This window comes from Phytopseudomonas dryadis (genome assembly GCF_004327355.1).
GTDB lineage: Bacteria > Pseudomonadota > Gammaproteobacteria > Pseudomonadales > Pseudomonadaceae > Aquipseudomonas > Aquipseudomonas dryadis.
This window is the reverse complement of sequence record NZ_QJUM01000021.1, coordinates 56591-111083: the sequence shown is the minus strand read 5'-3', so window position 1 is coordinate 111083 and position 54493 is coordinate 56591. Positions and strand designations below refer to the sequence as shown.

The window sequence follows — 54493 nt, the reverse complement described above, 5'->3', positions numbered from 1 at the left end:
GAGCTCAAACAATGGTGGCCCGGAGCACCTGATGCTCCCTTGCTGAGGCCTGATACATAGATGCAACCGGGTTTCTCTGTTCAAAGCGGGTTGACAGGTAAAGGCGAGTCCATACATAGGATGGGTGCAACCCATCGGCAAATTGATGGGTTGCACCCATCCTACGGACTAAAGGCTGGAGGCTGAACGACAAGCAAACCGCATGGGCTCTTTCGTCCAGCTTTCCAGCCTCAAGCGCTTTTGATCGAAGGCCGAAGGCCGCTATCGCCTTCCAGCAGCCTCGCCCGCTCTTGTCCCGGTGTCTTCGGCGAAGCCGGCACCCCGGTTCCGCTCGGGAAGCTGACCCGGCATCGGGCGGCGGTCGAGTTTTTTTACTGACTCCGGGGGGCTCGTTCGTCTCTTATTTATGACCAATGTAAAGGGTTGGCTGCCCGCATGGCCTGCTGGCGTGCCGCTGGCCGACCTTACCGAGGCTCGGGCCGCGACCACGCCATCCGCGTCCGGGTCTGCGCAACCCTGCCGTTTCTCCGTCATCATTGAGACCCTCCTCATGACTGCATCATCGCCCCTGTCCCATTCCCTGCGTTCCCAGCGTCTCAACCAGATCACCCACGAGCCCCACAGCAAGCTCGACGCCCTGGTCAAGAGCCACGACCCGTTCAGCAGCCGGGAACGCTTCGCGCGCTTCGTCGCGGCCCAGTACCTGTTCCAGTACGACCTGGAAAAACTCTATACCGACCCCGCCCTGATCGAACTGGTGCCCGACCTGCCGGCGCGCTGCCGGGTCGAGCAGGCGCGTCTGGATCTGGCCGATCTCGGCCTGCCGGTGCCGCAGGGCGATGACGCGATTCGTGGCCGCGCTCTGGGGCTCGGCGCCGCCCTGGCCTGGCTGTTCGTGTCCGAGGGTTCCAAGCTGGGCGCGGCCTTTCTGCTCAAGCGCATGCCGGCCCTGGGCCTGAGCGAGACGTTTGGCGCGCGCCATCTCGGCGAGCCGGAAGGCGGCAGGGCGCAAGGCTGGAAGGCGTTCGTCGCGGCCCTGGACGCGATCGAGCTGGATGCCGAACAGGAGCGCGAGGCGGAGGCGGCGGCGATTGCCGCGTTCGAGCGTTTCGTGGTGCACCTGGAGCGCAGTTTTGCCTGATGCGCCACAGGCTCAAGCAAGCGGTTGGCTGCGCTGGCTGTGGCTGGCGCTGGCCTACCTGAGCATCGGTATGGCGGCGCTGGGGGTGATCGTGCCCGGCTTGCCGACCACCGAGTTCGTCCTGCTGGCGGCCTGGGCCGCCTCGCGCAGTTCGCCGCGCCTGAGCGCCTGGCTGGAGAATCACCGGCTGTTCGGCCCGCTGTTGCGCAACTGGCGGGCTGGCGGTGTGATCACCCGGCGCACCAAGCTGGTGGCGAGCCTGAGCATGCTGGTGGCCTTCGGCATCATGCTGCTGACGGTGGCGCATACGCCGTCGCTGATTTTCGCAGGCCTGGGCATGAGCTGTGGTGCGCTGTGGATCTGGTCGCGACCGGAGTGCATCGAACCCAAGGACAACCCGGCGTCGTAGCCTGCAGTTGAGCGCAGCGATACCCGGGGCCGGTCCTGAGACGAATCTCGACCCTGACGCCGCGGTTCATTGGCGATCATTCCTGGGTATCGCTTCGCTCAACGCCAGGCTACGGCGTTGTAGCCGGGTGTCGTAGCCCGTGGTTGAGCGCAGCGATACCCGGGGCCGGTCCTGAGATGAATCTCGACCCTGACGCCGCGGTTCATAGGCGATCATTCCTGGGTATCGCTTCGCTCGACGCCAGGCTACCCGGAGCGCTGCGTGGCGTATGCTAGGCGCTCCAATCGAGCGAGGGTCTAGGCGATGAACAAGGATATCGGCGAGATCAGCGGTGCCTGTCATTGTGGTGGCGTGCGTTTCCAGGTGACCCTGAGCGATGGTCTGCATACCGCGCGGCGTTGCACCTGCTCCTATTGCCGCATGCGCGGCGCCATCGCCGTGTCCGCCGAACGGGCGGACCTGCATATCCTGCAGGGGCAGGAGCTGCTGACGCTCTACCGGTTCAATACCGGCAGCGCCCGCCATTACTTCTGCTCGCGCTGTGGCATCTACACGCACCACCAGCGCCGTTCCAACCCCCATCAGTACGGCGTCAACGTGGCCTGCCTCGACGGCATCAGCCCGTTCGACTTCGCCGAAGTGCCGGTCAGCGACGGCATTGTGCATCCAGCGGACGATCCCGGCGGGGCTGGGCCGAGGCAGGCGGGGGTACTGCGCTTCATCCCGTCGGACACCGCGCACTGACCGCCGACTTCAGCGCATTCGCGGATCGCGGTCAGCGCGACACGAAGGCCAGCAGGTCGTCGTTGAGCCGGTCGGCATGGGTCACCGCGAAGCCATGGGGCGCGCCCGGGTAGACCTTGAGTTTGGCGCCATCGATCAGTTCGGCGGCGAGCTTGCCGGTCGCTTCGAAGGGTACCACCTGGTCGGCATCGCCGTGGATGATCAGGGTTGGTACGTCGACCTTGGCCAGATCGGCACGGAAGTCGGTTTCGGAGAAGGCCGTCACGCAGTCCAGCGTGCCCTTGAGCGAAGCCAGCAGGGCGATGTTGAGGGTCTGGGTCAGCACGCCATCGGAGACCGTCTGGCCCTTGTTCAGGCCGTAGAAGGTGGAACCAAAGTCGGCGATGAACTGGGCGCGATCCTTGAGCAGGTTGCCGCGAATGTCGTCGAAGACGCTCTTGTCCACGCCTTCGGGGTGGTCGGCGGTCTTGATGAAGATCGGTGTCACCGCGCCCAGCAGGGCCAGCCTGGCGACACGCTCCGAGCCGTGCTTGCCGAGGTAGCGGGTCACGTCGCCGCCGCCCATGGAAAAGCCCACCAGGGTCACCTCGCGCAGGTCCAGATGTTCGATGAGCTGATGGATATCGTCGGCGAAGGTGTCGTAGTCATAGCCCGACCAGGGCTGGCTGGAACGTCCGAAGCCGCGGCGGTCGAAGGCCACGCAGCGATAACCGTGCGCCGCCAGGTGGAGCATCTGGTACTCCCACATGTCGGCGTCCAGCGGCCAGCCGTGACTGAACAGGATCGGTTTGCCGGCACCCCAGTCCTTGTAATAGAGCTCGGTGCCATCGCGGGTGGTGAACGTCGTCATGTCATGCTCCTGCTGCCGGGTGGAGTCGTTACGCAGCCTGCTGCCGCGTCGTGCGCTGTCCGGGCCGATCGCTCGGTCTGGCGTTTGGCCAGCTCCGTGAGCGTTCTCCTCGGACCCTGTTCGATTGAGTGGAATGCCGCCGCCGCGTTCGCTTTTTCGACGGCCCGCGCCGACGGCCGGGGACAACGGCCCCGCCCTGGGTTACCGTGTGAGGCTGTAACGGTGAGGGCAAGCCATGCGTCGCGATGGGGAAGGCAGGAACTGGGTGCTGCGGGCGGCGCATCCGGCCCGGGTGGAGCGCATCGAAGCCTACTTCGCGGGCCACGGCTACGACCCGCACCGCCACGACACCTACGCCATAGGCCGGACGCTTGCCGGGGTGCAGAGCTTTCACTATCGCCAGGCCATGCGGCACAGCCTGCCCGGCAAGACCATCGTGCTCCACCCGGACGAGTTGCACGACGGCGAGGCGGGCACCGCCGAGGGCTTCCACTACCGGATGGTCTACATCGAGCCGGCCCTGATCCAGCGGGTGCTCGGCGGCCGCCCCTTGCCGTTCATCGCCAATGGCCTGTCCGACGACCCGCGGCTGTACGCCGCGACCGAAACCCTGCTGCAGGGCCTGGACGACCCCCTCGACGATCTCCAGGAAGAGGATGCCCTCTTCGACCTGGCCCAGGCGCTGGACACGGCGGCGGGGACACGGCGGGGGCGGCGGGCGCTGGATTACCAGGCCGCCGAGCGGGCCCGGGAATACCTCCACGGCGCCGTCGAGCGCCCGGTGACCCTGGATGACCTGTCCATCGCCAGTGGCCGTGACCGCTGGAGCCTGTCCAGGGACTTCCGTGCCCTCTACGGCACCAGCCCCTATCGTTACCTGACCCTGCGCCGTCTCGACCACTGCCGCCGCCTGATGCTGGCCGGGCACGCGCTGGTCGATGCGGCGGTCATGGCCGGCTTCTCCGACCAGAGCCATATGACCCGCCGCTTCACCCAGACCTACGGCATTGCCCCGGCACAGTGGCTGCGCATGTTGGGTGCCCGCCATTGACCGCGCGGGCGAAAGCTGCACGATCGTTCAAGCCAGCCGGCGCCGTCGATCGCTAGCCTGGGCTCCTTTCGAAGGAGACCCTCATGAGCGACCCACACAACACACCCAGGCACCCGGCCATCAACTTCGCCGACAAGCTGTCCCGGCTCGACGAACACTGGTCGCCGCGGGTGATCGCCGAGATGAACGACTACCAGTTCAAGGTGGTGAAACTGCACGGCGAATTCGTCTGGCACAGCCACGCGCACACCGACGAAACCTTCATCGTGCTCGCTGGCAGGTTGCGCATCGATTTGCGCGACGCTCACGTGCTGCTGCACGCGGGGGAGCTGTATGTGGTGCCCCGGGGCGTCGAGCACAGGCCCTGTGCTGAGCAAGAAGTGAAGCTGCTGCTCATCGAGCCGCGCGGTGTGCTGAACACCGGCGACGAACGCAATGAGCGCACGGCCCGCAACGACGTCTGGCTCTGAGCGCACACCTGCCGACGCGGCAACGCGTTGCCCGGCCCGAGCATGCGCCGCTCGGGCCGGGGCCGCCTGACCCAAACCCCTAGGGGCGCCTAGGGGAATCCCCGATTTCCGAGCGCCCCGGCCGGGCCTATCGTTGCGCCCATCGGAATTCGCTCGGGAACGTCACTGTGCTGGCTTATTGCATCCTCTGGTTGGGCCTCGTCATCGGTGGCGCCGGTAGCGCGCTGGACATGCCGTGGGTGAGTGGCTCCGGCCTGCTGCTGGCGGCCGCCGCGGCACTGTTGCTGCGGCCAAGGACCGAGCCGGTCGCGCCGGTTCAGGCCGTCGAGGCCGGCAACGATCCCGTCCCACTGGATTGCAAGCCGCTGCTGGTGGCGGTACTGCCCGCCTGGAACCAGAACCTGGGCCAGGTGCGGCAATTGCTCTCGCGCAATGTCGGCCAGTTGTTCGAGCGTTTCGCCGGCCTGGGCCAGCGCCTGGATGCGACCCTGGAGCGCTCGGAGCGGGTGATCGGTCATGACGGCATGGGCGAGAGCCTGCGCCAGGCCCAGCGGCGGCTGGACGAGGTGACCACGGCGTTCCATGGCGCCAGCGTGCGCAAGAACGAGCTGCTCGGCACCATCGGCCACCTCGGCGCCTATGCCAGCGAACTGCAGGGCATGTCCAAGCACGTGCAGGACATCGCCAGCCAGACCAACCTGCTGGCGCTCAACGCCGCCATCGAGGCGGCGCGGGCCGGCGAATACGGGCGTGGCTTCTCGGTGGTCGCCGACGAAGTGCGCAAGCTCTCCAGCCTGTCCGCGGAAACCGGCCAGCGCATGGTCGGCAAGGTCGGCGAGATCAACAGCGCGATCCGCTCCACGGTGACCGCCGCCGAAGAACTGTCGGGCAGCGAGGAAAGCAACCTGCGCTACCTGGACGAGGTGGCCGGGGAAATCATGCGCGGCCTGGGCGACAACCTGGAGGCGCTGTCCGCCTCCTCGCGGGAGTTGCAGCAGGAAACCCGGGCCACCCAGGGCGACATCCAGGAAATCATCGTCAGCCTGCAGTTCCAGGATCGCTCCGACCAGATGCTCGATCACCTGCAGGGCGACATGAGCCGGCTGGAAGAGGCGCTGCAGCGCGACGATCCGGCGCCGCTGGGCAATCCCCAGCAGTGGCTCGGCGAGCTGCGCCGCCAGTTCACCACCGACGAGGAACGCAACGCCCAGGCGAGCGGTTCGCGCCAGCAACCCAGCGCCAGCGACATCACCTTTTTCTGAGCCCTACAGCGGAGCCCTACCATGGCCAAGACCATCCTGATCGTCGACGATTCCTCGTCCATGCGCCAACTGGTGAAGATGACCCTGTCCGGGGCCGGCCACCAGGTCATCGAGGCGGTGGACGGGCGCGATGCGCTGAGCAAGCTCAACGGGCAGAAGATCAACCTGATCATCAGCGACGTGAACATGCCCAACCTCGACGGCATCGGCCTGCTCAAGGAAATCAAGGCGCGCAACGACTATCGTTTCACGCCCGTCGTCATGCTCACCACCGAGAGCGAGCAGGGCAAGAAGGCCGAAGGCCAGGCCGCCGGCGCCAAGGCCTGGATCGTCAAACCCTTCCAGCCGCAGCAGTTGCTCGCGGCCGTCGACAAGCTGGTCGGCTGAGATGTTCCGCCTGGATCACGACAGCAGCACCCGACCCGCGCGGATGGCCATCGTCGGCAACCTGACCATCTACGAGGTGCGCGACGCGCATGCCGCGCTGCTGGCGCTGCTCGAGGCGGAGGAACGGGTTCCCGCCTGGCACCTCGATCTCGCCGCTGTGGAAGAAATCGACAGTGCCGGTGCGCAATTGCTGCTGGCCCTGCACAAGCACCTGCAGCAGCGCGGCGTCCAGTTCGCGGTGCATGGCCACGCTGCCGCCGCCGAGGAGCTGTTCGAGCTGCTCCACCTCCACGCCCTGCTGCCTGGCGAACGCCAGGTGCCGGCCTGAACCCGCGAGGAGACCGCGATGCTCGATGGTGAACAATGGCGCCAGCTGCTGCTGGGGTTTATCGAGGAAGCCGGCGACCTGACCCGCCAGGCCGAGGAATACCTGCTGCGCCTCGACCAGCAGCCGACCGACGCCGAGGCGATCAACGGGCTGTTCCGCGCCATGCACACGCTCAAGGGCTCGGCCGGGCTGTTTTCCCTGGGCCCGCTGGTGAGTTTCACCCACCACCTGGAAAACCTGCTGATGGCCGTGCGCGATGGCCAGCGCAGCCTCGACCCGATGCTGATTTCGGTGCTGTTGCGCTGCCTGGATGAAATCGGCTCGATGGTCGGCCTGATCGACAGCGAGAGCGGCGAGCTGCCGGTGGACGAGCAGCACCAGGCCCAGCTTCTGGCCCAGCTTGGCGCCCAGCCGGCGCCGGCCAGCGGAACGATCGCGCTGCAGGCGCTCGAGGCCGCTGGCCCGGCCGTGGCGACCAGGGCCTGTGCCTCCCGTGGCGCCCTGGAGCGCTGCCGCAGCTGCGACAAGGACGGCGCCTGGCATATTTCCCTGCGCTGCGACCGCGATCTGCTGCGCAACGGTTTCGACCCGGCGGCCTTCATCCGCTACCTGGGTCGCCTGGGCGACATCCTCAACCTGGCGCTGATCGACGATGCCCTGCCGGCGTTCGCCGCGCTCGATCCGGAGAGCTGCTACCTGGGCCTGGAGATCGACCTGTGCAGCGAGGCGAGCAAGAGCGAGATCGAGGACGTCTTCGAGTTCATCCGCGACTTCTGCAGCCTGCGTATCCTGCCGCCGAACAGCGCGCTGGACGATTACCTGCGGCTGATCCAGGAATTGCCGGAAAGCGATGCGCGCATCGGCAGCATCCTCATCGCCAGCGGCCTGCTCACCGAATACGAACTGCAGCAGGGCCTGGCCCTGCAGGCCCGGGCGCCGCAATTGCGCCCGGCGCTCGGCGCGGTGCTGGTGGAAGAGGGCATCGTCGCCCCGCAGGCGGTGAACGCGGCCCTGGCCAAGCAGCAGTCGGCGCGCGAACGGCGCAGCCAGGAAAGCAGCCAGATTCGCGTCGCCGCGCACAAGCTCGACGAACTCATCAACCTGGTCGGCGAACTGGTGATCAGCGCCGCCGGCGCCCAGTTGCAGGCCCAGGCCCACGGCAACGCCGCCTGCCTGGAAAGCGCGCAATCGGTCAACCAGTACGTCGAGCAGATCCGCGAGGTCGCGCTCAAGCTGCGCATGATCGAGATCGGCGACACCTTCAACCGCTTCCACCGCGTGGTGCGCGACGTCAGCCAGCAACTGAACAAGAACATCCGCCTGGACATCCGCGGCGCCGACACCGACCTGGACAAATCGGTGATCGACCGCCTGGCCGACCCGCTGACCCACCTGGTGCGCAACGCCATCGACCACGGCATCGAGTCGGCCGAGCAGCGCCTGGCCGTCGGCAAGCCCGCCGAAGGCCGGCTGTCGCTGAACGCCTACCACGAGTCCGGGATGATCGTCATCGAGGTCAGCGACGACGGCCATGGCCTGAATACCGCGCGCATCCGCCAGAAGGCCATCGAACGCGGGCTGATCGACGCCCAGGCCAACCTGTCCGACGACGACGTGCACATGCTGATCTTCGCCGCGGGCTTTTCCACCGCCGACGCGGTGTCCGACCTGTCCGGTCGCGGCGTCGGCATGGACGTGGTGCGCAGCGCCATCGACGCTTTGCGCGGCAGCATCGAGATCGACTCGCGACCCGGCCAGGGCAGCACCTTCCGCATCCGCCTGCCGCTGACCCTGGCGATCATCGACGGCTTCCAGGTCAGCCTGGGCGACGAGCACTTCGTGGTGCCGCTGGACATGGTCACCGAATGCCTGGAGCTGGACGACACGCCGCTGGCCGAAGGCGCCTATGGCTGCCTCGAATTGCGTGGCCGGCCGCTGCCGTGCATCGACCTGGCCGCGCACTTCGGCCTGCCCGGCACCCGCGGCGGGCGGCGCAACGTGGTGGTGGTCAACATCGGGCGGCAGCAGGCCGGCCTGATCGTCGACCGCCTGCATGGCGAGCTGCAGACCGTGATCAAGCCGCTCGGCCTGTTGTTCCAGCACCTGCAGGGCATTGGCGGGTCGACCATCCTCGGCTCCGGGCAGATCGCCCTGATCCTCGACATCGCCAGCCTGTTCCGTCATTTGCAACATAGCGTCGAGCCCGACTCGCGCTCCACCCAGCCGCGCCCGGAATCGGTCGGCGCGTAGGAGAACCACCATGCAATTCGTCCGTAACATGAAGATCGGCGTCCGCCTGATCGCCGGCTTTACCCTGGTGGTGATCCTGACCGCGCTGGTCGGGGCCCTGGGCATCTTCAACCTGTCCAAGGTCAACGCCTTGTCCGACCGCATGTACGAGCGCGAGATGATGGCCCTCGATCGCATGCAGAACGCCAACCTGGATCTGGTGTACGCCGGGCGCCACCTGCGCAGCGCACTGCTGGCCACCTCGCTGGCGGAGCGCGAGACCACGCTGGCCCAGGTGGGGCAGGCGATCAAGTCGATGCACGAGCACCTGGAACAGGCGCGGCCGAGCTTCGTCACGGCGGAAGCCAGGGCGCAACTGGATACCCTCGACCGCGAGCTGGCCGACTACGAGGCCATCGTCGCCAGGGTAGTGGAACTGAACAAGGCCAGCGACCTGGCCGAGGCCAGCGAGTTCAGCGCCCTGATGCCGCAACTGCGGGAGAATGGCAACGCCGCCGACCACACCATCGGCAGCCTGGTCGAGCAGAAGAAGCTGCGCGCCAAGGAGGCCAACCAGGACATCACCAGCATCTACCTCGATTCGCGGCTGCAGATGATCGTGCTGGTGCTGGTCGCGGCCGTACTCGGGTTCGCCATCGGCATCTTCGTCACCCGCAGCATCACCCGCCCGCTGAACCGCGCGGTGGTCGCCGCCAACGGCCTGGCCGAAGGCGACCTGAGCGTGCAGGTGGAGGCCGACAGCCGCGACGAGACCGGCCAGTTGCTGGCCTCGATGCAGCACATGACCGAACGCCTGCGCAGTGTCATGGGCGACGTGCGCAGCGCCGCCGACTCGCTGTCCTCGGCGTCCGAGGAGGTCAGCGCCACTTCGCAGTCGCTGAGCCAGGCCGCCACCGAGCAGGCCGCCAGCGTCGAGGAAACCAGCGCCTCGGTGGAGCAGATGTCCGCCTCCATCGCGCAGAACACCGAGAGCGCCCAGGTCACCGACGGCATCGCCGGCAAGGCCGCCGGCGATGCGGTGCAGGGCGGGCGCGCGGTGCGCGAGATGGTCCAGGCGATGAAACAGATCGCCGACAAGATCGGCATCATCGACGACATCGCCTACCAGACCAACCTGCTGGCCTTGAACGCCGCCATCGAGGCCGCCCGCGCCGGCGACCACGGCAAGGGTTTCGCGGTGGTCGCCGCGGAAGTGCGCAAGCTGGCCGAGCGCAGCCAGGTGGCGGCCCAGGAGATCGGCGGGGTGGCGGGCAGCAGCGTGCAACTGGCCGAGCAGGCCGGGCGCCTGCTCGACGAGATCGTGCCGAACATCCAGAAGACCTCGGACCTGGTGCAGGAAATCACCGCCGCGTCCCAGGAGCAGTCCAGCGGCGCGGCGCAGATCAACATCGCCATGAGCCAGATGAACCAGATCACCCAGCAGAACGCCTCGGCCTCCGAGGAACTGGCGGCCACTGCCGAGGAAATGAACGCCCAGGCCAGCCAGTTGCAGGAACTGATCGGTTATTTCCGCCTCGATGCCGCGCTCGCTCCCGGCAAGAGCACGCGCCGCGACAAGCCGGTGCTGGTCCGCGAGTTGCGCCGCGCCGACCGCAAGGGGCCGCCGGCACTGCTCGACGAAGGCCAATTCGTCAGTTTCAACTAACCCAGGAGGCTGCGATGAACAGTGCCCAAGCCCTGGTCCCGAGCGTTCCCCGGAACAGCGTCCAGCATCTGTCGTTTCGTGTGCGCGAGGCGCGTTACGCGCTGCCCATCGAGCTGGTGCGGGAGATCATCGAGTATGGCCAGGTCACCCAGGTGCCGATGATGCCGGGCTTCATCCACGGGGTGATCAACCTGCGTGGCAACGTGGTGCCGGTGCTCGACCTGGCGGCGCGCTTCGGCCTGTCCCTGAGCGTGCCGAACAAGCGCACCTGCATCGTCATCATCGAACTGCGCCTGGACGAACAGGAGCAGCGCATCGGCCTGGTGGTCGATGCGGTGGACGCGGTGCTCGACATCGACAACGACCAGGTCGAACCGGCGCCGCCGTTCGGCGCCGGCATCAACACCGACTTCATCGCCGGCATGGCCCGCGACGCGCGCGGTTTCACCATCGTGCTGGACGTGCGCCGGGTGCTGTCGCTCGACGATATCCGCCAGATCAGCCTTGCCCGGCAGGTCGATTGATGGCGGCTGGCGAACTGCCCAAGATCAGCGACGAGGATTTTCGCCGACTGCAGAAGCTGATGCTGGACGTATCCGGCATCCACATGGCCGACCAGAAGCGCACGCTGATGGCCGGCCGCCTGATGTGCCGCCTGCGGGCGCTGAATCTGGACAACTACGGCGATTACCTGAAGCTGATCTGCGACCCGGCCGAGCGCGAAGAACGGCGCACGGTGATCGACCTGCTGACCACCAACGAGACCTACTTCTTCCGCGAACCGCAGCACTTCACGGTGCTGGCCGAATGGGCCAGCCGCCAGCGCAAGCCGGTGCACCTGTGGAGCGCCGCCAGTTCGTCCGGCCAGGAAGCCTTCAGTATGGCCATGACCCTGGCCGAGCACGCGCCCACCCAGGACTGGTCGATATTCGCCAGCGACCTCAGTCGCCGCGTGCTGGACAGGGCGCGTCTGGCCACCTACCCCCTCGAGCAGGCCGAGCATTTTCCGCCCGGCTGGCTCAAGCGCCATTGCCTGCGTGGCGTCGAAGAGAGCGCCGGCCTGCTGCGCATGAACCAGGCGCTGCGCCACCGGGTGGCCTTCGCCGAAATCAACCTGACCCGGCCGCTGCCGCGCGAGGTCGGGCCGTTCGACGTGATCTTCCTGCGCAACGTGCTGATCTACTTCGGCGCCGCAGAGAAGCGCGCCATCGCCGCGCGCCTGGTGGAGCGGCTCAAGCCGGGCGGCCTGCTGTTCATCGGCCATGCCGAGAGCGTGCATGGCTTCGGCCTGCCCCTGCGCGGCGTGCGCCCCTCGGTGTTCGAACGGCAATGAAGGAGTGTTCCATGATCAAGGTCTTCATCGTCGATGATTCGGCGCTGGTGCGCCAGGTGCTCACCGCCTGCCTGGACAGCCACCCGGGCATCCGCGTGATCGGTCAGGCCGCCGACCCCCTGTTCGCCCTGGAGAAGATGAACCGCAACTGGCCCGACGTGCTGGTGCTCGACGTGGAAATGCCGCGCATGGATGGCATCACCTTCCTGCGCAAGATCATGGCCGAGCGGCCGACGCCGGCGATCATCTGTTCGACGCTCACCGAGGCCGGCGCCGCGGTGACCCTGGAGGCCCTGGCCGCCGGGGCCGTGGGCGTGTTCACCAAGGCCCGGCTGGGGCTCAAGGACAGCCTGCAGCAGCTGTCCGGCGACCTCATCCGGCAGATCGAGACCGCCGCGCGCAGCCAGCCCCACGCCATGCCGCGCAAGACGCAGAGCACCGGCGCGGTTGCCGCGCCGGCCGAACCGGCGCCCGCCAGGCACCTGAGCACGACCGACCGCGTGGTGGCCCTGGGCACCTCGACCGGCGGTACCCAGGCGCTGGAAGTGGTGCTGCGCCAGTTGCCGGTGGACTGTCCCGGCATCGTCGTCGTCCAGCACATGCCGGAGAAGTTCACCGCCACCTTCGCCCAGCGCCTCGACGGCGTCTGCGCCATCGACGTGCGCGAGGCCAGGCACATGGATCGGGTACGCCCGGGACTGGCGCTGATCGCCCCCGGCGGCAAGCACATGCAGCTCAAGCGCAGCGGCGCCCAGTATTTCGTCGAAGTGATCGACGGCCCGCCGGTGAACCGCCACAAACCCTCGGTGGACGTGCTGTTCCGCTCCGTGGCCCGGCACGCGGGACACAACGCCCTGGGTGTGATCATGACCGGCATGGGCGATGACGGCGCCCGCGGCCTGCTGGCCATGCGCGAGGCCGGCGCCCGCACCGTGGCCCAGGACGAAGCCAGTTGCGTGGTCTTCGGCATGCCCAGGGAAGCCATCAAGCTTGGGGCCGCGCAGCGTTGCGAGGCGCTGTCCGGCATGGCCGGGCTGATCACCCAGTTCGCCGCCGATCCCGGCGCTGCAACGTCCAGGGATAGTGCCTGATGCCAGTCGGTTGAGCGTTTGCCCCGCAAAGTGGCCCCCTGTGGGAGCCGCGGCCTCGCGGCGAATCGTGGCCATACCGCGATTTCTGCAGCATGGCCACCCTCGCCTCGCGCCGAGGTCGACGCTCCTACGCGGGCGGCGGTCGGTATCAGGGGCAGTGTCCAGCTGTCGCACTGAGGTCCATTGTCCGGGCACAAATAAGACGAACCTTCCTGTGGCCCGGCACTGTCTAGACTCTCAAGGACCGTCAGGCCTGGCCATCGTCGAACAGCGGACGCGAGCCTGCACTGCCTCCTAGGAGCCTGTGATGAACGAGTGTGCACCATGAGTTGCCGTCTGTTGCTTGCCGACGACCATGCCCTGATCCGGGTCGGCGTGCGGGCCATGATCGGTGATCTGCCTGGCTACGAAGTCGTCGGGGAGGCCGAGGACGGCCGCCAGGCGGTCGAGCTGGCGCAGCAGCTGCAACCGGATATCATCCTGCTCGACGTGTCGATGAACGGCATAGGCGGTATCGAGGCGCTGCAGCAACTGGCGGATGTCGCGCCCCGCGCCAGGGTGTTGATGCTGTCCATGCACACCGACGCCAAGGTGGTCTTCGCCGCGTTGCAGAAAGGCGCCTACGGCTACCTGCTCAAGGATGCGGCCATGGCCGAATTGCATATCGCCCTGCGCGCGGTGGGGCTCGGCCAGCGCTACCTCAGCTCGGCCATCGCCCAGCCGGTGATCGAGCAGGCGTTGTCACGCGCCTCCAGTCCCGTGGTCGTGGAAGAGGTGCTGACTCAGCGCCAGGTGGAGATCCTGCGGCTGATCACCCGCGGCGTTTCCTCGCGCCGTATCGCCCAGGGGCTGGGCTTGAGCGTGAAGACGGTAGAGGCCCATCGGGCGCAGATCATGAAGCGGCTGAACATCCACGATGTACCGGGACTGGTGCTCTACGCCCTGCGCGAGGGGATCATCGACCGCGACGACTAGCCGGCGGCCAGTCGCCAGGGCGGGATCAGAACGCCGGGACCACGGCGCCCTTGTATTTCTCCAGGATGAAGGCTTTCACCTCGTCGCTGTGCAGGGCCTTGGCCAGCTTCTGGATGGCGTCGCTGTCCTTGTTGTCGTCACGGGCCACCAGGATGTTGACGTAAGGCGAGTCGCTGCCTTCGATGATCAGGGCGTCCTCGGTCGGGTTGAGCTTGGCTTCCAGGGCGTAGTTGGTGTTGATCAGCGCCAGGTCGACCTGGGTCAGCACCCGCGGCAGGGTGGCGGCTTCCAGTTCACGCACCTTGATGCCCTTCGGGTTCTCGGCGATGTCCTTCGGCGTGGAGAGGATGTTGCTGGCGTCCTTGAGGGTGATCACGCCGGCTTTCTGCAGCAGCAGCAGGGCACGGCCGCCATTGGTGGCGTCATTGGGGATGACCACGTTGGCGCCCTGGGGCAGCTCGTCCAGGCTCTTGAGCTTGCTCGAGTAGGCGCCGAAGGGCTCGACGTGGACACCGGCGACGCTGACCAGGGTGGTGCCGCGGCTCTTGTTGAACTCGTCCAGGTATGGCTGGTGCTGGAAGAAGTTGGCGTCCAGGCGCTTCTCGGCGACCTGCACGTTGGGCTGCACATAGTCGGTGAAGACCTTCACGTCCAGCTCCACCCCTTCCTTGGCCAGGGTCGGCTTGATGAACTCGAGGATCTCCGCGTGCGGCACCGCGGTGGCGGCGACGCTCAGGGTTTCGGCCTGGGCGGCGCTGGAGAAGGCCGCGACGACGGCCAGGGCAGTGAGCAGTTTTTTCATCGTTTGACTCCCTTTTGAGATGAGGCGGCGTGGCGGCGGTATGCCGGTCGCCGGCGTTCTACTTACGTGAGAAATGCACCACCAGCCGGTCGCCGATGGTTTGCAGAATTTGTACGAGCACCACCAGCAGCGCTACGGTCACGAACATCACGTCCGGCTGATAACGCTGATAGCCGTAACGCACCGCCAGGTCGCCCAGGCCGCCGCCACCGATCAGGCCGCTCATCGCGGTGTAGGACACCAGGGTGATGGCCGTGACGGTGACGGCCGCCAGAATGCCCGGCAGGGCTTCGGGCAACAGGGCGTTGAAGATGATCTGTCGGGTGCTGGCGCCCATCGCCTGGGTCGCTTCGATGATGCCGCGGTCGACCTCGCGCAGTGCGGTTTCCACCAGGCGTGCGAAGAACGGCGTGGCACCGACTACCAGTGGCGGAATGGCGCCCGCAACCCCCAGCGATGTGCCGGTGATCAGCACCGTGACCGGGATCAGCAGGATCAGCAGGATCACGAAGGGCACCGAACGCAGGATGTTCACCAACAGCGAGACCACCGCATAGAGTCCCTTCTGTTCGAACATCTGCCGCGGGCCGGTGAGGAACAGCAGCACGCCGAGGGGCAGGCCGAACAGCACGGTGAACAACATGGAGCCACCGAGCATGTTCAGGGTATCGAGGCTGGCCTGCCAGATTTCCAGCCAGTCGACGTTGGGCAGTAAGGTTTCCATCAGCGCAGAACCTCCAGGTGCACGTCGGCCGCTTCGAAGCGGGCCAGGGCCGCGTCGATATCACCGCCGCTCAGTGCCAGGGTCAGTTGCCCGTAGGGCGTGTCCTTGATGCGATCGATACGCCCGGCGAGGATGCTGTAGTCGATGCCGGTCTCGCGGGCGATCTGGCCGAGCATCGGCGAATAGGTGGCCTCGCCCTGGAAGGTCAGGCGCAGGATGCGGCCCTGGACATGGGCGAAGTCGTCGCGCTGTTCGTTTTCGTCCACCTGCTCGGCCTCCATCACGAAGCGCCGCGTGGTGGGGTGCTGCGGGTGCAGGAAGACATCGGCCACCGGGCCCTGCTCGACGATCACGCCGGCATCCATGACCGCGACGCGGTCGCAGACGCGGCGGATGACGTCCATCTCGTGGGTGATCAGGACGATGGTCAGGCCCAGCTCGCGGTTGATCTCGGCCAGCAGCTGCAGCACCGAGGCGGTGGTCTGCGGATCGAGGGCGCTGGTGGCTTCGTCGCAGAGCAGAATCTTCGGCCGGGTCGCCAGGGCGCGGGCGATGCCCACGCGCTGCTTCTGCCCGCCGGACAGCTGGGCCGGGTACTTGTTGGCGTGATCCGCGAGGCCGACGCGCTCGAGCAGTTCGGCGACCCGCTGTTCGATCCGCTGGGACGGCACGCCTGCGAGCTTCAGCGGCATGCCGACATTGGCCGCGACGGTTTTCGACGACAACAGGTTGAAGTGCTGGAAGATCATCCCGGCCTGCTGGCGGAACTGGCGCAGGCCGTCGGCGGCGAGGGCGGTCACGTCGACCTCGTCGATGCGGATCGTGCCGCCGGAAGGCTCTTCCAGGCGGTTGATCAAACGCAGCAGCGTGCTCTTGCCGGCACCGGAATGGCCGATGATGCCGAATACTTCGCCACGGGCGATGTGCAGGTCGCAGGGGTGCAGGGCGGGGATATCGTGGCCACTGACGCGGTACGCCTTGTGAACCTGGTGGAAGTCGATCACGCGTTAAACCTTTTGGGCTTGTGATGTGCCGGGTAGGCATAAGGATGGCTAGCAGGCCGTTGAAAAAACTACCTCGGCTTTGGCTTCCTGCGTCGCTCTACCTCCTGCATCCATGCAGTCGTGCGTTGCCATCGCGGCGTTAAAAACAGGCTCGTGTGCGAGTCCAATCAAAATGCTCATTTACAACGCGTAAACTCCGCTTTCTCGCCTGTTTTTGCGGGGCCGCCATCGGTATTGCGCTAGCTGCCTCGGCAACGTTTTTCAACGGCCGGCTAGTCTACCCGGCGCTGCTTAGGCCTCAAAAATCTTTGTAGGCCTATATTTATAGCCAAACAGCCTAGTACGGCCCGGAGAGCGCGGTGCGCTTCGCCTGCTGCAGCCGGTCGGCTTAATGGCCTCTGGGGCTCAGCACCAGTCGTGGCACCTGGACCGGCCGGAGCGCATGGCTGAGGCGCGCGGCGAAGCTCGGGTCGCGCTGGGCGATACGGGCTTCGAGCAACGCGGTGACCCGGCGCAGATCCTGGGCGCTGCGCACTTCTATATGCACGGCGCAATCGAAGGCCACCACGTCGGCGGCGGCATTGTCGAGCTGTTCGAACAGGGCCGCTTCGTCCCGGGTGTCGAGCATCGGCAGGCTGATGGTGCTGCTGGCGGCTGCCGGGTCGATCAGCCGCGCCCGGGGTACGCTGGCGGTGACTGCCGCATCGTCATCATCCCGATTGCGGGTCGCGGCAGCCTGGGCTTCGGCGGCCTGGCGCAGCAGGCGCAACTGCTCGCGGCGTGCCGCCTGGGCCTGTTCGCCAGCCTGGCGAGCCTGTTCGACCGCGCTCAGCTCGGCCTCACGGGCCTTGCCGATGGCGCCGTCCAGCCCGGTGGTCAGGGCCGGGGCCTTGGGCATCAGGGTGCGGGCATGGCCGAGGGAGGTGGCGGCCTTGTCCAGATCGCCGGTTTCCAGGGCTTTCTGCCCTTCCTGCAGGTAGGCTTCGGCCAGGCGGCGCTGGGCGTGCAGCAGCTGGCTCGCCTCGCCGTCACTGCTGCGCAGGGCCTCGAGCTGGGCTTCGGCTTCGCCCAGCTCGCCGTTGGCCAGGCTGGCGTCGAAGCGTTCCTGGGCACTTGGCGCGACCGCCACGGCAGCCGGAGCCGGTTCGGCTTGCTGGCGGCTCTGGCAGCCCAGCATCAGCAGAAACAGGGCGGCCAGGGTGGCACAGCGTATAGGGGACGACGTCATGGCTGCGAGTCTCGGTTTGTGCAAAAAACACGCAATTCTACACGCTGCCGGGCGAGCGACCAAATACCACGGGACCAGGCTTTGTAGTGTTCACCCGTAGGGTGGGTGAGCGACGCCATGCTGCGCTATTGCAGGGACTTCGATTCTGGCGCGTCGCGTAACCCACCAGGCGATAAGCGGCGTTGCACCAATGGTGGGTTACGGCGCGACGGAAACCGCGCGGGATGTCAGCCCGTGACAGGCGCCTCACCCACCCTACGGTTCTGTTTTTAACGCAGCCAACCCTAGGCCTGACGGCGCGGCAGGGCGAAGCTGAGCAGGAACAGGCTGGCGGCCGCCACGACGATGGACGGACCGGCCGGGGTGTCCTGCAGCCAGGACAGGCTGAGTCCGCAGCAGACCGCGACGATGCCCAGCAGGCTGGCGCCGAAGGCCATCTGTTCCGGGGTGCGCGCATGCCGTTGCGCGGCCGCCGCCGGAATGATCAGCAGCGAGGTGATCAGCAGCACGCCGACGATCTTCATGGCCACGGCGATGACGATGGCGATCAGCAGCATCAGGCCGAGACGGATGGCCGCCACGGGCAAGCCCTCGACCCTGGCCAGCTCCTCGTGCACGGTGATCGCCAGCAGCGGACGCCACATCACCAGCAGCAGGAGCAGCACCAGGGCGCTGCCGCCGAGGATCCAGGCCAGGTCGCCGGGGCTGACCGCCAGCAGGTCGCCGAACAGGTAGCCCATCAGGTCGATGCGCACTTCCTTCATGAAGCTCAGCACCACCAGCCCCAGCGACAGGGTGCTGTGGGCGAGAATCCCGAGCAGGGTATCGGAGGCCAGCGGCTGGCGGCTCTGCAGGGTGACCAGCAGGATCGCCAGCAGTACGCAGCCGACGGTGACGGCGAAGGTCGGGCTGACGTCCAGCATCAGGCCCAGGGCCACGCCGAGCAGCGCGGCGTGGGACAGGGTGTCGCCAAAATAGGCCATGCGCCGCCAGACCACGAAGGACCCCAGCGGCCCGGCGACCAGGGCCAGGGCCAGGCCGGCGAGCAGGGCGTTGAGCAGGAAATCAGCCATGCTTGCAGCCATCTCCGTGTACGTGCGGGCGCAGCGGACCCTTGATGGTCAGGCCGGGCGCCTCGCTGACCACGCTGCCGTGCAGGTCGTGCTCATGGTCGTGGTGGTGGTGATAGACCGCCAGGCTCTGCGCGTCCTGACCGAACAGCTCGACGAAGGCCGGATCGAAGCTGACCTGCTCCGGGTGGCCCGAGCAGCACACGTGGCGGTTCAGGCACACCACCTGGTCGGTGGTGCTCATCACCAGGTGCAGGTCGTGGGAGACCATCAGCACGCCGCAGCCATAGCGGTCGCGCAGGCGGGTGATCAGGCGGTACAGCTCGGCCTGGCCGGCCACGTCGACGCCCTGCACCGGCTCGTCGAGCACCAGCAGTTCGGGTTGGCGCAGCAGGGCGCGGGCCAGCAGTACCCGCTGCAGCTCGCCGCCGGAGACGCTCTGCAGGGGGCTGTCGATCACCTGGCTGGCGCCGACCTCGGCCAGCGCCGCCTGCGCCCGGACGCGGTCGACGCCAGGGACCAGGCGCAGGAAACGCAGCACGCTGAGCGGCAGGGTGGGGTCCACGTGCAGCTTTTGCGGCATGTAGCCGATGCGTAGCCGCGGTTTGCGCCAGACGCTGCCGCTGTCCTGCCTGAGCAGGCCGAGCACGGCGCGCACCAGGGTGGTCTTGCCGGCGCCGTTGGGGCCGATCAGGGTGACGATCTCGGCCGGGCGGATGGTCAGGCGCACGCCATCGAGCACCGTCTGTCCGGCAAAGCCGACGCTCACGCCGTCGAGGCGCACCAGGGCGTCGCTCATTGGCCGCCCTGGCAGCCCGCGCACAGGCCGACGACTTCCACGGTCTGGCTTTCGACGTTGAAGCCGACACCCTTGGCGCTGCTGACGATGGCGTCGCTGATCGACGGCTGCTCCAGCTCGACCGCCGCGTGGCACTTGCGGCAGATCAGGAACTGGCCCTGGTGCGCGTGTTCCGGGTGGCTGCAGCCGACGAAGGCGTTGAGCGAGGCGATGCGGTGCACCAGGCCGTTTTCCAGGAGGAAATCCAGGGCGCGGTAGACGGTCGGCGGCGCCGCACGGCGGCCGTCCTCTTCGCTGAGCACGCCGAGAATGTCATAGGCCCCCAGTGGCTTGTGGCTCTGCCAGACCAGCTCCAGCACGCGCTTGCGCAGGGCGGTCAGGCGCAGGCCCTGGCGGGCGCAGATGGCCTCGGCTTCGGCCAGGGCATGGCTGACACAATGGGAGTGGTCGTGGGGACGCGAGGCCAGGGGCGTCTCGACGTTGACGGGTTTGTACATGGCGGGAGCCTCGAAGCGTAGGACGTTATTCTATTACGCTTCTGCTGCGGGTTGATAGAAGCCGCAATGGAGCGGACGTCTGCTGAAGGAAATGTTATTTTATTGCTCCTTTGTGCCATCCGAATGAATTCATTGCCCATGTTGCCGCGTTTCCGTTCTCTGTCCTCGATCATTCTGTCTGTTTGCCTGAGCTTGGCCACGCTGGGGAGCGCCCAGGCCGAGGTCCGTGTGCTCACCAGCATCAAGCCGTTGCAGTTGATCGCCGCCGCCGTGCAGGCCGGTGTCGGCGAGCCGGAAGTCCTTCTGCCGCCGGGCGCATCGCCGCACCATTACGCCCTGCGGCCTTCCGACATGCGTCGGGTGCAGGACGTCGACCTGCTGTACTGGGTGGGGCCCGACCTGGAAGGGTTCATGGTGCGCGTGCTGGCCGGGCGCGACAGGCCCAGCGTGGCGGTACAGGACTTGCCGGACATGACCCTGCGCCATTTCGGCGAGCAGCATGGCGATGAGCATGAGCATGAGCATGAGCATGAGCATGCCGACGAGCACGATCATGATCACCGCCCGGGCACCCTGGATGCCCACCTGTGGCTGTTGCCGGCCAATGCCTGGGTGATCGCGACACGCATGGCCGCCGATCTGAGCCAGGCGGATCCGGCCAATGCCGCGCGCTACCAGGCCAACCTGCAGGCCTTCGGCCAGCGCCTGGAGAGCCTCGACCCGCGTCTGCAAAGCCGTCTCGCCCCACTGGCGAACAAGCCCTTCTTCGTCTTCCACGAGGCGTTCGACTATTTCGAGGCCGCCTATGGCCTCAGGCACGCCGGGGTGTTCAGCGTCGCCAGCGAGGTGCAGCCGGGCGCCCGTCATGTGGCGGCGATGCGCGAGCGCCTGCAGAACAGCGGGCCGAGCTGCGTATTCAGCGAGCCGCCGCTGCGCCCGCGGCTGGCCGAGACCCTGACCGCCGGTCTGCCGGTGACCTTGGCGGAGCTGGACTCCATGGGCGCGGCGGTGCCCGTGGATGCCTCGGGGTACGAAGCCTTGCTGGAAGGCCTGGCCGACGGCCTGAGCGAGTGCCTGGGCAAGCTGTAGGGCCGTGGTGTTGCGAGCGTAGGAGCCCCGCCCCCGGGGCGATACGATGGCGGGCATCCAGCTATCTCGCGGTACGGCCGCGATTCGCTGCGAGGTCGCAGCTCCTACACCCGGTTGACGCCTGGAGAGCGTATTCCATCGAGCCAGTGACGAGCCCGCCTATTGGCTACGCAACCAGGCGTTCACAGCGACGTGCGCCGTGGATCGGCCTGCTGTCTACAGCGCCAGCGGCAGCGGCTGGTCGACCTGCTGGCGCTGTGCCAGGCGGCGCTGGAATTCCTCGGGATCGTGAATCAGCACGGCCTGGCCGGCGAACGCCTCGGCGGCGATCAGTCGCGATAACCAGAAGCGCAGACAGGCGATGCGCAGCATCGCCGGCCACAGCTCGGCCTCATTGGCGCTGAACGGGCGCAATGCCGCGTAGGCGCCGAGCAGCGCCCGTGCCCGGGCGCCGTCGAGGCGGCCCTGCTCGTCCGAGCACCAGTCGTTCACGGCGATCGCCAGGTCATAGAGCATGGGCCCCGAACAGGCGTTGTAGAAGTCGATCACCCCGCTCAGGTGCGGGCCGTCGAACAGGCAGTTGTCGCGGAACAGGTCGGCATGCAGGTTGGCGATGGGCAGTGCGCGGATGCGCGCCCGCAGTGCGCCGACTTCCTCCACTGCCGCGCTCAGCAGGGCGCCGTTGGCCGGCGTCTGGCGGCTTGCCAGTGGCGGCCCCTCCTGCAGCATCCACTCCAGGCCGCGGTCGCTCTTGCGCAGCAAGGGCTGCTCGCGGGTCGCCAGGTGAATGCGCGCCAGCAGGCTGCCGATTTCCTGGCAATGGTGGGCGTTCACCTGGCTGATGTGCTTGCCGCTCAGGCGCGGCTGCAACAGCGCCGGCTTGTCGGCCAGGCTGCGCAGCGCCTCGCCGGTACGGGTGCGCAGGGCATAGGGCACCGGCAGGCCGGCCTCGTGCAGCACGTCGAGCAGTTCGATGAAGAACGGCAGGTCGGCGCTCGGCCCGCGCTCGATCAGGGTGAGGACGAACTCGCCCTGTTCCAGGCTGACGAAGAAGTTGCTGTTCTCGCTGCCGGCGGCGATGCCCTGGAAATCGAGCAGGCGCCCGAGTTCGTAAGGCGCGAGAAAAGCGTCCAGTTGCGGACGTTGCAGCGGGGTGAACACCGACATATCAGGACTGCCTTACCAACGGAAGATTTCCCAGGACGGAATCAGCATGTCCGGCTCATCCGAACGGACGAAATTGCCGTCGCTGCCGTCGGCGCGTACCAGGAAATAGGGTTTGCCGCCCTTGGGCGTGACTTTGATGGCGTAGAGAAAACCGTTGACCCGGTACTCCTCCACGGTACGGTCGCCGTCCTGGCGAATGGTGACGTCCGGATCCGCCGACGGCGCATCGTCGGCCTGGGCAACGAATGGCAGAGCGACCAGCACGCCGAGCAAGATCAAGCGATTGAATGTACCCATGGTAACCTTGTCCCTTTGATATCAATGGTGCGCCCATTCTATCAGGCTGTTGAAAAACTACCTGCTTCGGCAAGTCGGCGTTGAACATGGCCGAAAATGCTCATTTACAGCGCATAAACTGCGCTTTTTCGGTCATTTTCGCCATGTCATGCCGGCCTCGCCCAGGTTTTCAACGGTCTGCTGGCGCCGCCCTCCGCCGAAAAGGTTGATCACGCTCATGAGCCAAGCCCCCCTCGTTCTGGTCGACGGTTCTTCTTACCTGTACCGCGCCTTCCATGCCCTGCCGCCGCTGACCACGTCCAGGGGCCTGCCCACAGGGGCGGTGAAGGGCGTGCTGAACATGCTCAAGAGCCTGCGCAAGCAATACCCGGACAGCCCCTTCGCCGTGGTCTTCGATGCCAAGGGCGGTACCTTCCGCGACGAACTGTTCGCCGAGTACAAGGCCAACCGTCCCGCCATGCCCGACGAACTGCGGGTACAGGTCGAGCCGCTGCACGCCAGCGTGCGCGCCCTCGGCCTGCCGTTGCTGTGCATCGAGGGCGTCGAGGCCGACGACGTGATCGGCACCCTGGCCCGGCAAAGCGCCGCCGATGGCCGCGACGTGGTGATCTCCACCGGCGACAAGGACATGGCGCAACTGGTCTGCCCGCACGTTACGCTGGTCAACACCATGACCGGTAGCGTTTATGACATCGATGGCGTGAAAGCGAAATTCGGTGTCGGCCCTGAGCTGATCATCGATTACCTGGCGCTGATGGGCGACAAGGTCGACAACATTCCCGGCGTGCCCGGTGTCGGCGAGAAGACCGCGCTGGGCCTGCTGGTCGGCGTCGGCGGGGGCCTCGATGTGCTCTACGCCAATCTGGACAAGGTGCCCGCCCTGCCGATTCGCGGCGCCAAGACCCTGCCGGCCAAGCTCGAGGAACACCGCGAGATGGCCTACCTGTCCTATCAGCTGGCGACCATCAAGCTGGATGTGCCGCTGGATCTCGATTGCGCCGGGCTGCAACCCGGCGAGCCCGACGTGCCGGCGCTGATCGCGCTGTACGAGGAGCTCGAATTCAAGGGCTGGCTGGACGAACTGCTGCGCCAGAACAAGGCGGCCGCGGCCAAGGCCAGCAAGGCCGCGTCTGCCGACGATCTGTTCGCCCCGGTCGCCGAGAGCCCCGCCGATGAGCCGATCGAGACGCCAACGGGGGGCCACTACCGGACCGTGCTGGAGCAGGCCGACTTCGATGCGCTGCTGGAACAGCTGCAGCAGGCCGAGCTGATCGCCTTCGACACCGAAACCACCAGCGTCGATGCCCAGCAGGCGCAGCTGGTCGGCCTGTCGTTCGCGGTGAAGGCCGGGGAGGCGGCCTACGTGCCGGTGAGCCATTCCTATATGGGCGTGCCGCAACAGCTGGATCGCGATGCGGTGCTGCGCGCGCTCAAGCCGATCCTCGAAGATCCGGCCAAGGCCAAGGTCGGCCAGCACGCCAAGTACGACATCAACGTGCTGGCCAACGCCCCGACGCCCATCGCCGTGCAGGGCGTGGCCTTCGACACCATGCTCGAATCCTATGTGCTGGACTCGACGGCGACCCGGCATGACATGGACAGCCTGGCGCTCAAGTACCTGGGCCACAGCACCATCCGCTTCGAGGACATCGCCGGCAAGGGCGCCAAGCAGCTGACCTTCGACCAGATCGCCCTGGAACAGGCCGGCCCCTACGCCGCCGAGGATGCCGACGTGACCCTGGCTCTGCACCAGCACCTGTGGGCGCGGCTGGAGGCCGAACCGAGCCTGGCCAGGGTGCTGCGCGAGATCGAGATGCCCCTGGTGCCGGTGCTGGCGCGCATCGAACGCCAGGGCGCGCTGGTCGACGCCAAGCTGCTCGGCGAGCACAGCCAGGAGCTCGGCGAAAAGCTGGTGGCGCTGGAGCGCCAGGCCTTCGATATCGCCGGCGAGGAATTCAACCTCGGCTCGCCCAAGCAGCTCGGCGCGATCCTCTACGAGAAACTCGGCCTGCCGGTGATCAGCAAGACCGCCAAGGGCCAGGCGTCGACCGCCGAAGCGGTACTGGCCGAACTGGCCGAACAGGACTTCGAGCTGCCCAAGGTGCTGATGCAGTACCGTAGCCTGAGCAAGCTCAAGAGCACCTACACCGACCGCCTGCCGGAACAGATCAACCCGCGCACCGGGCGCATCCACACCTCCTACCACCAGGCGGTGACGGCCACCGGGCGCCTGTCCTCCAGCGACCCGAACCTGCAGAACATCCCCATTCGCAGCGCCGAGGGCCGGCGCATCCGCCAGGCCTTCGTCGCCCCCAGGGGCTACAAGCTGCTGGCGGCGGACTATTCGCAGATCGAGTTGCGCATCATGGCCCACCTGGCCCAGGACGAAGGCCTGCTGGAAGCCTTCCGCCACGATCGCGACGTGCACCGCGCCACGGCCGCCGAGGTCATGGGCGTGGAACTGGAAGAGGTGACCCACGAGCAACGGCGCCGCGCCAAGGCCATCAACTTCGGTTTGATCTATGGCATGAGCGCTTTCGGCCTGGCCAAGCAGATCGGCGTCGACCGCAAGCAGTCGCAGGCGTATATCGACCGTTACTTCGCCCGTTACCCCGGGGTGCTGGCCTATATGGAGCGCACCCGTGAGCAGGCGGCGCAGCAGGGCTTCGTGGAGACTCTGTTCGGCCGGCGCCTGTACCTGCCGGAGATCAACGCCAAGAACCAGGCCATGCGCAAGGGCGCCGAGCGCACGGCGATCAACGCGCCGATGCAGGGCACCGCTGCCGACATCATGAAACGCGCCATGGTCGCGGTGGACAGCTGGCTGAGCGAGTCGGGGATCGATGCCAAGGTCATTCTGCAGGTACACGATGAACTGGTGCTGGAAGTGCGCGAGGATCTGGTCGAGCAGGTGCGTGAGCGGATCCGGCCGCTGATGGGCAGTGCCGCCGAGCTGGATGTGCCACTGCTGGTCGAGGTGGGGGTTGGCGATAACTGGGACGAGGCACATTGAGACATGCGTCTCGTTTAGGTCTTATGGGCCTTAATGATTATCAAGTCCTAACAAAGGAATCTAAGGACGGCTGAACTTTGCTTCTGTCCGTCTGGTCAGAGTTTATGAATGGCCCATAAAGCCTTTCGATGCTCCTTTGTTGTGTTAAGTGTTGGCAGACATCTGAGCCCCGCCCTAGCGGTTCAGACCCTTAAACCCCGATCTTCTCCCTCCCCATATGAAGCTCGGGGTTTTTTTTGCCCGCAGAAAAGTGCCAGCCCTGCCCCGGTGGTCTGGCGTTAAGCGAAGTTCCGTAGCCTGGCGTTGAGCGCAGCGAAACCCAGGGCCATTCCTAAGCTCAATGACCACCCGGGTATCGCTGCGCTCAACCACGGGCTACGAAGCGGGCTCGTCCTCTTCTTCCCCGAGCAGGCCCAGCCACTGCCCCAGCACGGCCTGGGCTTCTTCGACGCCCTGGCGCTTGGGCGCCGAGAACAGCTGGATGCTGACGTGGTCGCCCCAGCCCTTGCGGATCTCCTGCTGCACTTTCAACAAGGCATTCTTCGCGGCGCCGAAGGCCAGTTTGTCGGCCTTGGTCAGGAGAATGTGCATGGGCATGCCGCTGGCGCCGGACCAGTCCAGCATCAGGCGGTCGAACTCGGTCAGCGGATGGCGGATGTCCATCATCAGGATCAGGCCGCGCAGGCTTTCCCGGCTGCCCAGGTAGGCTTCCAGGTGTTTCTGCCAGTGCAGCTTGAGCGGGATCGGCACCTTGGCGTAGCCGTAGCCGGGCAGGTCGACCAGGCGGCGCTGGTCATCCAGGCGGAAGAAGTTGAGCAACTGGGTGCGCCCCGGGGTTTTCGAGGTGCGTGCCAGGCTGGCGTGGGTCAGGGTGTTCAACGCGCTGGACTTGCCGGCGTTGGAGCGCCCGGCGAAGGCCACTTCGTGGCCCTGGTCGTCGGGACACTGGTCGACCTTGGCGGCACTGATCAGAAAGGTGGCTTGCTGACACAGGCCGATGACAGGGTTCTTTGCTTGCATCGGGGTATCCGGTGGAGGGCGTGCATCGCGGCAGTTTATCAGGCTGCGGGGCCGCTGACGCGAACGGACTGCCCTGACGCCTTGGCGGCGTTCTCTACAGCGTTTGTGTCCAGAGCGAAACCGCGAGCCGGTATTCGGCGTCCGGGGCCAGCATGAGCGCATCATCGAGCACGTTGGCGTGTTCGATGCAGAGCATGCCCTGCCAGGCATCATCGGCGAACTGCGAGAGACGCCTGGCCTTGTCGGTCCAGGGGTTCCATACCACCGCCGAATGCGAGCCTTCGCTGCGCATGAGGATACGGCGCTTCCACTGGGGATCGACGATGCTCAACTGCGCCGGCGTGTCCAGGTAGATGCGGTCGGTCTCGCCGGTGAAGGCCAGGCTGCCGCGCTGCTGGCGCGCTTGCCAGTCCTCCAGGGTGTCGATGTAGCGACAGGCGTCCAAGCCTTCGACCTGCACTTGGCGGATGTCGCTGACGGCGAAGTAGCTGTGCAGCGCCTGGCTGAGCGGCAGCTGCGTATCGCCGAGGTTGCGTGTGCTCAGGCTCAGCGACAGGCGCTCGCCCAGGTGGATGTCGAGCTGCAGTTCGGCGGCGAACGGCCACTCGGCGAAGGGCTGCTCGGCGGTGTCGAAGCCAAAGGACAGCCGTATGCCGTCTTCCCGGGTGTCCAGGCCGAGCAACTGCCAGGCGCAGTTGCGTACCAGGCCATGGGCCGGCGCGTTTTCCGGGCGCATATGGCTGTCGCGGATCGCCTCCGGGTTGCGCTGCAGGTCGCCGAACCAGGGCCAGCACACCGGCACCCCGCCGCGTACGCTTTGCCCGGCCTGATAGGCGGCCTGCTCGCTGAGCCAGATCAGCGGCTGTTGCCCGGCCGGCTGGTAACGCAGGATCTGCGCGCCCTGCTCGCTCACCAGCAATTCGGCCCCGGCGTGGCGAATGCGCCAGCAGACCAGCTCGCCCAGTTGGATGCGTTCGTTGGTGGTGCTCATGCTGTACTCCTGTAGACGACCCTCGTTGGGCCACGGCGCGGCGCCAGGGTTCGCTCGCTGCCATGAAAAACGCCCGTCGAGACGGGCGTTTTTGCTTTACGAACCGTAGACCTGATTCGGTAGCCAGGTGATCAGCGCCGGGAACTGATAGGCGATGACCAGCATCAGCAACTGGATGGCGATGAACGGGATCACCCCACGGTACATGGTGCTGGTCGATACCGAGCGTGGTGTCACCCCGCGCAGGTAGAACAGCGAGAAGCCCAGTGGCGGGGTGAGGAACGAGGTCTGCAGGTTCAGCGCGATCATCACCCCGAGCCAGATCGGGTCGAGGCCCATGGCCATCAGCACCGGCCCGACGATCGGCACCACCACGAAGATGATCTCGATGAAGTCGAGGATGAAGCCGAGCAGGAAGATCACCAGCATGACCAGGAAGAAGGCGCCGAGCACGCCGCCCGGCAACTGCTGGAACACGTCCTCGATCAGCGCTTCGCCGCCAAAGCCACGGAACACCAGGGAGAACAGCGAGGCGCCGATCAGGATCAGGAACACCATGCTGGAAATTTCCGTGGTGCCCTGGGCCACGCTACGCAGTTGCGGCAGGCTCAGCTGGCCCTTGAACAGGGCCAGCAGGGTAGCGCCCACCGCGCCGATGGCGGCGGCTTCGGTCGGTGTCGCGTAACCGGCGAGGATCGAGCCGAGCACGGCGACGATCAGCACCAGTGGCGGCACCAGCGCGCCGAGCAGCTTGCCCCATTGCACCTCGCCGAGTTCCTCTTTCGGCACCACCGGCATTTTCTTCGGCTGGAAGATCGCCACCAGCACCAGGTAGCCAACGTACAGCACCACCAGCAGCAGGCCGGGCAGCAGCGCGCCCATGAACAGGTCGCCGACCGAGACGGTCTTCGGCGAGAAGATGCCCATGCGCAATTGCGCCTGCTGGTAGGCGCTGGACATCACGTCACCGAGCAGTACCAGCACGATGGAGGGCGGAATGATCTGCCCCAGGGTGCCGGTGGCGGCCAGGGTGCCGGTGGCCACGGCCGGATCGAAGCCGCGCTTGAGCAGGGTCGGCAGGGCCAGCAGGCCCATGGTCACCACGGTGGCGCCGACGATGCCGGTGCTGGCGGCGAGCAGCGCGCCGACCAGGCACACCGAAATCGCCAGGCCGCCGCGGATGCCGCCGAACAGCCGCGACATGGATTCGAGCAGGTCTTCGGCGACCTTGGATTTCTCCAGCATCACGCCCATGAACACGAACAGCGGCACGGCCAGCATGGTCTGGTTGTTCATGATGCCGAACAGGCGGTTGGGCAGGGCGCTCAGGTAACCGGGGTCGAAGGTGCCGCTGAGGGTGCCGATGGCGGCGAACAGCAGGGATACGCCGGCGAGGGTGAAGGCCACCGGATAACCGCCCATCAGCGCCACGCAGATGCTGACGAACAGCAGGATCGCCATGACTTCAGCCATGCTTCACCTCCTGCTCCGGCAGGATGCCGAGCAGCAGGTAGATGGCCTTGATCAGGTTGGACACGCCTTGCAGGGCCAGGCTGACCACCAGCACCAGGATGATGCTCTTCTGCAGGTAGACGAACTTGAGTCCGCCCGACTCGCTGGAGCCTTCCCGGGTCGACCAGGAGTTGGCCACGTAGTCCCAGCTGGCCCAGCCGAGGAACAGGCAGACCGGCAGCAACAGGAACAGGGTGCCGAGAATCTCCACCAGGGCCTGACGGCGGCCACCGAACTGCTGATAGAAGATGTCCACCCGCACGTGGGCATTGCGCTGCAGCGCCCAGGCCGCGGCGCCCATGAATACCAGGGCGTGGGCATAGAGTACGGCCTCCTGCAGGGCGGTAGCGCCCATGTTCAGGCCATAACGCAGTATCACCACCAGGGCGGTGCCGAATACCAGAAACAGGGTCAACCAGGAGCAGGCCTGGCCGAAGCGGAAGTTCACCGTGTCGATGACCTGGGCGATCCCCAGAGGAAGTGGAGGCGTATTGGACATATCGAGTCCTTATAGTTATGAAAAAGCCAAAAAAGCCGGCGATTCTAGGCCGCTACTCATGAGCACGGCAATGGCGATACAACTTTAGTCGCATTTGTCGAGCGCGATGGCCGCTTGCCTCTAATGTAGGCGGCCTTGGCCGTGCCGAGGCTTGCGCGTGTCGGCGCGCGGGGCGTCTTGTGACATGTATTGCAACATTTGCCCGCGGGGCCTCGCCCATGCCCAAGGCATACGATAATGCGCACGTGCGGTTGGCACATTGCCACTGCCGTCTTCCGGCGGCCGCTACGGCCCGGTGATTATTACAACAACAAGGAGCTACCCCCCATGAAACGTCGCCAAATACTTGCCGCTGCAGGTGTCGGCCTGGCTGCCGGTGCGCTGGTCGGTTGCAACAAGGAAACCGATGCCGCCGGCACGCCGCAACAGAGTGCCGAAACGAAAACCTTCAACTGGAAAATGGTCACCTCGTGGCCGAAGAACTTCCCCGGCGTGGGCGTCGGCGCCGAGCGCTTCGCCAAGCTCGTCGAGCAGATGAGCAATGGCCGGCTGAAGGTCAAGGTCTACGCCGCCGGTGAGCTGGTGCCGGCCCTCGAAGTGTTCGACGCGGTGTCGCGCGGCACCGCCGAAATGGGCCATGGCGCCCCCTATTACTGGAAGGGCAAGGTGCCCGCCGCGCAATTCTTCTGCGCCCTGCCGTTCGGCCCCAATGCCCAGGAAATGAACGCCTGGCTGCATTACGGCGGCGGCATCCAGCTCTGGGAAGAGGTGTACAAACCTTATGGCGTACTGCCGATGGCCTGCGGCGCCACCGGTGTGCAGACCGCCGGCTGGTTCAACAAGGAAATCAATTCGGTCAATGACCTCAAGGGCCTGAAGATGCGTACCCCGGGCCTGGGCGGCGAGGTGCTGACCAAGGTCGGCGGTACCGTGGTCAACATGCCGGCGGGTGAGATCTTCACTGCCCTGCAGACCGGCGCCATCGACGCCACCGAGTGGATCGGGCCCTACAACGACCAGGCCCTGGGCCTGCACAAGGCGGCCAAGTACTACTACACGCCGGGTTGGCAGGAACCGAACGTCACCTTCGAGCTGGACATCAACATCAAGGCCTGGGAAACCCTGCCTGCCGACCTGCAGGCCATCGTCCGGGCGGCCGCGCGCGACGTCAACGGCGACATGCTCGACGACTACAACGCCAAGAACATGGAGTCGATGGAGCAGCTCAAGAAGGAGGGCGTCGACGTGCGCCGTCTGCCGGACGAGGTACTGGCCAGGCTCAAGGAAGTCTCCGCCGAAGTGGTCGACGCCACCGCCGCGGCCGATCCGGCGGCGAGCAAGGTATGGGAGCAGCAGAAGGCCTACCTGGCGCGTCTGTACGAGTACGCCGAGGCCAACGAGAAGGATATCTACGCCATTCGTTGAGACCGAAGCTCCGTAGCCTGGTGTTGAGCGAAGCGATACCCAGGGATGTCCTTCCCGGGTGTCGCTTCGCTCGACCCGGGCTACAACATCTGCAGACGAAAACGCCGGCTGAGCAGCCTAATGCCGATCAGATAAGGTGCTTGTAGGAGCAGGGGCACCTACCGAAGAGCGGTAAACAGCCGCCCGTGTAGGAGCGTCGACCTCGGCGCGATGCAATGGTAGCCATCGCACAAGGCGTGTGATGGCCAGCAATCGCCGCGGGGTCGCGGCTCCCACAGGGCCAGGACAAACCGTCGTTTTGTGGGCCAAATGCTTAACTGACTGGCATTTGGCTGAGCAGCCGGCGTTTTCGTTCAGCGGACAGGGATCAGTGACGCTTGCGGTTGCTGATCAGGGTACCCACACCGGTATCGGTGAAGATTTCCAGCAGCACCGCATTGGGTACGCGGCCGTCGATGATATGGGCGGTGGTGACACCGCCCTGCACCGCCTCCAGGGCGCAACGGATCTTCGGCAGCATGCCGCCGTAGATGGTGCCATCGGCGATCAGGCCATCGACCTGCTCGGTGGTCAGGCCGGTGAGCACCTGGCCCTGCTTGTCCATCAGGCCGGCGATGTTGGTCAGCAGCATCAGCTTCTCGGCTTTCAGGGCTTCGGCCACCTTGCCCGCCACCAGGTCCGCGTTGATGTTGTAGGACTCGCCGTCCGGACCCACGCCGATGGGGGCGATCACTGGGATGAAATTGCCCTTGACCAGCATGTTCAGCAGTTCGACGTTGACCCCGGTGACCTCGCCCACATGGCCGATGTCGATGATTTCCGGCTGGGTCATTTCCGGGGTCTGGCGGGTGACCTTGAGCTTCTTGGCGCGGATCAGCTCGGCGTCCTTGCCGGTCAGGCCGATGGCGCTGCCGCCATGCCGGTTGATCAGGTTGACGATGTCCTTGTTGACCTGGCCGCCGAGCACCATTTCCACCACGTCCATGGTCTGCGCATCGGTGACGCGCATGCCGTCGATGAAGTGGCTTTCGATCGACAGGCGCTTGAGCAGGTCGCCGATCTGCGGGCCGCCGCCATGCACCACCACCGGGTTGATGCCGACGGCCTTCATAAGCACGATATCGCGGGCGAAGCCGGTCTTCAGCTCGTCGCTTTCCATGGCGTTGCCGCCGTATTTGATCACCAGGGTCTTGCCGACGAAGCGGCGGATGTACGGCAGTGCTTCGGACAGAACCTTGGCGACGTTGGTGGCGGCATCACGCTCTAGGGTCATGCAGGGGCTCCAGTGCTGGGCGGATCAGGACGGTAGATTGATATCGGGGGCGACAATGTGCAACTGCGAGCGGAACACCGCCTGGATCCGTTCGAGCTCCTGCTGGCTCTCCGCTTCGAAGCGCAGCACCAGCACCGGGGTGGTGTTGGACGCACGCACCAGGCCCCAGCCCTTGGGATAGTCGACGCGCACGCCGTCGAGGGTGGTGATGTTGCCTTCGCCCCACTGACCCTCGCGCTGCAGGCGTTCGATGATGCCGAACTTGTTCTGCTCGGTGACCTTGATGTTGATTTCCGGCGTGGCGATGTCGCTGGGGAAGGCGGCGAACACCTGCTCGGCGCTGCGCTTGTCCTGGCTGAGGATCTCCAGCAGGCGGGCGGCGGCGTAGATGCCGTCGTCGAAACCGAACCAGCGTTCCTTGAAGAACACGTGGCCGCTCATTTCCCCGGCCAGCAGGGCGCCGGTTTCCTTCATCTTCTTCTTGATCAGCGAGTGGCCGGTCTTCCACATCACCGGGCGGCCGCCGTAGCCGCTGATCAACGGGGTCAGGCGGCGCGTGCACTTGACGTCGAAGATGATGTCGGCACCCGGGTTGCGCGATACCACATCCTTGGCGAACAGCATCAGCAGGCGATCGGGGTAGACGATGGAGCCGCTGTTGGTGACCACGCCGACGCGGTCGCCATCGCCGTCGAAGGCCAGGCCGAGGTCGGCGTTCTCCTCCTTGACCTTGGCGATCAGGTCGACCAGGTTCTCCGGTTTACCCGGGTCCGGGTGGTGGTTGGGGAAGTTGCCGTCGACTTCGCAGAACAGCGGGATCACCTGGCAACCCAGGGCTTCGATCAGTTGCGGCGCGATCACGCCGGCGGCGCCGTTGCCGCAGTCGACCACCACCTTCAGCGGTTTGGCCATGGCGATGTCTTCACGGATCTGCTTGAAGTAGCGCGGCAGCAGGTCGACCTGCTCGACCGCGCCGACGCCGCTGATCAGGTCGTTGTCGTCGATGCGCGCCTTGAGCGCCTGGATCTGTTCGTTGGCCAGGGTGTCGCCGGCGATGACGATCTTGAAGCCGTTGTAGTCCGGCGGGTTGTGGCTGCCGGTGAGCATCACCGCGGATTTGCCGGCGAGCACGTGGGCGGCGTAATACACCACCGGGGTGGGCACCATGCCGACATCGCTGACCTGACAGCCGCAATCGATCAGGCCCTGGATCAGCTGCTGCACCAGCTCGGGGCCGGACAGGCGCCCGTCACGGCCGACGGCCACGTTGGGTTCGCCCTGGGCCAGGCTCTGCGAGCCGATGGCGCGGCCGATCCAGTAAGCCGTTTCCGGGGTCAGGCCACTGCCCACCACACCGCGGATGTCATAGGCTCGGAAGATGTCTGCAGGAAGTTTCGGGGCTTGTGGCGCGGTCATGGTCGGGGTCTGCTCCAGTCCCAGGAGATCCTGGTCATCGTCGAGAATGTCGATATCGAGGATATCGGTGTCTTGAAACAGCGGATCGATCAGATCCGCCGGCTTGGCCGCGACAGGGGTGGCTGGCACGCTGGCGACTGGCGGGCGACTCGCCACGGGCTCTTGGGGACGACGTGGCAGCCGGGCCAGGACCTGTGCCAGGTGGTGCAGGGGCGGCAGGCTCAAGCTGAAGGCTTTGACGGCTTTGCCCGCCGAGAGTTCTTTGAGCAACTGGGACAATTGCAGGACATCGCCGTGCAGGCGCTGTTGCAGGCGCCAGTCGACCAGATAGACACCGGTCAACGCGCCAGCCAGGGCGATCAGCAGGGCCAGGCCCAGCAGCTCGGGGGACAGCCCCGCGGCACCGAGACCGGCCGCCGGGGTGAACACCAGTGTCCAGTGCGGATTACCGCTGGGGAACGAGCTGGGGTTGCCGTCGCCCTGGCCGCGCTGAGCCAGCACCTGGGCGCCGGCGCTGTCGAATTTCTGGATCAGCTGGATCTGCCCGACATCGGCGGGCAGTGGCGGCAGGCTGGCGAGCAGGCGCTCGAGGTCGAACGCCAGCAGCAGCGTGCCCTGCAGCGGCTGGTCGTCGTTCTGGCGCACCGGCGCGACGCTGTACACCAGCCAGCGCTGGCCGACCCTGTAGGCTTCGGCGGCCGGTGCCTGCCCGCTTTCCAGGCGGCGCAGCATGTCCAGGGCGGCGAAGTTCATCGGCGCCGCGCGGTTGGCGTCCTGCACGGCCTGGCCGCTGGGGTTGAGGTGGGCATCGACCACGCCGTCCCAGTAACGCAAGCTGCCCTCGGTGCTGCGCAGTTGCGCCTCGTCGCCGCTTTGCAGGGCCTGCAGCAGCGCCGGGTTGCGCGCGGCGGCCAGGGTGTCGGCAGCGAGCTGTTTCAGCGCCAGCTGTAGGCTGGCGGCCTGTCCGCCGCCCCAGGCCTGCACCAGTTGTGCCTGTTGCACCTGGCGCGCCGAGTCGAGCGGGCCGAACCACAGCAGGGCGGCGGCCAGGGCGATGCCCAGCGCGGCGGCGATGGCGCCGGGCAGCAGGTCGGCGGGGCCGCGCCTGGGCTGCGCCTTGCGGGTGTCGAGCGATTCGCCGGAGCGTTCTTCCCTGGGTGCGCGTTTGAAGCCTTTCATCGAGCCTCTCCTGGCATGGATCGTCTGGGGCTGCGGCTCAGCGACTGCCGGAATGGCCGAAGCCACCAGTGCCGCGCTCGCTGTCGTCGAACGCCTCGACCACCTCGAAACGGGCCTGCACCACCGGCACCAGCACCAGTTGGGCGATGCGCTCGCCAACCGTCATGGCGAAGCTGCTCTCGCCGCGGTTCCAGCACGAGACCATCAGCTCGCCCTGGTAGTCGGAGTCGATCAGCCCGACCAGGTTGCCGAGGACGATGCCGTGCTTGTGGCCCAGGCCCGAGCGCGGCAGCACCAGTGCCGCCAGGCCGGGATCGGCGATGTGGATCGCCAGGCCGGTGGGAATCAGCACGGTCTGTCCGGGCGCCAGGCTCAGGTCTTCCTTGAGCATGGCACGTAGATCCAGTCCTGCCGAACCGGGCGTGGCATAGGCCGGCATGGGGAAGTCGCTGCCGAGGCGCGGGTCGAGAATCTTGGCTTGTAAGGCGTGCATGGGATCTGCGGTTCCGTAGGTGAAGAGGGATCAGGGGCGTGGCAGGCGCGCGGCGATGAAGCTCACCAGGTGGCGGGCGATCTTGCCCTTGCTGGTCTGGGCGAAGCTGTTCTGCTGCAGTTCGCGGTCGATGATGGTGATGGCGTTCTCTTCGCTGTTGAAGCCGATGCTGGGATTGGCCACGTCATTGGCGACGATCAGGTCGAGGTTCTTGTCCTTGAGCTTGCGCGAGGCGTATTCCAGCAGGTTCTCGGTCTCGGCGGCGAAGCCGACGCTGAACGGGCGGTCGTCGCGGTGGGCGAGGGTGGCGAGAATGTCCGGGTTGCGCACCATCTGCAGCAGCAGGCCGTCGCCGCTGTTGGGGTCTTTCTTGAGCTTGTGCTGGGCGACCACCTCGGGGCGGTAGTCGGCCACCGCGGCGGCGGCGATGAGGATGTCGCAGGGCATGGCGGCTTCGCAGGCGGCGAGCATGTCGCGGGCGCTGACCACGTCGATACGGCTGACCCGATCCGGGGTCGCCAGGTGCACCGGGCCGCAGATCAGGGTGACCTTGGCGCCGGCTTCGGCGGCCGCTTCGGCGAGGGCGAAGCCCATCTTGCCCGAGCTGTGGTTGGTGATGTAGCGCACCGGATCGATGTTTTCCTGGGTCGGCCCGGCGGTGATCAGCACGTGCTGGCCGGTCAGGGACAGGTGTTCGAAGCAGTCGGCGGCGAGCTGGGCCAGGTCATCGGCTTCGAGCATGCGGCCCATGCCCACGTCGCCGCAGGCCTGGCTGCCGGAGGCGGGGCCGAGCAGGCGCAGGCCGCGCTCGCGCAGCAGGGCGGCGTTGGCCTGGGTGGCCGGATCGCGCCACATGGCCTGGTTCATCGCCGGCGCCAGGGCCACCGGGGCATCGGTGGCCAGCACCAGGGTGCTCAGCAGGTCGTCGGCCACGCCCTGGGCCAGGCGTGCCATCAGGTCGGCGGTGGCGGGGGCGATCAGCACCAGGTCGGCCCAGCGCGCCAGCTCGATATGGCCCATGGCGGCTTCGGCGGCGGGATCGAGCAGATCCTGGTGTACCGGGTGGCCGGACAGTGCCTGCAGTGTCAGCGGGGTGATGAATTCGCGCCCGCCCTGGGTCATGACCACGCGCACTTCGGCACCCTGATCCTTGAGCCGGCGAATCAATTCGGCGCTCTTGTACGCCGCGATGCCACCCCCCACGCCGAGAATGATGCGTTTGCGATACAGCCGCTGCATGGGGCCTGCCTTGTCGAAAGGTGGATGTGCGTCGCGATGATGACGCCTCCCCAGGCCGATCACCGCGTAAAAAGTTGGGCTACGATAGGGGCTGTTGCCGTTTCAGCGCAAGCTGAAACGGCAACAGCCCTGGCACAGCGGCCCCACCGGAACAGCGGGCTGCCAGCTCGACAAGGAGGTGTTATGAGTATTCGTGACTGGCCCGCGGCGGAGCGTCCGCGGGAGAAACTGCTGACCCATGGCGCGGCGGCATTGAGCGATGCCGAGCTGCTGGCGATTTTCCTGCGCACCGGGGTCTCCGGACGCAGCGCGGTGGATCTGGCGCGTCATCTACTGGGGGATTTCGGCGGCCTGCGGGCGTTGCTGCAGGCCGATCTGCCGTCCTTCAGCCGGCACCTCGGGCTGGGTTCGGCCAAGTTCGCCCAGCTCCAGGCCGTCCTGGAGATGGCGCGGCGGCACCTGGCCGAGCAACTGCAGCGCGATTCGGCGCTGGAGAGCCCGCAGGCCGTGCGCGACTACCTCAAGGCCTTGCTGCGGCATGAGCCCCATGAAGTGTTCGGCTGCCTGTTTCTCGATGCGAAACACCGCGTGCTGGCGTTCGAGGCGCTGTTCCACGGCTCCATCGACAGTGCCAGCGTCTACCCGCGGCAGGTGGTCAAGCGCGCCCTGGCGCACAATGCCGCGGCATTGATCCTCACCCACAACCACCCTTCGGGAGTGGTCGAGCCGAGCCAGGCCGACCGTCTGCTGACGCAGCGGCTGAAAGAGGCGCTGGCGCTGATCGAGGTGCGCATCCTCGATCACTTCATCATCGGTGACGGCGAACCGCTGTCCATGGCCGAGTACGGCTGGCTATAGCGTTGCGCAGTCGGTCGCCGGGGGCGTCTCAGGGGGCTACGCCGACCGCGGAGAAGTCCTGGCGGCCGAAGGGGCTCACCTGGTAGCCCTCGACCTGTTTGCGCGTCAGGGCGTAGGCGGTGGGGTGGGCCAGGGGCAGCCACAGCGCCTGCTGCTGGATGATGGCCTGGGCTTCCTTATATAGCGTGCTGCGCTGGGCCTGATCGCTGACGGCCTTGCCATCGGCGATCAGTTCGTCCAGTCGCGGGTCGCAGTAGCGGGCGAAGTTGAGCCCCGACTCCAGCGAGGCGCAGGAAAACTGCGGCGTGAGGAAGTTGTCCGGATCGCCATTGTCGCCGGCCCAGCCCATGAACAGCAGGTCGTGTTCGCCGGCCTTGGCGCGGCGGATCAGCTCGCCCCACTCGATCACGCGAATCTCCGCCTTGATGCCGACGCCGGCCAGGTCGGCCTGCAGCAGCTGCGCGCCGAGGCTGGGATTGGGGTTGAGCACGCTGCCGGACGGGCGCGTCCAGATGGTGGTCTGGAAGCCATCGGCCAGCCCGGCTTCGGCCAGCAGGGCGCGTGCCTTCTGCGGATCGTGGGCGTAGCCGGGCAGTTCGCTGGCGTAGCTCCAGGTGTTGGGCGGGTAGGGGCCGTTGGCCGCCTCGGCGCTGTTGTCGAAGACCGCCTTGAGGTAACTGGCCTTGTCGAACGCCAGGTTGATGGCCTGGCGCACGGCGGGCTTGTCCAGCGGTGGGTGCTGGCTGTTGATGGCGACGAAGGCGGTCATGAAGGCCGCGGTCTTCACGCTGGCCAGGTTGGCGTCCTTGGCGGCGGCTTCCACATCCAGGGGCTTGGGCGACAGCGCGATGTGGCATTCGCCGCGGCGCAGCTTCTGCAGGCGCACGTTGGCGTCGGGGGTGATGGCGTACACCAGGGCGTCGACCTTCGGCTTGCCGGCGAAGTAGTCGGGGTTGGCGACGTAGCGTACCGCGGCGTCCTTCTGGAAGCGCCTGAACACGAAGGGGCCGGTGCCGATGGGCTGGCTGTTGAATTTCTCCGGGGTGCCGGCCTTGAGCAACTGGTCGGCATACTCGGCCGGGTAGATGGAGGCGAAGCCCATGCTCAGGGTGGCGAGGAAGGTCGCGTCCGGGCGGTTGAGGGTGATGCGTACGCCATGGGTATCGACCTTCTCGACCGCCTTGATCAGCTCCGGCCACTGCATGGACTGGGCATGGGGATAACCGCTGGCGGCCACCTTGTGCCAGGGCTGGGCAGGGTCGAGCATGCGCTGGAAGCTGAACAGCACGTCGTCGGCTTCCAGGGGGCGGCTGGGCTTGAAGTAGTCGGTGCGGTGGAACTGGACGTCGGGGCGCAGGGTGAACCTGTAGCTGAGGCCGTCCGCGGACACCTCCCAGCTGCTCGCCAGGCTCGGTACCAGCTTGCCGCTGTCGGCGTCGAACTCCACCAGGCGGTTCATCAGCACATCGGCCGAGGCATTGGTGGTGGTCAGGGAGTTGTACTGCACCACGTCGAAGCCGTCGGGGCTGGCCTCGGTACAGACGCTGAGGGTGGCGGCCTGGGCCAGTAGCGGGCAGAGCAGCGGGGCGATGAGCAGGGGCAGGGCGGCGAAGCGCATGGGGGACTCCTGTGCGAGGCGGTGCGCATCCATGGACGCGGCGTCGGACGGTCGGCCCGCTGCCGGGCTCCGGCGCGGTCGTGCTGAAACGTCAACAGACCCTAACCCATAGCGCCGGCAAGAACAATGTATCCTGGCGACGAGTGGTCGAGCGTCGGCCCGCCCCATTCAGGCTGCGCTCGCGGCTTTTCGCGGCTTGGCGCAGGAAAGGATAAAGTGCGTTCGACCTTGTTGCTCCGGGGGCTTTCTGGTATAAAGCAGCGCTCTTTTCTAGGGGCCCGGTTCCTTTGCTGGTATCTGTAGCCGGTAAGACCCCGAAGAAACGCGGCGCCCAGCGCCGAATAACAGAGATTAAGCGGCCAACCCATGCCGGGTTGGGCATGTGGTTTAGAGGGCTGAGGTATGTCGAGAGTCTGTCAAGTTACCGGTAAGGGTCCGGTAACCGGGAATAACATTTCCCACGCCAACAACAAAACCCGTCGTCGTTTCCTGCCGAACCTGCAGCATCATCGCTTCTGGGTCGAGTCCGAGAAGCGTTTCGTGCGTCTGCGCGTTACCGCCAAGGGCATGCGTATCATCGACAAGCGTGGCATTGACGTAGTGCTGGCTGAAATCCGCAGCCGCGGCGAAAAGGTTTAAGGAGCTATCATGCGCGAACTGATCCGTTTGGTGTCCAGTGCCGGTACCGGCCACTTCTACACCACCGACAAGAACAAACGCACCACGCCCGACAAGATCGAAATCAAGAAATTCGATCCGGTCGTACGTAAGCACGTGACTTACAAGGAAGCCAAGATCAAGTAATTGATCGGCTGCCCTGTTGCGAGAGCCCGCCCCATGGCGGGCTTTTTCATGCCTGCGATTCGCGCCGCAGGTCAGTCCGCCGGGCGCAGGATCAGGGTGCTGCGGGTGTGGCGGGCGACATCTTCCTGGCTCAGGTGCTGCGGCACGTACTCGCCGTCGATGTAGCGCCGGGCCTGGTCGCTGTAGTGGCGGTCGAAGGGCACGCCGCTCTGGCCGACGGGGTTGATGCCCAGGCTATGGCTGGCGTCGGCCAGGTCGATCAGGCGTCGGGTCGAGGGGCCGTAGACCACCTGCCAGGGGGCGGTGGCGATGCGGTGCGACAGGTTGTTGGGAGTTTCGTGGCCGCCAGGCGCGTGCAGCGGGCCGACATTGAACAGCCGGTCCAGCGGCGGCTGCGTGCCGAGCGGGTGCGGGTGGGTGAGGGTATGGGCCGGCCCCCAGCGCCAGGCCGTGGGGTCTTCGCCCAGTGCCTGGCGCAGGTGCCGCATGCTGGCGCGCCAAGCCTGGGCCACCACCTCGGCGCGGCTCTGCGGCGTGGCGCTGGCGTGATCGTGCCACCAGGGGGAGGCGCTGTCCGCGGTCAGGCGCGGCAGGGCGGTATCCAGCGCGCGGCTCGACAGCAGGTGCTCGAAGAAGGCCTCGCCCAGTTCATCGGCCATGGCCGCGCGGCTGAGTTCATAGGTCAGTTGGTTGAACAGGGTGGCGGCGATCGATTGCAGCGGGTGATCCCCCGACCAGCCGGCCAGTCGTTCGACGAGCTCGCGTTCCCGCTCATCCGCTGCCGCGGCGCGCAGCTCGTCGAGAATCGGCGCCAGCAGGCGCGGGCCGTAGCCGGTGCCGGTTTCCAGTTGCAGCGCCTGGCTGTTGCGCAGGTCCCAGCGCACGCCCGCTTCGGCCAGGCGCTCATCGAGGCGCTGGCCGCGATCGGGGAGGTTGTAGTAGCCGGGAATCTCGATACCGGTGGGTGACAACGGCTGGAAGTTGGCCGAAACGATATAGCCGCGCGCCGGGTTTTCCTCCTGCGGGTTATCGCTGAAGGGGTGGAAGCCGGGCTTGTCCGCTTCGCCGCTGGCGCCATCGAGGATGAACGCCGGATTGACCCCCGCCGGGCGCCTGGGCAGCCTGGCCGCGGCCCACCAGCCGATGTCGCCGCCGGCATTGGCCCAGACCACGTTGAGGCCGGGCGCATGGATCTTCTGCACGGCGCTGCGGGCCTTGCCCAGGCTCGCGGCGCGGTTCAGTTCATAGAAGGCTTCGAGCAGCGGATTCTCGGTTTCCAGGAAGGCCCACCACATGGCGATCGGCGTGCTGCCGGCGGCGTTGTCCAGGGCGTCGTTGACGATCGGGCCGTGCGGCGAGCGGCGCAGGGTCAGCCTGACGGGGTCGGCGTTTTTGACCCGGATGATTTCCTCGCGCCGCTGCAGGTCGACCCAGCGATCCTTGTGCCAGACCTGCTCGGGGTTATCCGGGTTGGTCTTCTCGGCAATCAGGTCGAGGTCGTCGTTCTGGAACATGGTCAGGCTCCAGGCGAAGTCGCGATTGTGGCCGAGGAAGGCCACCGGCGTGGCTGGCTGGTGGTGCCCGTAGAGTTCGAAGCCCGGGTGGCGCAGGTGCGCCTCGTACCACACCGAGGGGACGGCGAAGCGGATGTGGGGATCGCCGGCGAGCAGTGGCTTGCCGCTGGCGGTGCGGCTGCCGGAGATGGCCCAGGCATTGCTGCCTTCGTACTGCGGCAGGCCGGCCTGGGCCAGGGCCTGCTGGCTGAGCCGGGCGAGGCCGTCGAGTGCCTGCCAGTCGGCGGCGGCGAGCCGCGAAGCGAGGACGCCCTGCGGGTGCCAGTCGAGATCGAAGAGGGCCAGGTAGTCGGCGCCCAGTTCGTCGCGCACGTAGGTCATCAGCGGTTCGCTGCGCAAGGCCGCGGCGAAGCTGTAGGCCAGGTAGCCGGCGATGGACAGGGTGTCCTGCACGGTGAAGGGGCGTTTGTCGATGCCCAGCAGGTCGAACTCCAGCGGTGCCGGGCGGCTGTCCTGGTACTGGTTGATGCCCTCCAGGTAGGCGCCGAGCGCCTTGGCGGCCGGGCTTTGCATGTCCATCGCGCGGGCATCGGCATCGGCGCGCACGCGGATTTCCAGGCTGCGGAACAGGCGATCGGTCGGCACCAGCCGGCTGCCGAGGATCTCGGCCAGTTCGCCGCGGGCCAGGCGCCGCAGCATTTCCATCTGGAACAGGCGATCCTGGGCCTGGACGAAACCCAGGGCGCGATACATATCGGCCTCGTTCTGCGCCTCGATATGGGGGACGCCGCGTTCGTCGTAGCGCACGCTCACGTCCGCCTGCAGGCCGGCCAGGACGAGGGTGCCGTCACGCAGCGGCTGTTTGCCGTGCAGGTGCCAGGCGCCGGCGCCGAGGGTGATCGCGATGGCAGCGGCCAGCAGGGTGAAGAGGCGTTTCATGCAGTCGTCCTGGGGCTGCGCGGGAGGCCTATGCTGCGAGCATGAGCCCGCGACCGCAAGGCCGGGCTGGACGCTGGCGATCGCTTCAGCGAGGCTCCGTCGCTTGCCAGTCGCAGAAGCAGCCCACGGCCAGGGTATTGTTGGCCACGACCGGGCGGCCCTCGCCCAGGGCCTCGAGAATGGGTTCGATGAAGCTGTTGCTCGAGGTGCAGGTCAGGCCGTCGCTGTAGGGGCCGAAGTAGGCCAGTTCGCCGTGACGATCCCAGATCGCCACGGCGGGGCTGGCCGGCAGGCGTTCGGCGCCGGGCAGCGTGGCGATCGCGTGCAGCGCCTCGAGGTTGGCCGGCAGGCGGGCGTTGCTGCCGGCAGGTTGAACCACGTGGAAGCGCACGCCCAGCGGCGCGAAGTGCTCGATCAGTTCGGCCAGGTGCTGCTGGTTGCCGACATTGCAGGGACAGGCCGGGTCCCAGAAGTGCACCAGGCGGATCGGCCCGGGCCCCGCCAGCTCGGCTGGCAGGCGCAGGTCGGCGCCGGAGAACAGCGCCGCGCGGTCGCTGAACGGGCGCAGGTAGCGCGCCTCGAACCAGCGCAGCGCGGCCAGCATGGACGCCAGGCCGATGACCACGATCAGACCGACGAGCAGGGATTTACGGCGTGGGCGGCGCATGCTGATCCGACCTGACAAGGGAGTCATAGCTTGCCATGGCGCGCCTGGCAGCAGAATATCTTCTGCTGTACGGGTTGCCGCATGCCGCCGCGCCACGCCACGCCACTGAATCGAGAACACCCAACGCCGATGTCCGAACTCTTCCTGCCCGATCACCTGCTCGCCAGTCTGCGCCCCCTGAGCGAGGCGACGCCGTTGTCGCAGGTCGAACAGGCCTACCGGCAGTTCTACGGGTTTGCCCCGGTCGACGCGGCGCTCACCCGTGTCGGCTGGTTCGAGGTGGACGCGTACCGCATCGCCGCCCAGGTCTGGTGGCCGGCGACGCCGCGCGCCACCTTGCTGTTGCTGCACGGCTACTACGATCACAGCGCCCTGTATCGCCACGTGGTGCAGTGGGGGCTGGAGATGGGCTTCGCCGTGCTCGCCGTGGACCTGCCGGGGCATGGCCTGTCCAGCGGCCCGCGGGCCAGCATCAACGACTTCGCCGAATACCAGGCGGTGTTGCGCGGGGCGCTGGGCCAGGCCGAGGCCCTGGGTTTGCCGCAGCCCTGGCACCTGTGCGGGCAGAGTACGGGCGGGGCGATCCTGATCGATTATCTGCTCAACGGCAGGCCGCTGGATGCGGTGGGGGAAACCATTCTGCTGGCGCCGCTGGTGCGGCCGCGCCGCTGGGGCTGGTCGCAGCTCAGTTATCGCCTGCTGCGCCGTTTCGTCGACGAAATCCCCCGGCGTTTCAGCGACAACTCCAGCGATGCGGATTTCCTCGAGTTCCTGCGCCATCGCGATCCATTGCAGCCGCGCATGCTGCCGACCACCTGGGTGGGCGCCCTGAGCCAATGGGTACCGCGTATCGAAGGGGCGCCGCGCAGCACACGCAGCCCGCTGATCGTGCAGGGCGAGGCGGACATGACCGTGGATTGGCGGCACAACCTCGGGGTGCTGCAGAACAAGTTCGCCACGCCGCGCATCCTGCGCCTGCCCGAGGCGCGGCATCACCTGGCCAACGAGGTGCAGCCGTTACGCCAGCGCTATTTCGACTTTCTCGGCGAGCAACTGGGCTGAGCCACGGCATCCGCCATCATGGCGCGGGCGCCAGGCTGGCGCTGCTCTGGCCGACGGCGAGCCCGGCGCGCATGGCGGTCAGGGCGGCGCGGTAGTAGGCCTGGCCGTCGGCCGACTGGGCGAAACTGACGAACTCCTCCAGCTCCGGGTCGGACAGGCCGCGGTAGACGTGCAGCAGGGTATTGTCGAGATCCTTGTCGATCTGCGCCATCAGCCGCTGCCGCTGGCTGTTGAGCATGCCCTGCGCGGTATCGCCGCCGAGCAGGCCGGGGATCATCTGGCTGAGGCTGTCGGCCGCCACGCCGGCGAGGGCCAGGCTGATTTCCGCGCCCGCCTCGCTGGCTGGCAGGGCCTGGGCCAGGTGGCGGATCAGCAGGCGGCGGGTGGCATCGGCCTGGCCGATCGGCAGGCCATCGGCGTATTTGGCCAGTTGGTCGGGACGGGTGGCGAGCAGTTCGGCCTCGACCACCTTGCGCCCCAGCGGCGACTCGAAGAAGCGCAGGGCCGGCGCCGGATCGGCGAGGTTGTCGCGCAGGCTCTGTTCGGCGCGTTGATCCATGGCCCTGGCGGCGAAGCGCTGGTTGCTGTTGTTGACCAGGGCCTGGTAGACCGCCGGCGGCAGGCTGTTGCGGTAGCGCGCCTGGGCGGCGCTGAGGGCGTCGCTGAAATGCGCGCGCTGCTGTGGCCAGCCGGCCGTCTCATAGAGCCGGGCATGGGAATCGGCCAGGGCCGGGAAGGCCGCGAGCAACAGCAAGATACAACACAAGGCGCGCATACGGACTCCTGTCTGGGGCGGCTATTTTCGATGGCGCGAGGAAGCTTGTCGAGGCGCAGTCGACACGGAGTAGAATCCACGCCATGACGACCGACATTTCCGATTCACTGCTGAGCCGCATCGTCGATGACCTGGCCGAATACGGTTGGTCGTTGCAAGCGCAGTTCGCTACCTCCTCTCTGACCCGGCAACTGGCCGAAGAGTGCCGCCTGCGTATCGGCCAGGGGACCCTGGCGCCAGCCGGCACCGGCCGGGCCAACGCCGTGGCGGTGCGCGAAGGGACCCGTGGCGACCATATCCAGTGGCTCGAGGCGGGTCAGTCCGGGGCGTGCGACAGCTACCTGGCGCTGCTCGATGGCTTGCGCGTCGAGCTCAACCGGAGCCTGTACCTGGGCCTGGTGGACTATGAAAGCCATTTCGCCTTCTATCCGCCCGGTGCCTTCTACCTCAAGCATCTCGATCGTTTCCTCGACGATGACCGGCGGGCGGTATCCGCGGTGCTGTATCTCAACGACGACTGGCTGCCCGAGGAGGGCGGGGCGCTGCGCCTGTATCTGGCCGATGGGCAGGTGCGCGATGTCCTGCCCCAGGCCGGCACCCTGGTGGTGTTCCTCTCCGCCGATGTGCCCCACGAAGTGCTGCCGGCGAGCCGTGATCGCCTGTCCCTCACCGGCTGGTTCCGCCGCCGCGGCGACGGGCCGTTCTGAGGCCATGCACAAGGTGCTGGTCAGTCGTTGCCTGCTGGGGCATCCGGTGCGTTATGACGGTGGCGCCCTTGCGCCGTCCGGCGTTGTCGAGCGTTGGTGTGCCGAGGGGCGCATCGTGGCGCTGTGTCCGGAGGTCGCCGGTGGCCTGCCGACGCCGCGGGCGCCGGCGGAAATCCGTGGCGGGCAGGGCGCGCAGGTGCTCGATGGCCTGTTGCCGGTGCTGAGTATCGACGGCGAGGATGTCAGCGCCGCCTTTCGGGCGGGCGCCGAACAGGCCCTCGAACTGGTCGAGCGGCATGGCATCCGTGTCGCCTTGCTCAAGGCCAATAGCCCGTCGTGCGGCAATCACGAAACCTACGATGGCAGTTTCAACGGGCGCAAGGTTTCCGGCGAAGGTGTCACGGCGGCGCTGCTGCGGCGAGCCGGGGTGCAGGTGTTCAACGAACATGAGCTGCAGGCGGCCGACGCGCGGCTGCGCGAGCTGGACAGCCTGGCATAAGGAAACAGAGAGGCCGAGGCCTGATGCCAGTCAGTCAAGCGTTTGGCCCGCAAAACGGCGGTTTGCCCTGGCCCCATGGGAGCCGCGACCCCGCGGCGATTGGTGGCCGTGACGCGGTTTGTGGAATGGTCACGATCGCTTCGCGCCGAGGTCGACGCTCCTACACGGGCGGCGGCTTGCCGATCTTCCGTAGTCGCTCCCTGCTTAGCTGATCGGCATTAGGTCGAGGCCGCCCTTCTTCGCCGCGGCGGCCTGCTAGAACAGCACGCGGCTACGGATGGTGCCGTTGACCTGCTGCAGCTTTTCCAGGGCCAGGTCGGAGTACTCGGCATCGACGTCGATGACCACGTAGCCGACCTTCTCGTTGGTCTGCAGGTACTGACCGGAGATGTTGATGCCGTTGTCGGCGAACACCTTGTTGATCTCGCTCATCACGCCCGGGATGTTGGCGTGGATGTGCAGCAGGCGGTGCTTGCCCGCATGCGCCGGCAGGGCCACTTCGGGGAAGTTGACCGAGGACACCGAGGTGCCGTTGTCGCTGTACTTGACCAGCTTCTCGGCCACTTCCAGACCGATGTTGGCCTGCGCCTCGGCGGTCGAGCCGCCGATGTGCGGGGTCAGGATCACCCGGTCCAGGCCGCGCAGCGGGCTTTCGAATTCCTCGTCGTTGGAGCGTGGCTCGACCGGGAACACGTCGATGGCGGCGCCGATCAGGTGCTCGTCCTTGATCGCGGCGGCCAGATGATCGAGCTCGACCACGGTACCGCGGGCGGCGTTGATCAGGATGCCGCCTTTCTTCATCGCGCGGATTTCCTTCTCGCCGATCATCCACTGGGTGGACGGCAGTTCCGGCACGTGCAGCGAAACGATGTCGCACAGGCCCAGCAGGTCGTGCAGCTTGCCGATCTGCGTGGCATTGCCCAGCGGCAGCTTGGTCACTGTGTCATAGAAGAACACCTGCATGCCCAGGGCTTCGGCGAGCACCGAAAGCTGGGTGCCGATGGAGCCGTAGCCGACGATGCCCAGCTTCTTGCCGCGGATCTCGAAGGAATTGGCCGCCGACTTGATCCAGCCGCCGCGGTGGCAGGAGGCGTTCTTCTCGGGAATGCCGCGCAGCAGCAGGATGGCCTGGGCCAGCACCAGCTCGGCCACCGAGCGGGTGTTGGAGTAGGGCGCGTTGAACACCGCGATGCCGCGCTCGCGGGCCGCGTTGAGGTCGACCTGGTTGGTGCCGATGCAGAAGCAACCGACCGCCACCAGCTTCCTGGCGCAGTCGAAGACATCCTCGGTGAGCTGGGTGCGCGAACGGATACCGATGAAATGGGCGTCGGCGATCTTTTTCTTCAGCTCGTCACCGGACAGCGCGGTCTTGAGGTACTCGATGTTGGTGTAGCCGGAGGCCTTCAGGGTGTCCACCGCGTTCTGGTGGACGCCTTCGAGAAGAAGGAACTTGATCTTGCTCTTGTCGAGAGAGGTCGTGCTCATCGGAGTACCTGTTGTCCCACTAAATTAAGTGTCAGGAGAAGCATCGGCGCTGGCGCCGACGGGCCCGGAGATCGCTGCGAAGCATGCTTTGCGGGGTGCGTATGCTAGCATGGCTTCCCTTTTCCTTGCTCGGTTGCGACCTGAACGGTTCTCAGGGCGACCATGAATGTTTCGAGAGTTGAAATGAGCGATCACCTGCCGATTGAAGAACTCAAAACCCTGGTCGAGCCCGGTAAGGTGCTGACCGACGCCGCGTCGCTGGAGACCTACGGCAAGGACTGGACCAAGCACTATGCGCCGGCGCCCAGTGCCATCGTCTTTCCCAAGAGCATCGAACAGGTGCAGTCCATCGTGCGCTGGGCCAACGCGCACAAGGTCGCGCTGGTGCCGTCGGGTGGCCGTACCGGCCTGTCGGCCGCCGCGGTAGCGGCCAACGGCGAGGTGGTGGTGGCCTTCGATTACATGAACCAGATCGTCGATTTCAACGCCGTCGATCGCAGCGTGGTCTGCCAGCCCGGCGTCATCACCGAGCAGTTGCAGCAGTTCGCCGAAGACAAGGGCCTGTACTACCCGGTGGATTTCGCCTCGGCCGGTTCCAGCCAGGTCGGCGGCAACATCGGCACCAATGCCGGCGGCATCAAGGTCATTCGCTACGGCATGACCCGCAACTGGGTGGCCGGCCTCAAGGTGGTCACCGGTACCGGCGAGCTGCTGGAGCTGAACAAGGATCTGATCAAGAACGCCACCGGCTATGACCTGCGCCACCTGTTCATCGGCGCCGAAGGCACCCTGGGCTTCGTGGTCGAGGCGACCATGCGCCTGGATCGTGCGCCGAAGAACCTCACCGCCATGGTGCTCGGCACGCCGGACTTCGATTCCATCATGCCGGTGCTGCATGCCTTCCAGGGCAAGCTGGATCTGACCGCCTTCGAGTTCTTCTCCGACAAGGCCCTGGCCAAGATCCTCGCCCGCGGCGACATCCCGGCGCCGTTCGAAACCGAGTGCCCCTTCTATGCGCTGCTCGAATTCGAGGCCAGCACCGAGGAGATCGCCAACGACGCCCTGGCCACCTTCGAGCACTGCGTCGAGCAGGGCTGGGTGGTCGATGGCGTGATGAGCCAGAGCGAACAGCAGCTGCGCAACCTGTGGCGCCTGCGCGAGGACATTTCCGAAACCATCTCGCACTGGACGCCCTACAAGAACGACATCTCCGTCACCGTCTCCCGGGTGCCGGCGTTCCTGCGCGACATCGATGCCATCGTCGAGCGCAGCTACCCGGACTTCGAAGTGCTGTGGTACGGCCACATCGGCGATGGCAACCTGCACCTGAACATCCTCAAGCCCGAGGCGCTGCCGAAGGAGGAGTTCTTCGCCAAGTGCGCGACCGTGAATACCTGGGTCTTCGAGACCGTGCAGCGTTACAACGGGTCGATTTCCGCCGAACACGGCGTGGGCATGACCAAGCGCGATTACCTGGGTTACAGCCGCAGCGAGGCCGAGATCGCCTATATGAAGGCGATCAAGGCGGTGTTCGACCCCAACGGCATCATGAATCCCGGCAAGATTTTCAATTGAAAGCGCCAAGCTTCAAGGCGGATGGCCGCCCCCCACACGCTGCAAGCGAGCGCGCTCCCTGCTTTTTCTTGCGGCTTGCCGCTTCCGGAGGAATCCTATGAGCTATCAGCATCAGTACATCGACGGTACCCATATCCACTTTCCCCTGGGCAAGGTGGTCTGCATCGGTCGCAACTACGCCGAGCACGCCAGGGAGCTCAACAACCCGGTGCCCAGCGAGCCGCTGCTGTTCATCAAGCCGGGTAGCTGCGTGGTGCCGATCGAAGGGGGCTTCGCCATTCCCGACGACCGTGGCCCGGTGCACTACGAAGCCGAGATCGCCGTGCTGATCGGCAAGCCGCTGTCGCGCACGCCCAATCGCGAAGAAGTGCTTGATGCCATTTCCGGTTTCGCCCCGGCCCTGGACCTGACCCTGCGCGACCTGCAGAGCAAGCTCAAGGAAAAGGGCTATCCCTGGGAAACCGCCAAGTCCTTCGACGGCGCCTGCGTGCTGGCGCCCTTCGTGCCGGGCGATGCCGTGGAAGACCTGACCGCCATCGGCATCCGCCTGTCGATCAACGGCGAAGTGCGTCAGGACGGCAGCAGTGCCGACATGCTCAACCCCATCGTGCCGGTGATCCAGCACATCAGTGGCCACTTCAACCTGCAGCCGGGCGATGTGATCCTCACCGGCACCCCGGTTGGCGTCGGGCCGCTGAACAAGGGCGACGAGCTGGTGCTGGAGCTGGTCGGCCATTCCAGCTTCGCCAGTCGGGTCCTTTAAGCGGCAAGCTGCAAGCCTCAAGCTGCAAGTAGAGAGCAGGGCGGACCGCGCTTGTGCTCGGCTTGAAGCTTGTGGCTTGTAGCTGCTCTTTAAGCTTGGCTTAAGCCGGCTTTAAGCCTGGCTTCAGCTCCGGGACTTAACCTGACCCCGTCATCTACTGATCAAGGGTCATCTCCATGAAAGCTCCCGCACTCGCACTGCTGCTCGTTCCGCTGTTCTCTTCCGTTGCCATGGCCGCCGGCTATACCGGGCCAGGCCAGGTCGCCCAGGTCACCACTGTCGAGCAGGCGCTGAAAGCCGGCGACGACACCCCGGTGGTATTGCAGGGCCAGATCGTCAAGCGCCTGCAGGACGAGCTCTATGAGTTCAAGGATGCCACCGGTACCATCCACGTCGAAATCGACGACGAAGACTGGCCGCCACACGCCATCTCCGAGAAAGCCACCGTCAAGCTCACCGGTGAAGTCGACAAGGATCTGACCAGCCGCGAAATCGATGTCGATATCGTCGAACTGGTGAAATAAGGCGCGCCGTTGGCGTCCACCCCTGCACTGAATGGCCGCCTCTCGGAAAACCGGGGGGCGGCGTTGTCGTTTTTGCCGATGGATATGTGAAGCACCATGCCTCGTCTGATTTCAATCAAAGGATTATTCCTGCTGTTGATGCTTGCCCTGTTGGCGGCGCTGACCGCCACCAGCCAGCAGTTCCGCCTGTTCGAGCGTGTATGGTTCAACGTCAGCCGGCCTGCCGAGGCTCCATCCCACTCGCTTTGGCTCAACGACTATAGGGTCGTGATCGAGGCGCAGCGCATCGAAGGGCTGGAGGATGACGTCTCGGCGCTGAGCTACGATCCGGATCGCAAGAGCCTGTTCACCGTGACCAACAAGCATCCCAAGCTGATCGAGTTGTCCCTCGACGGCAAGGTGCTGCGCACGATCGAACTGGTCGGTTTCGGTGACCCCGAGGCGGTGGAATATGTGGCGCCCGGGCGTTTCGTGATCGCCGACGAGCGTGCGCAGCGCCTGGTCAAGGTGCGCGTCGACGACGCCACCACGTCGATCGATGCCGCCGATGGTCAGCAGATGTCGCTGGGCCTGGAAATGGGCACCAGGAACAAGGGCTTCGAGGGCCTGGCCTACGACCTGACCGGGCAGCGCCTGTTCGTGGCCAAGGAGCGTGATCCCATGCGGATCTACGAGGTGCACGGTTTTCCCAATCTCGACCCGGCCACGCCGAACCCGGTGCAGATCCGCGATGACCGCAAGCGCGATGCGGGCATCTTCGTGCGCGATCTCTCCAGCCTGCATTACGACAACCGCACCGGCCACTTGCTGGCGTTGTCGGACGAGTCGCGCCTGGTCGTCGAACTGGGCGAGGACGGCAAGCCGATCAGCAGCCTGTCGCTGTTGCAGGGGCAGCAGGGGCTCAAGGCCTCGGTGCCCCAGGCCGAAGGCATCACCATGGATGATCGGGGCGTGCTCTACCTGACCAGCGAGCCCAATCTTTTCTATGTCTTCAGCAAGGACGGCAAAGCGGATTGAGCCTGGCTTCGAGCCCCGTCGTTCACCGCCAGGGGACACCTGGGTGGAGAATACAGGGCAATTGCGCTATGCGCTCGAAGAGCAGAAAACAGCGCTGGAAGGCTGGAAGCTTAACGAAAGCAGCCCGAGCACACAGGAAAACAGAGGTTTCTCGTTCAGCCCTCCAGCCTCCAGCGCTTTTCATCGAGTGTCTTTCACACAATGATGCCATGGCGCGATTGCCCTGGCGGAGAACAGCTACAAGCCGGAGGCTGGGCGTCGTGCCTATGGTATGGTTCGGGCCGCAGGTATGACGCGGCACATGGCGAAGCGAGCTTTTGCTTGCCGCTCGTGGCCTGCAGCTTGCGGCTGCTTCAGTGCGGCCTTGTCGTTTCCGCTGATGGACATGTGAACGGGTATGCGTCGACTGTTTTCCTTCAAGGCATTCCTTGTGCTGTTCGTCCTCGTCGCGGCGTTGCTGCTGGCGCTCTGGGGGCAGGAGTACCGGGTGTTCGAGCGGGCCTGGTTCAATGTGCGGCAACCGGATGAGGCACCGGCCAAGACGCTCTGGCTCGACGATTATCGGGTGGTGCGCGAGGCCCAGGTGATCGAAGGCCTGGACGACGATGTCTCGGCGCTGACCTACGACCCGCTGCGCAAGAGCCTGTTCACCCTCACCAACCAGCATTCGCGGTTGATCGAGCTGTCACTCGAGGGCAAGGTGCTGCGCCAGATCGAACTGGTCGGCTTCGGCGATCCCGAGGCGGTGGAGTACATCGCGCCCGGCCTCTTCGTGATCGCCGACGAGCGCCCGCAGCGCCTGGTCGAGGTGCGTATCGACGACGCCACCACGCGGATCGATGCCGCCGATGGCCAGCAGCTGTCGCTGGGGCTGGAGATGGAAGCCAAGAACAGGGGCTTCGAGGGCCTGGCCTATGACCTGGCCGGCAAGCGCCTGTTCGTGGCCAAGGAGCGTGACCCGCTGCGCATCTACGAAGTGCACGGTTTTCCCCATGTCGAACCGGGTACGCCTTCGGTGATCCGTATCAGCGATGACCGTGAGCGCGATGCCGGGCTTTTCCTGCGCGATCTGTCCAGCCTGCAGTACGACGCGCGCAGCGGGCATCTGCTGGCGCTGTCCGACGACTCACGCCTGCTGGTGGAACTCGATGCCAAGGGCGAAGCGGTCAGCAGTCTGTCGCTGATCGGCGGGCAACAGGGGCTCAAGGAGTCCGTTCCTCAGGCCGAGGGCATCGCCATGGACGAGAATGGCGTGATCTACATGATCAGCGAGCCCAATCTCTTTTACACCTTCAGCAAAAAGGCCGAGTGACTGCTCACTCGGCCTTTTCGGTAACGCCTGCGATATTCAGCGCTGCAGCGTCTTCACGCCCTCGGCAGTGCCCAGCAGCAGCAGGTCGGCCGGGCGGGCGGCGAACAGGCCGTTGGTGACCACGCCGACGATGGCGTTGATGGCGCTTTCCAGTTTCACCGGATCGACGATGGACAGGTTGTGCACGTCGAGGATGACGTTGCCGTTATCGGTCAGCACGCCTTCGCGATACACCGGGTCGCCGCCCAGCTTGACCAGCTCGCGGGCCACATGGCTGCGGGCCATGGGGATCACTTCCACCGGCAGCGGGAAGGCGCCGAGCACCGGGACCAGCTTGCTGCCGTCGGCGATGCAGATGAAGGTGCGCGCCACCGCGGCGACGATCTTCTCGCGGGTCAGGGCCGCGCCACCGCCCTTGATCAGGTGCAGGCGTTCGTCGCTCTCGTCGGCGCCGTCGACGTAGAACTCCAGGTCGCTGACGGTATTCAGTTCATAGACCGGGATGCCGTGCCCCTTGAGGCGTGCGGCAGTGGCTTCGGAACTGGCCACGGCGCCGTCGAACTCCATCTTGTGCCGGGCCAGGGCATCGATGAAGCAGTTGGCCGTGGAGCCGGTGCCGACCCCGATGACGCTCCTGGCGTCGAGCTTGGGGAGGATGAAGTCGACGGCGGCCTGGGCCACGGCTTGTTTGAGCTGATCCTGGGTCATGCGGGTTCCACGAGAGCGAGTGGGGAAGCGGAGCGGCCATTATAGCCGGCAAAACCCCGGAATTCGTATGGTCGCTCGGCAGATCCCTGGGTTAGACTCCAAGGTTCCCCGTGAAGCCGCCTGCGATGCCAGCCATGCTCGAACAGTACGTCAAGAAGACCCTGACCTCCCGTGTCTATGACGTTGCCGTGGAAACCCCGCTGCAACCCGCTCGCCAACTTTCCGAACGCCTGGGCAATCAGATTCTGCTCAAGCGCGAGGATCTGCAGCCGGTCTACTCGTTCAAGATTCGCGGCGCCTACAACAAGCTGGCGCAACTGAGCCCCGAGGAACTGGCCCGGGGTGTGGTCACCGCCTCGGCCGGCAACCATGCCCAGGGCCTGGCCCTGGCGGCCAAGCACATGGGGGTGAAGGCGACCATCGTGATGCCGCGCACCACCCCGGAACTGAAGGTGCAGGGCGTGCGTTCGCGCGGCGGCAAGGTGGTGCTGCATGGCGACGCCTTCCCCGATGCCCTGGCCCACTCGCTGAAGCTGGTGGAGGAGAAGGGGCTGGTGTACATCCACCCTTACGACGATCCGCACGTGATCGCCGGGCAGGGTACCGTGGCCATGGAAATCCTGCGTCAGCACCAGGGCCCGCTGGACGCGATCTTCGTGCCGGTCGGCGGTGGCGGGCTGATCGCCGGTATCGCCGCCTACATCAAATACCTGCGCCCGGAGACCCGGGTCATCGGCGTCGAGCCGGACGATTCCAACTGCCTGCAGCAGGCCCTGGCCGCCGGCGAGCGGGTGGTGCTGCCCCAGGTCGGGCTGTTCGCCGACGGCGTGGCGGTGGCGCAGATCGGCCAGCACACCTTCGATATCTGCAAGCTGTGCGTCGATGAGGTGATCACCGTCAGCACCGACGAGATCTGCGCGGCGATCAAGGACATCTACGACGACACCCGCTCCATCACCGAACCGGCCGGCGCCCTGGCCGTGGCCGGGATCA

53 protein-coding genes (1 of these 53 only partly in view) are annotated in these 54493 nt (G+C 66.2%); 29 read left to right on the top strand and 24 right to left on the bottom strand.

Annotated features, from left to right (window positions below):
- Positions 1–550: 550 nt before the first annotated feature.
- The 3 genes from DNK34_RS17785 to DNK34_RS17775 all read left to right on the top strand — a co-directional run bounded on the left by DNK34_RS17785 (position 551) and on the right by DNK34_RS17775 (position 2294).
- On the top strand, positions 551–1141 hold the full coding sequence (locus tag DNK34_RS17785; RefSeq protein ID WP_131175497.1) for a biliverdin-producing heme oxygenase: 591 nt from the start codon (positions 551–553) through the stop codon (positions 1139–1141).
- The gene (locus DNK34_RS17780; protein WP_278248873.1) at positions 1134–1550 is read left to right on the top strand and encodes a YbaN family protein; all 417 of its coding nucleotides are present in this window, start codon (positions 1134–1136) and stop codon (positions 1548–1550) included. Before DNK34_RS17785 ends, DNK34_RS17780 begins: the two co-directional genes overlap by 8 nt.
- Before the next feature lie 303 nt (positions 1551–1853).
- Positions 1854–2294 carry a GFA family protein gene (locus DNK34_RS17775; RefSeq protein WP_131175499.1) on the top strand — a complete coding sequence of 147 codons (441 nt, stop codon included), beginning with the start codon at positions 1854–1856 and terminating at the stop codon, positions 2292–2294.
- 31 nt (positions 2295–2325) lie between these two features.
- On the opposite strand, the gene DNK34_RS17770 is transcribed toward DNK34_RS17775, so the two are convergent.
- The gene (locus tag DNK34_RS17770) at positions 2326–3144 is read right to left on the bottom strand and encodes an alpha/beta fold hydrolase (RefSeq protein ID WP_131175500.1); all 819 of its coding nucleotides are present in this window, start codon (positions 3142–3144) and stop codon (positions 2326–2328) included.
- A gap of 235 nt (positions 3145–3379) precedes the next feature.
- Between DNK34_RS17770 and DNK34_RS17765 the strand changes: the two genes are divergently transcribed.
- The 11 genes from DNK34_RS17765 (at position 3380) to DNK34_RS17715 (ending at position 13936) form a co-directional block, all read left to right on the top strand.
- On the top strand, positions 3380–4195 hold the full coding sequence (locus tag DNK34_RS17765; RefSeq protein WP_131175501.1) for an AraC family transcriptional regulator: 816 nt from the start codon (positions 3380–3382) through the stop codon (positions 4193–4195).
- Between the two features lie 83 nt (positions 4196–4278).
- Positions 4279–4665, top strand: coding sequence for a cupin domain-containing protein (locus tag DNK34_RS17760; protein ID WP_131175502.1), 387 nt, complete (start codon positions 4279–4281; stop codon positions 4663–4665).
- A 230-nt stretch (positions 4666–4895) separates the two neighbouring features.
- Positions 4896–5927 carry a methyl-accepting chemotaxis protein gene (locus DNK34_RS17755; protein WP_131175611.1) on the top strand — a complete coding sequence of 344 codons (1032 nt, stop codon included), beginning with the start codon at positions 4896–4898 and terminating at the stop codon, positions 5925–5927.
- Positions 5928–5948: 21 nt separating this feature from the next.
- Entirely contained in the window at positions 5949–6314 is a 366-nt protein-coding gene (locus tag DNK34_RS17750) for a response regulator (RefSeq protein WP_131175503.1), read from the top strand.
- Position 6315: 1 nt separating this feature from the next.
- Entirely contained in the window at positions 6316–6642 is a 327-nt protein-coding gene (locus DNK34_RS17745) for an STAS domain-containing protein (RefSeq protein ID WP_131175504.1), read from the top strand.
- 18 nt (positions 6643–6660) lie between these two features.
- A complete protein-coding gene (locus DNK34_RS17740; RefSeq protein ID WP_131175505.1) occupies positions 6661–8892 on the top strand; it encodes a chemotaxis protein CheA in 2232 nt (743 codons plus the stop codon).
- 10 nt (positions 8893–8902) lie between these two features.
- Positions 8903–10537 (top strand): methyl-accepting chemotaxis protein, encoded by a 1635-nt coding sequence (locus DNK34_RS17735; protein ID WP_131175506.1) that lies wholly within the window; start codon positions 8903–8905, stop codon positions 10535–10537.
- Between the two features lie 14 nt (positions 10538–10551).
- Positions 10552–11061 (top strand): chemotaxis protein CheW, encoded by a 510-nt coding sequence (locus DNK34_RS17730; RefSeq protein WP_131175507.1) that lies wholly within the window; start codon positions 10552–10554, stop codon positions 11059–11061.
- Entirely contained in the window at positions 11061–11870 is an 810-nt protein-coding gene (locus tag DNK34_RS17725; RefSeq protein WP_131175508.1) for a CheR family methyltransferase, read from the top strand. The genes DNK34_RS17730 and DNK34_RS17725 overlap by 1 nt, the downstream gene beginning before the upstream one ends.
- An 11-nt stretch (positions 11871–11881) precedes the next feature.
- Positions 11882–12961 carry a protein-glutamate methylesterase/protein-glutamine glutaminase gene (locus DNK34_RS17720; RefSeq protein ID WP_131175509.1) on the top strand — a complete coding sequence of 360 codons (1080 nt, stop codon included), beginning with the start codon at positions 11882–11884 and terminating at the stop codon, positions 12959–12961.
- A 324-nt stretch (positions 12962–13285) separates the two neighbouring features.
- The gene (locus tag DNK34_RS17715; RefSeq protein WP_131175510.1) at positions 13286–13936 is read left to right on the top strand and encodes a response regulator; all 651 of its coding nucleotides are present in this window, start codon (positions 13286–13288) and stop codon (positions 13934–13936) included.
- A gap of 25 nt (positions 13937–13961) precedes the next feature.
- Here DNK34_RS17715 and DNK34_RS17710 read toward each other — a convergent pair whose 3' ends face one another.
- The 7 genes from DNK34_RS17710 to DNK34_RS17680 form a co-directional block, all read right to left on the bottom strand.
- Entirely contained in the window at positions 13962–14738 is a 777-nt protein-coding gene (locus DNK34_RS17710) for a MetQ/NlpA family ABC transporter substrate-binding protein (RefSeq protein ID WP_131175511.1), read from the bottom strand.
- 58 nt (positions 14739–14796) lie between these two features.
- Positions 14797–15462 carry a methionine ABC transporter permease gene (locus DNK34_RS17705; protein ID WP_131175512.1) on the bottom strand — a complete coding sequence of 222 codons (666 nt, stop codon included), beginning with the start codon at positions 15460–15462 and terminating at the stop codon, positions 14797–14799.
- On the bottom strand, positions 15462–16466 hold the full coding sequence (locus DNK34_RS17700; RefSeq protein ID WP_131175513.1) for a methionine ABC transporter ATP-binding protein: 1005 nt from the start codon (positions 16464–16466) through the stop codon (positions 15462–15464). Before DNK34_RS17700 ends, DNK34_RS17705 begins: the two co-directional genes overlap by 1 nt.
- Positions 16467–16854: 388 nt before the next feature.
- Positions 16855–17694, bottom strand: a complete 840-nt coding sequence (locus DNK34_RS17695) for a hypothetical protein (RefSeq protein WP_131175514.1) — start codon at positions 17692–17694, stop codon at positions 16855–16857.
- 284 nt (positions 17695–17978) lie between these two features.
- Positions 17979–18767: a zinc ABC transporter permease subunit ZnuB gene (gene znuB, locus DNK34_RS17690; protein ID WP_131175515.1), complete on the bottom strand. Its 789-nt coding sequence runs from the start codon at positions 18765–18767 to the stop codon at positions 17979–17981.
- The gene (gene znuC / locus DNK34_RS17685; RefSeq protein WP_131175516.1) at positions 18760–19563 is read right to left on the bottom strand and encodes a zinc ABC transporter ATP-binding protein ZnuC; all 804 of its coding nucleotides are present in this window, start codon (positions 19561–19563) and stop codon (positions 18760–18762) included. The genes znuB and znuC overlap by 8 nt, the downstream gene beginning before the upstream one ends.
- On the bottom strand, positions 19560–20060 hold the full coding sequence (locus DNK34_RS17680) for a Fur family transcriptional regulator (protein WP_131175517.1): 501 nt from the start codon (positions 20058–20060) through the stop codon (positions 19560–19562). Before DNK34_RS17680 ends, znuC begins: the two co-directional genes overlap by 4 nt.
- A 138-nt stretch (positions 20061–20198) precedes the next feature.
- Here DNK34_RS17680 and znuA point away from each other — a divergent pair, with 138 nt between their 5' ends.
- Positions 20199–21149, top strand: coding sequence for a zinc ABC transporter substrate-binding protein ZnuA (znuA, locus tag DNK34_RS17675; RefSeq protein ID WP_131175518.1), 951 nt, complete (start codon positions 20199–20201; stop codon positions 21147–21149).
- A gap of 216 nt (positions 21150–21365) precedes the next feature.
- Here znuA and DNK34_RS17670 read toward each other — a convergent pair whose 3' ends face one another.
- Together DNK34_RS17670 and DNK34_RS17665 are read right to left on the bottom strand one after the other, a co-directional pair.
- On the bottom strand, positions 21366–22316 hold the full coding sequence (locus DNK34_RS17670; protein ID WP_131175519.1) for a homoserine kinase: 951 nt from the start codon (positions 22314–22316) through the stop codon (positions 21366–21368).
- A gap of 12 nt (positions 22317–22328) precedes the next feature.
- Entirely contained in the window at positions 22329–22613 is a 285-nt protein-coding gene (locus tag DNK34_RS17665; protein WP_131175520.1) for a DUF2782 domain-containing protein, read from the bottom strand.
- A gap of 217 nt (positions 22614–22830) precedes the next feature.
- On the opposite strand from DNK34_RS17665, the gene polA reads away from it, so the two are divergent.
- Entirely contained in the window at positions 22831–25626 is a 2796-nt protein-coding gene (polA, locus tag DNK34_RS17660) for a DNA polymerase I (protein ID WP_131175521.1), read from the top strand.
- A 375-nt stretch (positions 25627–26001) separates the two neighbouring features.
- On the opposite strand, the gene yihA is transcribed toward polA, so the two are convergent.
- From yihA to DNK34_RS17640, 4 genes are all read right to left on the bottom strand, one after another.
- Positions 26002–26646 (bottom strand): ribosome biogenesis GTP-binding protein YihA/YsxC, encoded by a 645-nt coding sequence (gene yihA, locus DNK34_RS17655; RefSeq protein WP_131175522.1) that lies wholly within the window; start codon positions 26644–26646, stop codon positions 26002–26004.
- 94 nt (positions 26647–26740) lie between these two features.
- Complete coding sequence (locus DNK34_RS17650; RefSeq protein ID WP_131175523.1) at positions 26741–27637, bottom strand: D-hexose-6-phosphate mutarotase; 897 nt, start codon at positions 27635–27637, stop codon at positions 26741–26743.
- Between the two features lie 96 nt (positions 27638–27733).
- On the bottom strand, positions 27734–29110 hold the full coding sequence (locus DNK34_RS17645) for a TRAP transporter large permease (RefSeq protein ID WP_131175524.1): 1377 nt from the start codon (positions 29108–29110) through the stop codon (positions 27734–27736).
- Positions 29103–29648: a TRAP transporter small permease subunit gene (locus DNK34_RS17640; protein ID WP_131175525.1), complete on the bottom strand. Its 546-nt coding sequence runs from the start codon at positions 29646–29648 to the stop codon at positions 29103–29105. Before DNK34_RS17640 ends, DNK34_RS17645 begins: the two co-directional genes overlap by 8 nt.
- Positions 29649–29975: 327 nt before the next feature.
- On the opposite strand from DNK34_RS17640, the gene DNK34_RS17635 reads away from it, so the two are divergent.
- Positions 29976–31073 (top strand): TRAP transporter substrate-binding protein, encoded by a 1098-nt coding sequence (locus DNK34_RS17635; protein ID WP_131175526.1) that lies wholly within the window; start codon positions 29976–29978, stop codon positions 31071–31073.
- Between the two features lie 367 nt (positions 31074–31440).
- Here the strand turns inward: DNK34_RS17635 and argB are convergent, their stop codons facing one another.
- The 4 genes from argB to coaBC form a co-directional block, all read right to left on the bottom strand.
- Positions 31441–32346, bottom strand: coding sequence for an acetylglutamate kinase (argB, locus tag DNK34_RS17630; protein ID WP_131175527.1), 906 nt, complete (start codon positions 32344–32346; stop codon positions 31441–31443).
- A 24-nt stretch (positions 32347–32370) separates the two neighbouring features.
- Entirely contained in the window at positions 32371–33762 is a 1392-nt protein-coding gene (gene algC, locus DNK34_RS25575; RefSeq protein WP_207390787.1) for a phosphomannomutase/phosphoglucomutase, read from the bottom strand.
- Between the two features lie 1216 nt (positions 33763–34978).
- Entirely contained in the window at positions 34979–35434 is a 456-nt protein-coding gene (dut, locus tag DNK34_RS17620) for a dUTP diphosphatase (protein ID WP_131175529.1), read from the bottom strand.
- A gap of 30 nt (positions 35435–35464) precedes the next feature.
- Positions 35465–36673 (bottom strand): bifunctional phosphopantothenoylcysteine decarboxylase/phosphopantothenate--cysteine ligase CoaBC, encoded by a 1209-nt coding sequence (gene coaBC, locus DNK34_RS17615; RefSeq protein WP_131175530.1) that lies wholly within the window; start codon positions 36671–36673, stop codon positions 35465–35467.
- Between the two features lie 183 nt (positions 36674–36856).
- Between coaBC and radC the strand changes: the two genes are divergently transcribed.
- The gene (gene radC, locus DNK34_RS17610) at positions 36857–37531 is read left to right on the top strand and encodes a RadC family protein (protein ID WP_131175531.1); all 675 of its coding nucleotides are present in this window, start codon (positions 36857–36859) and stop codon (positions 37529–37531) included.
- Positions 37532–37559: 28 nt separating this feature from the next.
- Here radC and DNK34_RS17605 read toward each other — a convergent pair whose 3' ends face one another.
- Positions 37560–39149 (bottom strand): ABC transporter substrate-binding protein, encoded by a 1590-nt coding sequence (locus DNK34_RS17605; RefSeq protein ID WP_131175532.1) that lies wholly within the window; start codon positions 39147–39149, stop codon positions 37560–37562.
- A 402-nt stretch (positions 39150–39551) separates the two neighbouring features.
- Between DNK34_RS17605 and rpmB the strand changes: the two genes are divergently transcribed.
- Positions 39552–39788: a 50S ribosomal protein L28 gene (gene rpmB, locus DNK34_RS17600; protein WP_084303647.1), complete on the top strand. Its 237-nt coding sequence runs from the start codon at positions 39552–39554 to the stop codon at positions 39786–39788.
- Positions 39789–39797: 9 nt separating this feature from the next.
- Positions 39798–39953: a 50S ribosomal protein L33 gene (gene rpmG, locus DNK34_RS17595; protein ID WP_083723973.1), complete on the top strand. Its 156-nt coding sequence runs from the start codon at positions 39798–39800 to the stop codon at positions 39951–39953.
- A 71-nt stretch (positions 39954–40024) separates the two neighbouring features.
- Here rpmG and DNK34_RS17590 read toward each other — a convergent pair whose 3' ends face one another.
- Together DNK34_RS17590 and DNK34_RS17585 are read right to left on the bottom strand one after the other, a co-directional pair.
- The gene (locus DNK34_RS17590) at positions 40025–42406 is read right to left on the bottom strand and encodes a penicillin acylase family protein (protein ID WP_131175533.1); all 2382 of its coding nucleotides are present in this window, start codon (positions 42404–42406) and stop codon (positions 40025–40027) included.
- Positions 42407–42491: 85 nt separating this feature from the next.
- A complete protein-coding gene (locus DNK34_RS17585) occupies positions 42492–43073 on the bottom strand; it encodes a DUF6436 domain-containing protein (RefSeq protein ID WP_131175534.1) in 582 nt (193 codons plus the stop codon).
- A gap of 129 nt (positions 43074–43202) precedes the next feature.
- Here DNK34_RS17585 and bipL point away from each other — a divergent pair, with 129 nt between their 5' ends.
- Positions 43203–44135 carry a phospholipase BipL gene (gene bipL, locus DNK34_RS17580; RefSeq protein WP_131175535.1) on the top strand — a complete coding sequence of 311 codons (933 nt, stop codon included), beginning with the start codon at positions 43203–43205 and terminating at the stop codon, positions 44133–44135.
- A gap of 16 nt (positions 44136–44151) precedes the next feature.
- Here bipL and DNK34_RS17575 read toward each other — a convergent pair whose 3' ends face one another.
- A complete protein-coding gene (locus DNK34_RS17575; RefSeq protein ID WP_131175536.1) occupies positions 44152–44910 on the bottom strand; it encodes a DUF2059 domain-containing protein in 759 nt (252 codons plus the stop codon).
- An 83-nt stretch (positions 44911–44993) separates the two neighbouring features.
- On the opposite strand from DNK34_RS17575, the gene DNK34_RS17570 reads away from it, so the two are divergent.
- Both DNK34_RS17570 and DNK34_RS17565 read left to right on the top strand, forming a co-directional pair.
- Entirely contained in the window at positions 44994–45617 is a 624-nt protein-coding gene (locus DNK34_RS17570; protein ID WP_131175537.1) for a 2OG-Fe(II) oxygenase, read from the top strand.
- Between the two features lie 4 nt (positions 45618–45621).
- Positions 45622–46116 (top strand): 2-thiouracil desulfurase family protein, encoded by a 495-nt coding sequence (locus tag DNK34_RS17565; protein WP_131175538.1) that lies wholly within the window; start codon positions 45622–45624, stop codon positions 46114–46116.
- A 255-nt stretch (positions 46117–46371) separates the two neighbouring features.
- Here DNK34_RS17565 and serA read toward each other — a convergent pair whose 3' ends face one another.
- Positions 46372–47601 (bottom strand): phosphoglycerate dehydrogenase, encoded by a 1230-nt coding sequence (gene serA / locus DNK34_RS17560; RefSeq protein ID WP_131175539.1) that lies wholly within the window; start codon positions 47599–47601, stop codon positions 46372–46374.
- A gap of 183 nt (positions 47602–47784) precedes the next feature.
- Between serA and DNK34_RS17555 the strand changes: the two genes are divergently transcribed.
- From DNK34_RS17555 to DNK34_RS17535, 5 genes are all read left to right on the top strand, one after another.
- Positions 47785–49176 carry an FAD-binding oxidoreductase gene (locus DNK34_RS17555; protein ID WP_131175540.1) on the top strand — a complete coding sequence of 464 codons (1392 nt, stop codon included), beginning with the start codon at positions 47785–47787 and terminating at the stop codon, positions 49174–49176.
- A gap of 97 nt (positions 49177–49273) precedes the next feature.
- Positions 49274–49939: a fumarylacetoacetate hydrolase family protein gene (locus DNK34_RS17550; RefSeq protein ID WP_131175541.1), complete on the top strand. Its 666-nt coding sequence runs from the start codon at positions 49274–49276 to the stop codon at positions 49937–49939.
- Positions 49940–50115: 176 nt separating this feature from the next.
- Positions 50116–50463 (top strand): NirD/YgiW/YdeI family stress tolerance protein, encoded by a 348-nt coding sequence (locus DNK34_RS17545; protein ID WP_131175542.1) that lies wholly within the window; start codon positions 50116–50118, stop codon positions 50461–50463.
- Between the two features lie 96 nt (positions 50464–50559).
- Positions 50560–51480, top strand: coding sequence for an SdiA-regulated domain-containing protein (locus tag DNK34_RS17540; RefSeq protein ID WP_131175543.1), 921 nt, complete (start codon positions 50560–50562; stop codon positions 51478–51480).
- Between the two features lie 397 nt (positions 51481–51877).
- A complete protein-coding gene (locus tag DNK34_RS17535) occupies positions 51878–52792 on the top strand; it encodes an SdiA-regulated domain-containing protein (protein WP_131175544.1) in 915 nt (304 codons plus the stop codon).
- A 36-nt stretch (positions 52793–52828) separates the two neighbouring features.
- On the opposite strand, the gene rpiA is transcribed toward DNK34_RS17535, so the two are convergent.
- Positions 52829–53500: a ribose-5-phosphate isomerase RpiA gene (gene rpiA, locus DNK34_RS17530; protein ID WP_131175545.1), complete on the bottom strand. Its 672-nt coding sequence runs from the start codon at positions 53498–53500 to the stop codon at positions 52829–52831.
- Positions 53501–53634: 134 nt separating this feature from the next.
- Between rpiA and ilvA the strand changes: the two genes are divergently transcribed.
- Positions 53635–54493: the 5' portion of a threonine ammonia-lyase, biosynthetic gene (gene ilvA, locus DNK34_RS17525; protein ID WP_131175546.1), read on the top strand. 656 nt of this gene lie beyond the right edge of the window; 859 of the gene's 1515 nt are visible here — the first part of the coding sequence; it begins with the start codon at positions 53635–53637; the stop codon falls past the right edge of the window.

Bases quoted from the DNA above. Each gene is read 5' to 3' on its own strand.
- DNK34_RS17760 (WP_131175502.1), top strand. From the start codon at position 4,279: ATGAGCGACCCACACAACACACCCAGGCACCCGGCCATCAACTTCGCC.
- DNK34_RS17635 (WP_131175526.1), top strand. From the start codon at position 29,976: ATGAAACGTCGCCAAATACTTGCCGCTGCAGGTGTCGGCCTGGCTGCC.
- znuC (WP_131175516.1), bottom strand. From the start codon at position 19,563: ATGAGCGACGCCCTGGTGCGCCTCGACGGCGTGAGCGTCGGCTTTGCC.
- serA (WP_131175539.1), bottom strand. From the start codon at position 47,601: ATGAGCACGACCTCTCTCGACAAGAGCAAGATCAAGTTCCTTCTTCTC.
- DNK34_RS17775 (WP_131175499.1), top strand. From the start codon at position 1,854: ATGAACAAGGATATCGGCGAGATCAGCGGTGCCTGTCATTGTGGTGGC.
- coaBC (WP_131175530.1), bottom strand. From the start codon at position 36,673: ATGCAGCGGCTGTATCGCAAACGCATCATTCTCGGCGTGGGGGGTGGC.
- DNK34_RS17650 (WP_131175523.1), bottom strand. From the start codon at position 27,637: ATGAGCACCACCAACGAACGCATCCAACTGGGCGAGCTGGTCTGCTGG.
- rpiA (WP_131175545.1), bottom strand. From the start codon at position 53,500: ATGACCCAGGATCAGCTCAAACAAGCCGTGGCCCAGGCCGCCGTCGAC.
- DNK34_RS17680 (WP_131175517.1), bottom strand. From the start codon at position 20,060: ATGTACAAACCCGTCAACGTCGAGACGCCCCTGGCCTCGCGTCCCCAC.
- DNK34_RS17665 (WP_131175520.1), bottom strand. From the start codon at position 22,613: ATGGGTACATTCAATCGCTTGATCTTGCTCGGCGTGCTGGTCGCTCTG.
- DNK34_RS17605 (WP_131175532.1), bottom strand. From the start codon at position 39,149: ATGCGCTTCGCCGCCCTGCCCCTGCTCATCGCCCCGCTGCTCTGCCCG.
- DNK34_RS17765 (WP_131175501.1), top strand. From the start codon at position 3,380: ATGCGTCGCGATGGGGAAGGCAGGAACTGGGTGCTGCGGGCGGCGCAT.
- yihA (WP_131175522.1), bottom strand. From the start codon at position 26,646: ATGCAAGCAAAGAACCCTGTCATCGGCCTGTGTCAGCAAGCCACCTTT.
- DNK34_RS17785 (WP_131175497.1), top strand. From the start codon at position 551: ATGACTGCATCATCGCCCCTGTCCCATTCCCTGCGTTCCCAGCGTCTC.
- DNK34_RS17645 (WP_131175524.1), bottom strand. From the start codon at position 29,110: ATGGCTGAAGTCATGGCGATCCTGCTGTTCGTCAGCATCTGCGTGGCG.
- rpmG (WP_083723973.1), top strand. From the start codon at position 39,798: ATGCGCGAACTGATCCGTTTGGTGTCCAGTGCCGGTACCGGCCACTTC.
- DNK34_RS17715 (WP_131175510.1), top strand. From the start codon at position 13,286: ATGAGTTGCCGTCTGTTGCTTGCCGACGACCATGCCCTGATCCGGGTC.
- DNK34_RS17725 (WP_131175508.1), top strand. From the start codon at position 11,061: ATGGCGGCTGGCGAACTGCCCAAGATCAGCGACGAGGATTTTCGCCGA.
- znuA (WP_131175518.1), top strand. From the start codon at position 20,199: ATGTTGCCGCGTTTCCGTTCTCTGTCCTCGATCATTCTGTCTGTTTGC.
- bipL (WP_131175535.1), top strand. From the start codon at position 43,203: ATGTCCGAACTCTTCCTGCCCGATCACCTGCTCGCCAGTCTGCGCCCC.
- polA (WP_131175521.1), top strand. From the start codon at position 22,831: ATGAGCCAAGCCCCCCTCGTTCTGGTCGACGGTTCTTCTTACCTGTAC.
- DNK34_RS17570 (WP_131175537.1), top strand. From the start codon at position 44,994: ATGACGACCGACATTTCCGATTCACTGCTGAGCCGCATCGTCGATGAC.
- DNK34_RS17770 (WP_131175500.1), bottom strand. From the start codon at position 3,144: ATGACGACGTTCACCACCCGCGATGGCACCGAGCTCTATTACAAGGAC.
- algC (WP_207390787.1), bottom strand. From the start codon at position 33,762: ATGACCGCGCCACAAGCCCCGAAACTTCCTGCAGACATCTTCCGAGCC.
- dut (WP_131175529.1), bottom strand. From the start codon at position 35,434: ATGCACGCCTTACAAGCCAAGATTCTCGACCCGCGCCTCGGCAGCGAC.
- DNK34_RS17735 (WP_131175506.1), top strand. From the start codon at position 8,903: ATGCAATTCGTCCGTAACATGAAGATCGGCGTCCGCCTGATCGCCGGC.
- DNK34_RS17755 (WP_131175611.1), top strand. From the start codon at position 4,896: ATGCCGTGGGTGAGTGGCTCCGGCCTGCTGCTGGCGGCCGCCGCGGCA.
- DNK34_RS17740 (WP_131175505.1), top strand. From the start codon at position 6,661: ATGCTCGATGGTGAACAATGGCGCCAGCTGCTGCTGGGGTTTATCGAG.
- DNK34_RS17540 (WP_131175543.1), top strand. From the start codon at position 50,560: ATGCCTCGTCTGATTTCAATCAAAGGATTATTCCTGCTGTTGATGCTT.
- DNK34_RS17565 (WP_131175538.1), top strand. From the start codon at position 45,622: ATGCACAAGGTGCTGGTCAGTCGTTGCCTGCTGGGGCATCCGGTGCGT.
- DNK34_RS17585 (WP_131175534.1), bottom strand. From the start codon at position 43,073: ATGCGCCGCCCACGCCGTAAATCCCTGCTCGTCGGTCTGATCGTGGTC.
- rpmB (WP_084303647.1), top strand. From the start codon at position 39,552: ATGTCGAGAGTCTGTCAAGTTACCGGTAAGGGTCCGGTAACCGGGAAT.
- DNK34_RS17710 (WP_131175511.1), bottom strand. From the start codon at position 14,738: ATGAAAAAACTGCTCACTGCCCTGGCCGTCGTCGCGGCCTTCTCCAGC.
- argB (WP_131175527.1), bottom strand. From the start codon at position 32,346: ATGACCCTAGAGCGTGATGCCGCCACCAACGTCGCCAAGGTTCTGTCC.
- DNK34_RS17590 (WP_131175533.1), bottom strand. From the start codon at position 42,406: ATGAAACGCCTCTTCACCCTGCTGGCCGCTGCCATCGCGATCACCCTC.
- DNK34_RS17545 (WP_131175542.1), top strand. From the start codon at position 50,116: ATGAAAGCTCCCGCACTCGCACTGCTGCTCGTTCCGCTGTTCTCTTCC.
- DNK34_RS17575 (WP_131175536.1), bottom strand. From the start codon at position 44,910: ATGCGCGCCTTGTGTTGTATCTTGCTGTTGCTCGCGGCCTTCCCGGCC.
- DNK34_RS17640 (WP_131175525.1), bottom strand. From the start codon at position 29,648: ATGTCCAATACGCCTCCACTTCCTCTGGGGATCGCCCAGGTCATCGAC.
- DNK34_RS17535 (WP_131175544.1), top strand. From the start codon at position 51,878: ATGCGTCGACTGTTTTCCTTCAAGGCATTCCTTGTGCTGTTCGTCCTC.
- DNK34_RS17750 (WP_131175503.1), top strand. From the start codon at position 5,949: ATGGCCAAGACCATCCTGATCGTCGACGATTCCTCGTCCATGCGCCAA.
- znuB (WP_131175515.1), bottom strand. From the start codon at position 18,767: ATGGCTGATTTCCTGCTCAACGCCCTGCTCGCCGGCCTGGCCCTGGCC.
- DNK34_RS17695 (WP_131175514.1), bottom strand. From the start codon at position 17,694: ATGACGTCGTCCCCTATACGCTGTGCCACCCTGGCCGCCCTGTTTCTG.
- DNK34_RS17550 (WP_131175541.1), top strand. From the start codon at position 49,274: ATGAGCTATCAGCATCAGTACATCGACGGTACCCATATCCACTTTCCC.
- DNK34_RS17720 (WP_131175509.1), top strand. From the start codon at position 11,882: ATGATCAAGGTCTTCATCGTCGATGATTCGGCGCTGGTGCGCCAGGTG.
- DNK34_RS17555 (WP_131175540.1), top strand. From the start codon at position 47,785: ATGAGCGATCACCTGCCGATTGAAGAACTCAAAACCCTGGTCGAGCCC.
- DNK34_RS17705 (WP_131175512.1), bottom strand. From the start codon at position 15,462: ATGGAAACCTTACTGCCCAACGTCGACTGGCTGGAAATCTGGCAGGCC.
- DNK34_RS17670 (WP_131175519.1), bottom strand. From the start codon at position 22,316: ATGTCGGTGTTCACCCCGCTGCAACGTCCGCAACTGGACGCTTTTCTC.
- DNK34_RS17730 (WP_131175507.1), top strand. From the start codon at position 10,552: ATGAACAGTGCCCAAGCCCTGGTCCCGAGCGTTCCCCGGAACAGCGTC.
- radC (WP_131175531.1), top strand. From the start codon at position 36,857: ATGAGTATTCGTGACTGGCCCGCGGCGGAGCGTCCGCGGGAGAAACTG.
- DNK34_RS17745 (WP_131175504.1), top strand. From the start codon at position 6,316: ATGTTCCGCCTGGATCACGACAGCAGCACCCGACCCGCGCGGATGGCC.